Source organism: Vibrio sp. T9, assembly GCF_003123985.1.
GTDB lineage: Bacteria > Pseudomonadota > Gammaproteobacteria > Enterobacterales > Vibrionaceae > Vibrio > Vibrio diabolicus.
The window spans coordinates 1-53945 of record NZ_NIGY01000010.1 but is presented as its reverse complement, the minus strand read 5'-3'; the positions used below and the strand labels follow the sequence as shown (position 1 = coordinate 53945).

The 53945-nt window shown below is 43.2% G+C and carries 74 protein-coding genes and 1 pseudogene (1 of these 75 running past the window's edge); 44 read left to right on the top strand and 31 right to left on the bottom strand.

The window, feature by feature from the left end; all coding sequences use genetic code 11:
• The 9 genes from CBX98_RS20125 to CBX98_RS20085 form a co-directional block, all read left to right on the top strand.
• A protein-coding gene (locus tag CBX98_RS20125) for a VRR-NUC domain-containing protein (RefSeq protein WP_109170114.1) crosses the window boundary here: on the top strand, positions 1 to 700 show its 3' portion. The gene continues 29 nt to the left of window position 1, outside the view; only the last 700 of its 729 coding nucleotides appear in the window; its start codon lies off the left edge, out of view; its stop codon occupies positions 698 to 700.
• Between the two features lie 26 nt (positions 701 to 726).
• The gene (locus CBX98_RS20120) at positions 727 to 1425 is read left to right on the top strand and encodes a hypothetical protein (protein WP_109170113.1); all 699 of its coding nucleotides are present in this window, start codon (positions 727 to 729) and stop codon (positions 1423 to 1425) included.
• A 119-nt stretch (positions 1426 to 1544) separates the two neighbouring features.
• Positions 1545 to 1814, top strand: coding sequence for a hypothetical protein (locus CBX98_RS20115; RefSeq protein WP_109170112.1), 270 nt, complete (start codon positions 1545 to 1547; stop codon positions 1812 to 1814).
• The gene (locus CBX98_RS20110) at positions 1793 to 2116 is read left to right on the top strand and encodes an HU family DNA-binding protein (protein ID WP_052484255.1); all 324 of its coding nucleotides are present in this window, start codon (positions 1793 to 1795) and stop codon (positions 2114 to 2116) included. The genes CBX98_RS20115 and CBX98_RS20110 overlap by 22 nt, the downstream gene beginning before the upstream one ends.
• A complete protein-coding gene (locus CBX98_RS20105; RefSeq protein WP_054866444.1) occupies positions 2116 to 2412 on the top strand; it encodes an HU family DNA-binding protein in 297 nt (98 codons plus the stop codon). Before CBX98_RS20110 ends, CBX98_RS20105 begins: the two co-directional genes overlap by 1 nt.
• Positions 2405 to 2647 (top strand): hypothetical protein, encoded by a 243-nt coding sequence (locus CBX98_RS20100; protein WP_109170111.1) that lies wholly within the window; start codon positions 2405 to 2407, stop codon positions 2645 to 2647. Before CBX98_RS20105 ends, CBX98_RS20100 begins: the two co-directional genes overlap by 8 nt.
• The gene (locus tag CBX98_RS20095) at positions 2625 to 3071 is read left to right on the top strand and encodes a hypothetical protein (RefSeq protein WP_109170110.1); all 447 of its coding nucleotides are present in this window, start codon (positions 2625 to 2627) and stop codon (positions 3069 to 3071) included. Before CBX98_RS20100 ends, CBX98_RS20095 begins: the two co-directional genes overlap by 23 nt.
• Positions 3072 to 3363: 292 nt before the next feature.
• The gene (locus tag CBX98_RS20090; RefSeq protein WP_242446599.1) at positions 3364 to 4047 is read left to right on the top strand and encodes a hypothetical protein; all 684 of its coding nucleotides are present in this window, start codon (positions 3364 to 3366) and stop codon (positions 4045 to 4047) included.
• Positions 4040 to 5164 (top strand): XRE family transcriptional regulator, encoded by a 1125-nt coding sequence (locus CBX98_RS20085; protein ID WP_109170109.1) that lies wholly within the window; start codon positions 4040 to 4042, stop codon positions 5162 to 5164. Before CBX98_RS20090 ends, CBX98_RS20085 begins: the two co-directional genes overlap by 8 nt.
• Before the next feature lie 63 nt (positions 5165 to 5227).
• Here CBX98_RS20085 and CBX98_RS20080 read toward each other — a convergent pair whose 3' ends face one another.
• Both CBX98_RS20080 and CBX98_RS20075 read right to left on the bottom strand, forming a co-directional pair.
• Positions 5228 to 5434 carry a hypothetical protein gene (locus CBX98_RS20080; RefSeq protein ID WP_172606004.1) on the bottom strand — a complete coding sequence of 69 codons (207 nt, stop codon included), beginning with the start codon at positions 5432 to 5434 and terminating at the stop codon, positions 5228 to 5230.
• 410 nt (positions 5435 to 5844) lie between these two features.
• The gene (locus tag CBX98_RS20075) at positions 5845 to 6756 is read right to left on the bottom strand and encodes a hypothetical protein (RefSeq protein WP_109170108.1); all 912 of its coding nucleotides are present in this window, start codon (positions 6754 to 6756) and stop codon (positions 5845 to 5847) included.
• A 479-nt stretch (positions 6757 to 7235) separates the two neighbouring features.
• On the opposite strand from CBX98_RS20075, the gene CBX98_RS20065 reads away from it, so the two are divergent.
• A complete protein-coding gene (locus CBX98_RS20065; RefSeq protein ID WP_146192899.1) occupies positions 7236 to 7640 on the top strand; it encodes a hypothetical protein in 405 nt (134 codons plus the stop codon).
• 208 nt (positions 7641 to 7848) lie between these two features.
• On the opposite strand, the gene CBX98_RS20060 is transcribed toward CBX98_RS20065, so the two are convergent.
• Positions 7849 to 8244 (bottom strand): hypothetical protein, encoded by a 396-nt coding sequence (locus CBX98_RS20060; protein ID WP_109170105.1) that lies wholly within the window; start codon positions 8242 to 8244, stop codon positions 7849 to 7851.
• Between the two features lie 308 nt (positions 8245 to 8552).
• Between CBX98_RS20060 and CBX98_RS20055 the strand changes: the two genes are divergently transcribed.
• Positions 8553 to 9947, top strand: a complete 1395-nt coding sequence (locus CBX98_RS20055; protein WP_109170104.1) for a hypothetical protein — start codon at positions 8553 to 8555, stop codon at positions 9945 to 9947.
• Complete coding sequence (locus CBX98_RS20050; RefSeq protein WP_109170103.1) at positions 9940 to 11436, top strand: terminase; 1497 nt, start codon at positions 9940 to 9942, stop codon at positions 11434 to 11436. The genes CBX98_RS20055 and CBX98_RS20050 overlap by 8 nt, the downstream gene beginning before the upstream one ends.
• A 108-nt stretch (positions 11437 to 11544) precedes the next feature.
• Here the strand turns inward: CBX98_RS20050 and CBX98_RS20045 are convergent, their stop codons facing one another.
• Positions 11545 to 12432, bottom strand: coding sequence for a hypothetical protein (locus CBX98_RS20045; protein ID WP_109170102.1), 888 nt, complete (start codon positions 12430 to 12432; stop codon positions 11545 to 11547).
• Between the two features lie 165 nt (positions 12433 to 12597).
• Positions 12598 to 12804 carry a hypothetical protein gene (locus tag CBX98_RS26220; protein WP_146192898.1) on the bottom strand — a complete coding sequence of 69 codons (207 nt, stop codon included), beginning with the start codon at positions 12802 to 12804 and terminating at the stop codon, positions 12598 to 12600.
• A gap of 673 nt (positions 12805 to 13477) precedes the next feature.
• On the opposite strand from CBX98_RS26220, the gene CBX98_RS20040 reads away from it, so the two are divergent.
• From CBX98_RS20040 to CBX98_RS19980, 12 genes are all read left to right on the top strand, one after another.
• Complete coding sequence (locus CBX98_RS20040) at positions 13478 to 13936, top strand: hypothetical protein (RefSeq protein ID WP_109170101.1); 459 nt, start codon at positions 13478 to 13480, stop codon at positions 13934 to 13936.
• On the top strand, positions 13936 to 14565 hold the full coding sequence (locus CBX98_RS20035; protein WP_109170100.1) for a tyrosine-type recombinase/integrase: 630 nt from the start codon (positions 13936 to 13938) through the stop codon (positions 14563 to 14565). Before CBX98_RS20040 ends, CBX98_RS20035 begins: the two co-directional genes overlap by 1 nt.
• Before the next feature lie 310 nt (positions 14566 to 14875).
• On the top strand, positions 14876 to 15397 hold the full coding sequence (locus tag CBX98_RS20025) for a Fe3+-citrate ABC transporter substrate-binding protein (RefSeq protein ID WP_109170098.1): 522 nt from the start codon (positions 14876 to 14878) through the stop codon (positions 15395 to 15397).
• Between the two features lie 118 nt (positions 15398 to 15515).
• Positions 15516 to 15773, top strand: a complete 258-nt coding sequence (locus CBX98_RS20020) for a hypothetical protein (protein ID WP_109170097.1) — start codon at positions 15516 to 15518, stop codon at positions 15771 to 15773.
• A 67-nt stretch (positions 15774 to 15840) separates the two neighbouring features.
• Complete coding sequence (locus tag CBX98_RS20015; RefSeq protein ID WP_109170096.1) at positions 15841 to 16074, top strand: hypothetical protein; 234 nt, start codon at positions 15841 to 15843, stop codon at positions 16072 to 16074.
• A gap of 72 nt (positions 16075 to 16146) precedes the next feature.
• On the top strand, positions 16147 to 16545 hold the full coding sequence (locus tag CBX98_RS20010; RefSeq protein WP_109170095.1) for a hypothetical protein: 399 nt from the start codon (positions 16147 to 16149) through the stop codon (positions 16543 to 16545).
• A complete protein-coding gene (locus CBX98_RS20005; protein ID WP_109170094.1) occupies positions 16542 to 17048 on the top strand; it encodes a hypothetical protein in 507 nt (168 codons plus the stop codon). Before CBX98_RS20010 ends, CBX98_RS20005 begins: the two co-directional genes overlap by 4 nt.
• Positions 17041 to 17196 carry a hypothetical protein gene (locus CBX98_RS26300; protein WP_172606003.1) on the top strand — a complete coding sequence of 52 codons (156 nt, stop codon included), beginning with the start codon at positions 17041 to 17043 and terminating at the stop codon, positions 17194 to 17196. The genes CBX98_RS20005 and CBX98_RS26300 overlap by 8 nt, the downstream gene beginning before the upstream one ends.
• Entirely contained in the window at positions 17196 to 17696 is a 501-nt protein-coding gene (locus CBX98_RS20000; protein ID WP_109170093.1) for a hypothetical protein, read from the top strand. Before CBX98_RS26300 ends, CBX98_RS20000 begins: the two co-directional genes overlap by 1 nt.
• A 174-nt stretch (positions 17697 to 17870) precedes the next feature.
• A complete protein-coding gene (locus CBX98_RS19990) occupies positions 17871 to 18209 on the top strand; it encodes a hypothetical protein (RefSeq protein WP_109170091.1) in 339 nt (112 codons plus the stop codon).
• Positions 18210 to 18211: 2 nt separating this feature from the next.
• Positions 18212 to 18538 (top strand): hypothetical protein, encoded by a 327-nt coding sequence (locus CBX98_RS19985; RefSeq protein WP_109170090.1) that lies wholly within the window; start codon positions 18212 to 18214, stop codon positions 18536 to 18538.
• Positions 18526 to 18933: a hypothetical protein gene (locus tag CBX98_RS19980; protein WP_242446598.1), complete on the top strand. Its 408-nt coding sequence runs from the start codon at positions 18526 to 18528 to the stop codon at positions 18931 to 18933. Before CBX98_RS19985 ends, CBX98_RS19980 begins: the two co-directional genes overlap by 13 nt.
• A 55-nt stretch (positions 18934 to 18988) precedes the next feature.
• Here CBX98_RS19980 and CBX98_RS19975 read toward each other — a convergent pair whose 3' ends face one another.
• From CBX98_RS19975 to CBX98_RS19900, 16 genes are all read right to left on the bottom strand, one after another.
• Positions 18989 to 19537, bottom strand: coding sequence for a hypothetical protein (locus CBX98_RS19975; RefSeq protein ID WP_109170089.1), 549 nt, complete (start codon positions 19535 to 19537; stop codon positions 18989 to 18991).
• Positions 19538 to 19993: 456 nt separating this feature from the next.
• On the bottom strand, positions 19994 to 20416 hold the full coding sequence (locus CBX98_RS19970) for a hypothetical protein (RefSeq protein ID WP_109170088.1): 423 nt from the start codon (positions 20414 to 20416) through the stop codon (positions 19994 to 19996).
• A gap of 149 nt (positions 20417 to 20565) precedes the next feature.
• Positions 20566 to 21063: a hypothetical protein gene (locus CBX98_RS19965; protein WP_109170087.1), complete on the bottom strand. Its 498-nt coding sequence runs from the start codon at positions 21061 to 21063 to the stop codon at positions 20566 to 20568.
• A 161-nt stretch (positions 21064 to 21224) separates the two neighbouring features.
• On the bottom strand, positions 21225 to 21467 hold the full coding sequence (locus CBX98_RS19960) for a hypothetical protein (RefSeq protein ID WP_109170086.1): 243 nt from the start codon (positions 21465 to 21467) through the stop codon (positions 21225 to 21227).
• 9 nt (positions 21468 to 21476) lie between these two features.
• Positions 21477 to 21836, bottom strand: a complete 360-nt coding sequence (locus CBX98_RS19955; protein ID WP_109170085.1) for an ASCH domain-containing protein — start codon at positions 21834 to 21836, stop codon at positions 21477 to 21479.
• Positions 21830 to 22075 carry a hypothetical protein gene (locus CBX98_RS19950; protein WP_109170084.1) on the bottom strand — a complete coding sequence of 82 codons (246 nt, stop codon included), beginning with the start codon at positions 22073 to 22075 and terminating at the stop codon, positions 21830 to 21832. Before CBX98_RS19950 ends, CBX98_RS19955 begins: the two co-directional genes overlap by 7 nt.
• Complete coding sequence (locus CBX98_RS26295) at positions 22075 to 22230, bottom strand: hypothetical protein (protein WP_161440665.1); 156 nt, start codon at positions 22228 to 22230, stop codon at positions 22075 to 22077. Before CBX98_RS26295 ends, CBX98_RS19950 begins: the two co-directional genes overlap by 1 nt.
• Positions 22223 to 22456: a hypothetical protein gene (locus tag CBX98_RS19945; RefSeq protein ID WP_109170083.1), complete on the bottom strand. Its 234-nt coding sequence runs from the start codon at positions 22454 to 22456 to the stop codon at positions 22223 to 22225. Before CBX98_RS19945 ends, CBX98_RS26295 begins: the two co-directional genes overlap by 8 nt.
• Positions 22457 to 22490: 34 nt before the next feature.
• Complete coding sequence (locus tag CBX98_RS19940) at positions 22491 to 23237, bottom strand: hypothetical protein (RefSeq protein WP_109170082.1); 747 nt, start codon at positions 23235 to 23237, stop codon at positions 22491 to 22493.
• Positions 23238 to 23422: 185 nt separating this feature from the next.
• Positions 23423 to 23671 carry a hypothetical protein gene (locus CBX98_RS19935; protein WP_109170081.1) on the bottom strand — a complete coding sequence of 83 codons (249 nt, stop codon included), beginning with the start codon at positions 23669 to 23671 and terminating at the stop codon, positions 23423 to 23425.
• Between the two features lie 219 nt (positions 23672 to 23890).
• Positions 23891 to 24139: a hypothetical protein gene (locus CBX98_RS19930; RefSeq protein WP_109170080.1), complete on the bottom strand. Its 249-nt coding sequence runs from the start codon at positions 24137 to 24139 to the stop codon at positions 23891 to 23893.
• 21 nt (positions 24140 to 24160) lie between these two features.
• Positions 24161 to 24409 carry a hypothetical protein gene (locus CBX98_RS19925; RefSeq protein WP_109170079.1) on the bottom strand — a complete coding sequence of 83 codons (249 nt, stop codon included), beginning with the start codon at positions 24407 to 24409 and terminating at the stop codon, positions 24161 to 24163.
• A 119-nt stretch (positions 24410 to 24528) separates the two neighbouring features.
• Complete coding sequence (locus CBX98_RS19920; protein ID WP_109170078.1) at positions 24529 to 25068, bottom strand: hypothetical protein; 540 nt, start codon at positions 25066 to 25068, stop codon at positions 24529 to 24531.
• Positions 25069 to 25538: 470 nt separating this feature from the next.
• Positions 25539 to 26201 carry a hypothetical protein gene (locus CBX98_RS19915; protein WP_242446597.1) on the bottom strand — a complete coding sequence of 221 codons (663 nt, stop codon included), beginning with the start codon at positions 26199 to 26201 and terminating at the stop codon, positions 25539 to 25541.
• 79 nt (positions 26202 to 26280) lie between these two features.
• Complete coding sequence (locus CBX98_RS19910; protein WP_109170077.1) at positions 26281 to 28056, bottom strand: P-loop NTPase fold protein; 1776 nt, start codon at positions 28054 to 28056, stop codon at positions 26281 to 26283.
• A 362-nt stretch (positions 28057 to 28418) separates the two neighbouring features.
• Positions 28419 to 28847 (bottom strand): hypothetical protein, encoded by a 429-nt coding sequence (locus CBX98_RS19900; RefSeq protein WP_109170076.1) that lies wholly within the window; start codon positions 28845 to 28847, stop codon positions 28419 to 28421.
• Between the two features lie 449 nt (positions 28848 to 29296).
• Between CBX98_RS19900 and CBX98_RS19895 the strand changes: the two genes are divergently transcribed.
• From CBX98_RS19895 to CBX98_RS19860, 8 genes are all read left to right on the top strand, one after another.
• The gene (locus tag CBX98_RS19895; RefSeq protein WP_109170075.1) at positions 29297 to 29755 is read left to right on the top strand and encodes a hypothetical protein; all 459 of its coding nucleotides are present in this window, start codon (positions 29297 to 29299) and stop codon (positions 29753 to 29755) included.
• Positions 29756 to 29771: 16 nt separating this feature from the next.
• Positions 29772 to 30305 (top strand): PadR family transcriptional regulator, encoded by a 534-nt coding sequence (locus CBX98_RS19890; protein ID WP_052484257.1) that lies wholly within the window; start codon positions 29772 to 29774, stop codon positions 30303 to 30305.
• Positions 30302 to 30490 (top strand): hypothetical protein, encoded by a 189-nt coding sequence (locus CBX98_RS19885; protein WP_104968909.1) that lies wholly within the window; start codon positions 30302 to 30304, stop codon positions 30488 to 30490. The genes CBX98_RS19890 and CBX98_RS19885 overlap by 4 nt, the downstream gene beginning before the upstream one ends.
• 144 nt (positions 30491 to 30634) lie before the next feature.
• Positions 30635 to 31300, top strand: coding sequence for a Ref family recombination enhancement nuclease (locus CBX98_RS19880; RefSeq protein ID WP_109170074.1), 666 nt, complete (start codon positions 30635 to 30637; stop codon positions 31298 to 31300).
• 97 nt (positions 31301 to 31397) lie between these two features.
• Positions 31398 to 32030 carry a hypothetical protein gene (locus CBX98_RS19875; protein ID WP_033905395.1) on the top strand — a complete coding sequence of 211 codons (633 nt, stop codon included), beginning with the start codon at positions 31398 to 31400 and terminating at the stop codon, positions 32028 to 32030.
• The gene (locus CBX98_RS19870; RefSeq protein WP_109170073.1) at positions 32023 to 32346 is read left to right on the top strand and encodes a baseplate protein; all 324 of its coding nucleotides are present in this window, start codon (positions 32023 to 32025) and stop codon (positions 32344 to 32346) included. The genes CBX98_RS19875 and CBX98_RS19870 overlap by 8 nt, the downstream gene beginning before the upstream one ends.
• Positions 32347 to 32349: 3 nt before the next feature.
• Positions 32350 to 33501, top strand: coding sequence for a phage tail protein (locus tag CBX98_RS19865; RefSeq protein WP_109170072.1), 1152 nt, complete (start codon positions 32350 to 32352; stop codon positions 33499 to 33501).
• A complete protein-coding gene (locus CBX98_RS19860; RefSeq protein ID WP_109170071.1) occupies positions 33498 to 34028 on the top strand; it encodes a hypothetical protein in 531 nt (176 codons plus the stop codon). Before CBX98_RS19865 ends, CBX98_RS19860 begins: the two co-directional genes overlap by 4 nt.
• A 383-nt stretch (positions 34029 to 34411) precedes the next feature.
• On the opposite strand, the gene CBX98_RS26605 is transcribed toward CBX98_RS19860, so the two are convergent.
• A complete protein-coding gene (locus tag CBX98_RS26605) occupies positions 34412 to 34543 on the bottom strand; it encodes an energy transducer TonB (protein WP_242446602.1) in 132 nt (43 codons plus the stop codon).
• A gap of 276 nt (positions 34544 to 34819) precedes the next feature.
• On the opposite strand from CBX98_RS26605, the gene CBX98_RS19850 reads away from it, so the two are divergent.
• Genes CBX98_RS19850 through CBX98_RS19840 form a run of 3 tightly spaced genes read left to right on the top strand, consistent with a single transcriptional unit; the run spans position 34820 to position 38065 of the window.
• Entirely contained in the window at positions 34820 to 36142 is a 1323-nt protein-coding gene (locus tag CBX98_RS19850) for an endonuclease/exonuclease/phosphatase family protein (protein ID WP_109170070.1), read from the top strand.
• A gap of 13 nt (positions 36143 to 36155) precedes the next feature.
• Positions 36156 to 36980, top strand: coding sequence for a carbohydrate-binding protein (locus tag CBX98_RS19845; protein WP_109170069.1), 825 nt, complete (start codon positions 36156 to 36158; stop codon positions 36978 to 36980).
• Positions 36980 to 38065 carry a KTSC domain-containing protein gene (locus CBX98_RS19840; protein ID WP_109170068.1) on the top strand — a complete coding sequence of 362 codons (1086 nt, stop codon included), beginning with the start codon at positions 36980 to 36982 and terminating at the stop codon, positions 38063 to 38065. The genes CBX98_RS19845 and CBX98_RS19840 overlap by 1 nt, the downstream gene beginning before the upstream one ends.
• An 805-nt stretch (positions 38066 to 38870) precedes the next feature.
• Here CBX98_RS19840 and CBX98_RS19835 read toward each other — a convergent pair.
• From CBX98_RS19835 to CBX98_RS19810, 6 genes are all read right to left on the bottom strand, one after another.
• Positions 38871 to 39977 (bottom strand): hypothetical protein, encoded by a 1107-nt coding sequence (locus tag CBX98_RS19835; RefSeq protein ID WP_069545939.1) that lies wholly within the window; start codon positions 39975 to 39977, stop codon positions 38871 to 38873.
• 1051 nt (positions 39978 to 41028) lie between these two features.
• Positions 41029 to 42345: an MATE family efflux transporter gene (locus CBX98_RS19830; protein WP_109170067.1), complete on the bottom strand. Its 1317-nt coding sequence runs from the start codon at positions 42343 to 42345 to the stop codon at positions 41029 to 41031.
• Positions 42342 to 42617 carry a PqqD family protein gene (locus tag CBX98_RS19825; protein WP_109170066.1) on the bottom strand — a complete coding sequence of 92 codons (276 nt, stop codon included), beginning with the start codon at positions 42615 to 42617 and terminating at the stop codon, positions 42342 to 42344. The genes CBX98_RS19830 and CBX98_RS19825 overlap by 4 nt, the downstream gene beginning before the upstream one ends.
• A complete protein-coding gene (locus CBX98_RS19820) occupies positions 42614 to 43723 on the bottom strand; it encodes a radical SAM protein (protein ID WP_109170065.1) in 1110 nt (369 codons plus the stop codon). Before CBX98_RS19820 ends, CBX98_RS19825 begins: the two co-directional genes overlap by 4 nt.
• 756 nt (positions 43724 to 44479) lie before the next feature.
• Complete coding sequence (locus CBX98_RS19815) at positions 44480 to 44968, bottom strand: hypothetical protein (RefSeq protein WP_109170064.1); 489 nt, start codon at positions 44966 to 44968, stop codon at positions 44480 to 44482.
• Positions 44965 to 45774: a winged helix-turn-helix domain-containing protein gene (locus CBX98_RS19810; RefSeq protein ID WP_109170063.1), complete on the bottom strand. Its 810-nt coding sequence runs from the start codon at positions 45772 to 45774 to the stop codon at positions 44965 to 44967. Before CBX98_RS19810 ends, CBX98_RS19815 begins: the two co-directional genes overlap by 4 nt.
• Positions 45775 to 46320: 546 nt before the next feature.
• Here CBX98_RS19810 and CBX98_RS19805 point away from each other — a divergent pair.
• From CBX98_RS19805 to CBX98_RS19755, 8 genes are all read left to right on the top strand, one after another.
• On the top strand, positions 46321 to 46872 hold the full coding sequence (locus tag CBX98_RS19805; RefSeq protein WP_242446596.1) for an outer membrane beta-barrel protein: 552 nt from the start codon (positions 46321 to 46323) through the stop codon (positions 46870 to 46872).
• 72 nt (positions 46873 to 46944) lie between these two features.
• A complete protein-coding gene (locus CBX98_RS19800) occupies positions 46945 to 47160 on the top strand; it encodes a hypothetical protein (protein WP_020332820.1) in 216 nt (71 codons plus the stop codon).
• Positions 47161 to 47517: 357 nt separating this feature from the next.
• Complete coding sequence (locus CBX98_RS19795; protein WP_005495314.1) at positions 47518 to 48084, top strand: hypothetical protein; 567 nt, start codon at positions 47518 to 47520, stop codon at positions 48082 to 48084.
• A 92-nt stretch (positions 48085 to 48176) separates the two neighbouring features.
• A complete protein-coding gene (locus CBX98_RS19790) occupies positions 48177 to 48656 on the top strand; it encodes an alpha/beta hydrolase (protein ID WP_109170061.1) in 480 nt (159 codons plus the stop codon).
• A 276-nt stretch (positions 48657 to 48932) separates the two neighbouring features.
• Positions 48933 to 49787: a LysR family transcriptional regulator gene (locus CBX98_RS19785; protein ID WP_109170060.1), complete on the top strand. Its 855-nt coding sequence runs from the start codon at positions 48933 to 48935 to the stop codon at positions 49785 to 49787.
• A 490-nt stretch (positions 49788 to 50277) separates the two neighbouring features.
• On the top strand, positions 50278 to 50550 hold the full coding sequence (locus CBX98_RS19770) for a DUF1778 domain-containing protein (RefSeq protein WP_109170059.1): 273 nt from the start codon (positions 50278 to 50280) through the stop codon (positions 50548 to 50550).
• Entirely contained in the window at positions 50547 to 51044 is a 498-nt protein-coding gene (locus tag CBX98_RS19765) for a GNAT family N-acetyltransferase (RefSeq protein ID WP_109170058.1), read from the top strand. Before CBX98_RS19770 ends, CBX98_RS19765 begins: the two co-directional genes overlap by 4 nt.
• A 219-nt stretch (positions 51045 to 51263) precedes the next feature.
• On the top strand, positions 51264 to 51800 hold the full coding sequence (locus CBX98_RS19755) for a hypothetical protein (RefSeq protein WP_109170056.1): 537 nt from the start codon (positions 51264 to 51266) through the stop codon (positions 51798 to 51800).
• A 123-nt stretch (positions 51801 to 51923) separates the two neighbouring features.
• Here CBX98_RS19755 and CBX98_RS19750 read toward each other — a convergent pair whose 3' ends face one another.
• Positions 51924 to 52478, bottom strand: coding sequence for a YkgJ family cysteine cluster protein (locus CBX98_RS19750; RefSeq protein WP_053319305.1), 555 nt, complete (start codon positions 52476 to 52478; stop codon positions 51924 to 51926).
• A 270-nt stretch (positions 52479 to 52748) separates the two neighbouring features.
• On the opposite strand from CBX98_RS19750, the gene CBX98_RS19745 reads away from it, so the two are divergent.
• Positions 52749 to 52898, top strand: coding sequence for a hypothetical protein (locus CBX98_RS19745; protein WP_109170055.1), 150 nt, complete (start codon positions 52749 to 52751; stop codon positions 52896 to 52898).
• A gap of 195 nt (positions 52899 to 53093) precedes the next feature.
• Here the strand turns inward: CBX98_RS19745 and CBX98_RS19740 are convergent, their stop codons facing one another.
• The gene (locus CBX98_RS19740) at positions 53094 to 53705 is read right to left on the bottom strand and encodes a hypothetical protein (RefSeq protein WP_109170054.1); all 612 of its coding nucleotides are present in this window, start codon (positions 53703 to 53705) and stop codon (positions 53094 to 53096) included.
• A gap of 152 nt (positions 53706 to 53857) precedes the next feature.
• Positions 53858 to 53945, bottom strand: a pseudogene (locus CBX98_RS19730) (GNAT family N-acetyltransferase); the annotation flags it as partial.

Below are 53945 nucleotides of genomic sequence, written 5' to 3'. Positions count from 1 at the left end.
TTTCCTCGCAAACCAAGTCGCCAAGCGCAAGAAGTGGAAAAGCAAAGGCGTGAAAGCTGGCCACGGCGGCGACTTCAATATCGATGCAGCACTTAACGAGATTAACCGTTCTGTTAATCACATCATCAATCCGGTATCGATAAACGTCCCTAATACCGCGCTGGTGGATAAGTCGGAACTGCCATCTTGGCTCATTCGTATTCTTGAGAAAGACAATGACGTTGCGCGCGCTGCGACACAGAAGAAAGTGGAACTGGATTCACCACACAAAACGCGCCTTGCACAAGGGATTAAGCGCCCGAAAGAGTTTAACGACACGAAGCTGGCCGAACACTGGTTACAGGTGCGCTTGTTCTACACGTTAGAGACGCAGTACAAGGAAATTTACCCGCTGGTTTTCTCAATCCCGAACGGCGGCTACCGAACACCTAAAGCGGCCTCGATGATGAGCTATGAGGGACAAAAGAAAGGTGTACCGGACATATTCTTTCCTATCCCGAGAGGGGTATATCACGGCTTCTTTTTGGAGGTAAAAACGGAAAAAGGCCGTCCAAGCAAGGAGCAACAGGAAAAGATAAAAATGTTCCAAGATTTAGGATATTACGTGGTTGTGGCCAAGGGGTTTGATGAATGCATTTGTCAAATTAATAGCTATCTCCAATTGCCAACATTTGATAACAAAACTAGACTAGCCGCATAAGTATATAAAAAGGGCTTAGTTATCTCATGTTAGCGAGTGAATATCACAGCATTGGCCAAAAGCCAGTTGATTTGGACGTGTTAGAAGCAACAAAGGTAGTCCGTAACTTCCTATGTGATTACCTTTACTATGACAAGCTGTTGCTAAGCTATGCTCCCGCAGGGGAATTTGGTAGCGCTCAAGCGTATCGTTGGCTTACTGGTGGTCACATTTGTGATTACGATGGTACTGGCGACACGATTGCACCGAGAGAGAAGATCAACTATCGAGTCATTAGAATGCTGTTCGATGCTGGTCTAATCAAAGTGAAAACCAATATCCGAACACCACATACTCGCTGCGTTATCTTTGAATGGATTCGAGACATTAAGAAATATCGTCGTGAAATCCTCCGTACTAAAATCTTTGGCGAGAATGTTTATCTCACTAGCGCAATGATTGATGCTACAGCGGCGCAATATGGCCTGACCGTGGCGTTTGTTGGTGCGCGAGGTGTCTTTGAGATATTGGATGGTAATGGCAGCTCAATCCCGAATGGCAAAGCCAAGAACACCTACATATTCATGAATAGTGTTGGTGAGCCAGTAGGCCGATTACGTGATATGTCCTATTGGGAATGGGAACAATACTTATACGACACAGCAACACGCGCCAAACTGCGCAAAACCCCTCTCAAAGTTCGTGATGGCATGCGCAGCCACTTTTCGGAGTTCAAACGGGCTTAATCAAATCCTTGATCATCTTTCCAAAAATGCCGCCTATCTAGGCGGTATTTTTTTTGTATTAAAAACAGAAATCGTGTTCGGAATGTTTACGGCGTGTTCGGAATGGTTATAATCGTCGCATGGCAGGACGTAAACCCAAGAAAAACGCCTTAACCCCTCAACAGCGCTGGAATTGGTATCTAGCCAAGATGGATAAGTTTGACATTAAACGTCAATACTACCGCGCCAGCGCGACACAACGAGAGCAAATTAGGCGACTGCAAATAGAACTTGGCTGTAGCAGTCGAGAAGAACTGGTTCTCTACGCCATCAATCTTCTAGGCCAACAGCACGGAATTTATCTGAAAGATATTCAAGAGGACTTAGCGTGTCTAAACAAAAAGCCGTAGGAAAGCACGAACTGATCTCAGCAATGAAGAAAGAAACGGGCGCATTACGTGAAGAATGCGAGCTGGTTTTTGATGCCTTTATCGAAGAAATCTCAACTCAAACCATGATTGAGGGCAATGCTGTATTGCTTAGTGGCTTCGGTACGTTCGCACCTCGCCTTAAGAAAGCGCGAGCTGGCCGTAATCCAAAAACGGGAGCACCAGCGATTGTAGCTGCGCGAGACAAGCTGACTTTTAGTGCGTCGGATGTATTCCGCGATGAGCTGGCAAACAAGGTAAACGAGATCAAGGGGGCACATTAATGAGCACACGCTTAAACCGAACTGACATTGAAAGAAACATTTCTAAACGCCTTGGCCTAAAGCTTACTGGTGATGATGCAGAGCTGGTGGGCGATTGTTTGGACGCAATGATCAATCACATTCAGGTTGAGATAGCGAAAGGCCGTGAGGTGCAAATTCGAGGCTTTGGCCGTTTCCGTCACATAGAGCGTGAACGCACAACCATTAATCCGGCGACGAAAGAGCGTTTAGGTGTCAAAACCGAGCACAGCGTTTTGTTCTCTGCTTACAAGGACATGGTAAGAATCCATGAATGATAGCAAGGCAATTGGGCTACGTGTCTTTATCGGCTCCGTTCGGCTACTGGCCATAACCATTGTGTTAGCGCTGGTGGCTTTAATTGGTATTGGCACATACAGCTTTTATGGGTTGGTGGTCTATCCAAAGATAGAGCGAGTGAATATTGATTTGGACGCAGAGCGCATCAAGCGCATTACTGTAGCGGCCAAGAGTGGGGAGAAGTTAGAGAATGGCGCACCTAGTCAAAAGTAAGACCGTCGAGGGCGCAAAGAATAAATGGGCGACTCGTTGGGACTGCTTCTTTGATGCTCAATTCCTCTTTCGACGTGATACCGGAAAAGAGTTTGTTTTAGACGTGGCCGCCGAGCCACAAACCGCCAAGGTGAACCGCTTCTATGTGGCTCCTGACTGGATTAACGAACAGCCGAGCGGATTCCCAAGCCTTAAGCCAAAACACAAGGCCGCTCAGCTCCTAAACCCTGTTTGTGTTGGGTTCGATGGCCTACAAGGCGAATGGGAAGATGGCTGGTGGTGCAATCCCCCGTTTGACCTTAAGTTTGAGTTTCTAGAAAAGGCGCTAGAACAAGCCAGGGAAGGCCGTGACGGCATGATGCTGTTACCACATGAAGAAATACAACGTGGTGGCTGGACTTGGTTGAGGGCTACGCCACGATGATTTACAAGCCGGATGGCCGTTATCCGTTCTATGAGCGAAGGTCTGACGTAATCTCACCGCACAATCAACATAGAAACCCTGCCCGAATCACGCCTAAATCCACCAGCAAAATCACATCACCTGATTACCCGCATGATTTACTGACGTCGACGCCGGGAAATGTTGAGTGTGATTAGTACGACGACGAGGAAATGTAGAAAACTGTGTTGGAAAGACAGCACCTTCTTTCGTTTCTTGTTTTTCGATCTCGATCGAGGTTAGAATATAGGAAATGGAATTGAGGATGACAAAAATGAACTCAGCACAAACCAATAGCGTCCAGACAGAAAAAAGTAATCAAATCGAAGATCCCCAGCGTGCTCACTTAGTTTCTAATCTTCCACATATTAAGGAAGCATTGCAACGAGGTTTAAGCGCTAGAAAAAGAATGACTGAAAACAACCCTGTCACCAGTGGTGGTCAGTATTTTTATGGTGATACTATCCGCGCTCTCCGCGAACTACTAAAACCACACGGATATGTTAGAGAATCCATTCGTAATGTAGAGCTTACGATCAATAAAGAAGAAAAAATTGCAATCTACCTTTGTAGTGCTTGTGAGCAAACTGGAAACCCAGCTGGTTTCCCGCAATCCATTACAGACAAAGGCGACTTTACTCTTGATCTCTTAGCGCTTAAGTTCGAAGAAAATCTCAACTATGACTTGTTCCCAGAAACGCTTCCTGAGTCGAATACCAAAAACAAATTAAATTGTGATGTTTGGTTCCTTCTCCATAATTTTGACAAAAATAACAATAAGCTTACCGCTGAGCTAGCGAGACCTGTATCCTACAATAAGAGAGGTTACGTGACAGGATTTGATCTTGAAAACCGTATAATTATTGACATGGACAACGAAGAAATCGTTGATTCACAAGTCGATTTCAATGATGAAATTGACTTTGATATCGAAGAAGTAAGTAACGACAATGTTTAACTCATTAAGACTAAAAATTGCTAGAGAAAGAAGAGGATATACAAAAAAGGCGTTAGCCGAACTAACAGGGATTACTACGAGAACGCTTTCAACATATGAAAATAAGGGGCTTCTGGACACAACTGACTCAACCTTGGTGAGTCGTATAGCAGATATTCTCAATTACCCTGTTGAATTTTTCTACGCGGATAATCCTGAGCAAATCGTAAAAGAAGGCGTAAGCTTCCGAGCTATGACGAAGCTTAGTGCGTCCAAAAGAGACGCAGCTCTTAGTGCCGGAACGCTGGCAGTTGAGTTTAATACCTGGTTAGAAAGTCGATTCAATTTAAAGCAACATGATGTTTTAGATTGCAGCAGCGAAGATTTCGCAGATCCTGAAAGTGCCGCGCAACTTCTACGTGAACATTGGGGCTTAGGTGAACTGTCTATTTCCAACATGATTCACCTTTTGGAGTCTAAAGGGGTGCGCGTCTTTTCGTTGACTGAGAATTGTGTCGAAGTAGATGCATTCTCATTTTGGTTGGACGAAAAACCTTTCGTTTTTCTGAATACGATGAAAACGCCAGAACGCAGTCGTTTTGATGCCGCCCATGAACTGGGTCATCTAGTGTTGCACAAACATGCATCTAACAACGGACGCCAAGCCGAGGAACAAGCGGATCGATTTGCGTCAGCATTTCTAATGCCGAAAGGAAGTATTCTAGCGAAAGTACCTTCATATCCTTCTCTAAATCAACTGTTGAAGCTGAAGAAGCATTGGAAAGTATCATTAGCGGCTCTAATACGAAGAACTTTTGACTTAGGTTTGTCATCCGAGTGGCATTATCGTCAATTAAACATCGAGCTATCAAACTGTTATGGCAGAAAATCAGAGCCAGAGGGTCTAGAGAGCAGGGAAACGTCTTTAGTATTTCAAAAGATTTTCAATAAATTGAGAGAAAAAAATATATCTCGGAGCGAAGTACTCAATGAGTTGAAACTACCTCAAGATGAGCTTTCAGCCTTAACATTTAACAACCCATTTTTTCTGTTTAAGGCGGTTGTATCAAAAGTCAGAAATGAGAAAGATCCCCTTTCCAGTAACACCTCACAACCAACTCTAAAAGTGGTTAACTAGCGACACATTTACGCAGAGGGATCAAAGTACAGATCCCTCTATTCTTGCTACCCTAGGAAGCTCCTACCCCGTATGGCAAGCTTCTGAGCAGTAATAACACCCATTGGCCTTTGAATAGGTTTTCTTCGCTGCAGAAACTGCAGGCCCACAACTAGCAAACTCACCAAGATACGTTCGGTTATGTTCCAGTGGCATGTAAGAGCAACCTTGCTTATGCACTTCATGATCGCCATTAGCTTGTTGATTCTTGTTCACATAATACCTAGCCATACTATCCTCAATATCAGTAATAAAAAACCAATATAAAACTTAGCTCATAAAGCCATGCTTTCAACAAAGAAATGCAAAATGTTCCCTACAGTTTAGGCAAATCACGCCTCTTAACGCGCTCTGGTACTTCTTTTTGATAAAGATTGGCTACTACGAAACACTCAAAAAAGCCACCAGCAAAAAGCGACAGAAACAATCTATAAATGGGTAAAAAATCACAAAATGAAATTAAAACTAATATTGTGATGTGTTCGGAATGAGTTTAGTATTATTCCCATAGGACAGTGACGGATACGACTTCCTATACGGTGCGCTTGTTTAATAAGGTTGTGCAAGCGTTGTAGGGTAAAACCTACAGGCTCCCAAAGAGGGCAAAGGGTTGATCTTCGAAAGAGGGTCAGCCCTTTGTTCTATCTGCGCTTCTCAATCAGCCAATACACCAATCCCGTTGATATAACCAGCTTAGCCAATGACTCCCCACCAAGAACGTGAGCATTTGGATTCTCTACTCCAGATAGGCTCAACTCACTACTAGCCGTGTGGTAGATAAAGAAAAACTCGTGATAATCTTCATAGGTCGCATACTTATCAAAATACGAGTCTAACTCTGCTTGAGTTGTGTGTGACTTCACTTGAGCAAACGCCCTACGTCCGGTTGTTGGGGAGAACAAATCAAGGTCTATATCTTTCTCTGTTTTGCCAAGCACTGAATATCGATGCCAACCAGACTTAGAGAACACCAAATCCACCAGCAATTCAAAGTCATACCACCAGAGCCCTTTAATCAAATCAATCACGCTTTCGGTAAGCGCATCTAGCCTAGATTGAGCCAATACCACGGATTCATCTGCTTCCCCGCTGATCTTTCGAACTAAGTATTCAGGCATTCCTACATTACAGATAGTGCCTCGAAATCCCTGCACCTTAGTGATGCGGCCATCTAGGTTATCTATGGTCAGTTCCTTGCCGTTCGCGTCTGTACAGCTCCAAGCGCCTATGACTCTGCGTATATGGTTGCCATCATCCAGTTCTTCTACCTGCCTATAGGCTTTACACCAATAGAGCCTACGCTGGTGGAACGTGATCCAAATGTCATCTTCACTGGATTCATAGAAGCTCTTAAGCTGATTCACAAAGTTGGAAGCAACCTGTTTAGAGTCTTTTTGCTCAAGCCAATAGTTCTGAACTGCATCCCAATCACCATTTAAGCATTGCTGGTGCATAGGACTCTCAAATCCAATTTGAATCGTACCATTCTTAATGCAGTCAACTTCCCAAGAGCCTTTAGTACCAAGCTTAACGAACCTTACCTTTTGAGCCATTGTTGTACTCCAAAATCTTAACCGCTATGCACAATGATGCACCTAGAGCCATTGGCCAGCAATAAGCATCAATCAAGATAGTGACGAGCATTTCAAATCGAACAAGATAGAGTGAGGTAGTGAAAAAACACTTGAACTGATAATTCCGAACGGATAAATTTATTTGTACGCGAGTTACATTAGTTGCCATTGTGACGACCGTGTTTTCCTTTAAAATCTTAGACAGCTGATCTTAAGCGCCCTTGGTTATACCATCGGCGCTTTTTTGTTGATTTTTCAAGGTAAGTATCAATATAATTGCCCTGTTTCGTGTTGAAGTGTAAAGCTTCGGTAGGTGATTCAAAGAAAGGTTTGCAAAAGAGAGTCAAAGAGCTGGTAGAAATACTGGCTCTTTTTTTATTTGTGGTATGTGTCGCGTTTCAACCTATTGAAAAGCCGTTTTTGGTGTCCTATATTTGCCTTGCTCACAAGAAATGGGCGTGGATACTCCAGATTACAGATGGCGAAGCCATTGGTTATTGAAATTACCTGTTATTGACAACTCCTCAAAATCAAAAGGCCACGGAAAACGTGGCCTTTTTTATGTCAAAAACGTCATTTTTAGCAAGTCTATTCGGAATGTCAAAGGCCGTAAAAAGGCCGCTAAAATACATGCTACCGAGAAAATGAATGCGCATGTGATTCGCTGGTGGCTTCCCGAGGCGAACAGATTCAAACAGTACCTATCAAACGGGGTAAAAATCGGCACTGGTTGGCGGTTTAGCACATCCCCAAGCCAATGTGAGATACAACCGCATCCAAATCCACACAGAATCGCACCTAGAATCGTGCTGGTGGCCTTTAACGCCTCAATGAGTACGAATGTGTTCCCTAATGCCAAATGATAGCCATAGGTCGTTACAGCGAGCCATAGCGAAAGGATGTGGGTGTAAGTTCGGTGTGGGATTCTGTCAAATTCAAGCCAGTCCGGCGCGCTCGAACCGCTTAAGCAGCCAAGAAATGCCAGGATTGAATGCAGTGGTGTAGCGTCTGCCATTAAGGCGAGAGGAACGGGCGCAAAGCACAGTGCGCCCCAAGCGTGTCCGGTTCGGTTCATTCGTTCTCGCAATGAACACAATACGCATAGACGATGGCGCTCATCGCAATGGTGCGATTACGGTAGTTAGTGGCCAATTTCTCGAACGCCTTTGCCACTTGTGGGTCAATCCAAGGGCTAATTTGGCGTGTGCCTACAAGGTCGCCCTCTGTCACCTCGGGGTGCTTTTCTGGTAGTTGGTTTGGGTCAGTGTTGTTGATGGCGAACTGATACAGCTCGGTCAGGGTAATGCCGTTCTGTTCGCACTGTTCGCAAGCCTTAGCGTGAGCAAGGCGAGAAATGCGCACTTGGAGCAGCGCTAAGCCTTTTTCTCGTTGGCGAGTTCTAAACATGGCTTGTCGTGCTTTGGTTTTTGCTTTGTGTCTGAATTTGATGCGCTCGGGTGCTTTCAAGGGGTATTCCTTTCATCACGTAGCGCGTTGTCTTGGGTATGGGGGAAAGATGGCTAGTGAGGTAACGCAGCCAATTATTATATCGTGCCGCAGAATCAATTGAACATAAGTAGCGTTACTCACTAGCTGGACATGATTATATGCAGAAAATCGTTACTGTAAATGCTATTTAGTGTCGCGTTATTAAAATTGTTCCCTAAATCCATATTGACAGTTAAATGAGTGTTTAATCTGGCCTCGTTCGTATTGTTGTTACCTGTTAAAGCCCTGTATTATTCCGAACGTAACAAAATAAATGGGGTTTAACCGTGTCCGGCAAGATTGACTATCAGGCTCACCAACAGCAGTTTTGGGAGCAGTTAGAGAAGCAGCCGACTTTGACGCTGGCCGAGTATTGCGAAGCCAACGGACTAAAGTACGGCACCGCTAAGCGATATATAAAACGGCCAGCCAAAAAGGGCGGTAAGTTCCAACCGTCCGTCATGCCAAAAATCAAAGCGAAAAAGACCAGTCAGGGCAATGACTGGCATTCCCTTTTGAAAGAATTTCTCGTGCGTGGCGCTCAAAATCCAACGCTCACGATGGCCGCTTTTGCGAAAGATAAAGGGGTGAACGGTTCGACACTGCGCCGCCAGTTCAACTCCATGCGATCGCTGCCTGAGTTTGATCGATTATTTGATCTTTACGATGAGCAATTAGCGAAATATCAAGAAGCGAAAAACGACAAGAAGAAAAAAAGGGCTGATAAATCAAAGCCCAAACAAGCGGAGGCAACTGCGCAAGCGCAAGGTGCGCAAGGCGATCGCGCGAAAATAGGGGGTATTGGATCACTGCGCAAGCCGCGATCAGTTGAGGGACTTTCGCAGTATTCCAGTGCTCAAGTGGGTCGCCCTGTTGTGCATGGTGGTTATGCCCGTAGTGCGGGTATTACTGGCGAAATCATGGATATTCTCATGGACACCGATCCGCTTTCGGTTTGCAACGAGCTGATTATTGCCCGTTCGCAGTATTACCGAATGAATGAGACGTTGGCCAAGCGTCTTAAAGAGATCGATGAAATGGAGGAAACCGGAAACATCCCGCTCGATGATGAGAATGAACCAGTAGACATTAACGCCATGCGTGACCGTCTCATCTTTGGCTATGGCACCAGATTGCGTGAACTGGAATTAAGTATTTCCACGATGGCCAAGCAAGAGGCCAAGCGTTATATCGATTTGCGTAAACAGGAATACGCTGAATTGATGATGCCGCACCTACTACCAGCAGAAGAAACCAGCCTAGTAATAGAAATGCTTACTCTGCGTACTAAGAACAACTGGACAGCCTTAGAGGCGTGCCAACAAATCGAGAAGTTAGGCGCACGTCCACCAGCAACGCTATTGCATGAAGCTAAGGTAGAGCTAGCGAACCTAGAGCCAGAAGTAGACGACACTGGTATCAGTGAGCAAGAGCTGGATGAGCTGTTTGATGACTACACGTTAGAGCAGATTGAGCAGCAAGATAACTGGCTACCTGCACGTAAAGAAGAAGTAAACCGACGAATCAAAGAAGCCGAAGACCTAGAGAACGGCGTAGAACCTACCCTATCCCCATCCCAAATACAAAACGAAGCCGCTAAAGAGCAAGCCTATGATGACCTCGATAACGAGGGAGTGTCGGGGTTTGACGATGTAGACAGCTTCGAGGTGCTTGGTGGCTAGACGAATAAAGAGCGTAACACAAGATCCCCGTTACCCTGCCCTAGTTAAGCGTTATCGCTATGACTGGAAACGCCTCGCTGTTGAGCTAGTCGGTAAGAAGCCGAGCTGGCAGCAGCGCAAAATCATTGATAGTGCTCAGCGTATTGGTGCGCGAACGACCGTCAGCTCTGGCCACGGTACAGGCAAGTCAGACATGACCAGTATCATGATCATTGCTTTCATGCTCTGCTTCCCCAATGCGCGTGTTGTGCTGGTGGCTAACAACGCGAGACAGGTACAAATCGGTGTATGGAAGTATCTAAAGTCCAACTGGAACACGCTCTTACAGAAGCACGGCTGGTTACAGCAATACTTCACCATTACCGAGACGGCCTTTTTTGAAAACTCAGCAAAAGGTATCTGGCAAACCAGTGCTAAATCGTGCCGTATTGGTAATGAGGAAGCGCTAGCGGGTGAACACGCTAAACACTTGTTTGTTATTGTCGATGAAGCGTCAGGCGTATCTGACAAGGCTTTTGGTGTGTTAGCGGGTGCATTGACCGAGAAAGACAACCGAATGCTGTTGTTGAGCCAGCCAACGCGTCCTAGCGGCTATTTCTACGATACGCATCACCGATTAGCCGAGCCTAGTGGTCGATGGCGAGCCATCCGGCTTAACTCCGAGGAATCGCCGTTCGTAACCGTGGAGTTTATCCTCGATAAGCGATTGGAGTATGGCGGTCGAGAGGCACCGGAATACCTCATTAAAGTGCGTGGGGAGTTCCCAAGCTCCATTGCTGGCATGCTGCTTAGTCGGGATGCACTGGACAAAAGCGCAAGGCTCAACCTCGATATGCCCGATGGTTGGGGTTGGGCTGCCCTGGTGGACGTGGGGAATGGTCGTGACCGCTCGATACTCAATATCTGCAAGGTTTGGGGTCAACGGATGGAGCGCATCGTTAAGAGCGTGAAATTGCTTGAGCAGCCAAGTACGGTCGATCCGGTTCGGTTTGCTGACATTATCCATGCAGAGTGTAGTGAGGACTTGTACCCAAACATCACGATAGCGGTGGATAGTGACGGTGTTGGTTATGACACGGCGACTTGCTTAGAACGTTACGGACGGCGCGTACAGCGCATACGTTGGGGTAAAAAGATGCACTCCACCAGCGATAAGCAGCGTTTCTTTAACCAACGTGCCTATGCCAATGTTATGGCTCGGGATTCCATCAACCAAGGCCGGATGCAGATAGATAAGAACGTCAAGACGGCGGAGCAAGGCAGTAAAATACCCTGTGCAATCAACGAGTCAGGCCAATGGGTAATGATGCCAAAGCCAATGATGAAAGAGAAAATGAACATCCCATCACCTGACCGTTGGGATACATACTGTTTTTCTCAATTGGTAGATTATGTGCCGCACGAAATGGAAGTGACAGAGAGCATGCTAGAGTCTCGCAATTCAGTAGAACAATGGGTACTGGAAGCGCTTGAATCAGACGATGCTTAATTCCGTTGGTGCCAACATATAAAAGTAATATGAAAAGGTGGCGATACCGTTAAATATCGCCACCAAATCACCAATCAAAGCGGAACAACAATAATTTAGCTAGAAACCTTAGTTTACATATCCATCGAACTGCGAACGTGCTTTGTTTTCGTTCTTGTTTCTAAGCTCTTTTCTGGCTTCACGAATAGCATCGACTTCGCTTTCAATATACATGTTAGCGTTAGGGTACAGTACGGATTTAAAAGCATTAGCTTCATCATATATCGAACGTCCCGCAGTGGTATTGTTTGTGACTAACACATCGTGGTCTTTACAAGAACGATGCCTAATCAGAACAAGGCCACCAGCGTTAACGTGAACCTTTTTAGCTACACGCGACATGCCACCATTGTTGCCATCATAGGTATGGATGATAGCTACAATATCATTGTGTTCTTGACCGCGCTTTCTAAACTCAACGTCTGCATTGTCTGTGAAGTATTTCAATTCATTCAATGCAGTGTTTTTGTTATTAATGAGCTGTTCTTTCTCATCTTCTGGAAGATCGTAGGAGAGTTTACGGTCAAGGTCGCGTAGGTATGCTTCAAGTCTTTTGGCTAGACGTGCGCCGGTTACTTTCTGGCTGCTAGCTGCTTTATTAATTGTTATGTTAACGCGACGGACGTTCTCAATTACGGTCGTCTCTTTAAATGAGTTAGATGAGCTGTTGAAGTATTGAGGGGCGCGCTCTAAAAGCTCTTTATTGGCCGTTTTAGCTGCCTCAATATACTCAAGTAAACGGGTAGTCGGATTACCTCTTTTTACTACAGCCACGATACGGTCATTGAATAATCCACTATCTTCCTTGCCATCTATTTGTTCGGAAAAAGTCGCTCTGTGCTTCAAGGCACGTTTTAGTCGCGCGTCTGCCGTTTGTTTGTTTGCAAGTAATTGATTAAGTGTCTCTATATCAATAGGTTTTAAGTCTTTAATTTCAGTATTTATTTTATTAATCATGGTGAACGGTTGCTCCAAATTACATTGGAGGATAAAGGTTACACTCCATCCCTGAGCGTATGCGAGTAACGAAAAACCCTACCTTTATCCTTGATGCGTAGCATACCGTTTTTGTGTTCGGAATTAAATAAAAAACGAACAGAAGAACTTTATAAGTGTTGCTTTTTAAGCGGAGAAGTGATCTCGAACGAAGTTTAATACGTCATCACGTTCAATAGATGAATTACATAGTGCGTTCGGATGCGATTGGATAAGATGCATCATGCAGATGTCAGTCGCGTCATCGAGGAACGAGCTGCTAAATACATCTAGGGACAGGTCACATTGATCTAGTATTTCGAGTGGGATTAATTGATTTAACGTGCAATGCATATCTATATCTCTTAAGCCAATTGACTGGATAGCCAATACGTATATAGCTCTGATTTGGAAAGAATTTAGGGGATTCTTGCCAACGGAGCTGATGTTTGCGGGGTATTATGAGACTGTGATCTTTGATTGTCTAGATATGCAAAATAATGCAAGCATATTGTTACTGGCAATTCGGTTTTTATAACGTGACCTATACCGCATAATCATTGCGGGTATGTATATCTGTTCGTGTCGCGTGACGGCGTAACTCTGTCATTATATTGCCACAGACGGGCAATTGTCGTGGTTTGTTTTTAAAAACACCCTTTTAGTTTCATTTCTACCTAGAACTGAAACTAACTTATTTAATGTTCTGGCACTGGTTATTGCTACCAAAGGACATAAAAACCAATAAAAACAACAACTTATCAATATTGCTAGGTTGCTTTCTAATCCTGGCATTTTGTGTGTAAAACCTTATATATTCCTATGGAATATTTAAAGAAAGAGACTTTTTGCTGGTGGTTTTTTAAACGCTATTGCGCTATTTATCAAAAGCTGATTAATCGACCACTTTTGGAACTCTTTGTTATTAAAGTGCAATCATTCCGAACAGGGTTGCAAAATATATTCCGTTGGAATATATTGTATTCCGAGCAAACACTGGCATATTGCCAAAAAGGAATCAGCAAAAATGTTTAAAAAAAATGAATTGTTGTCGCTTTCGGATGATTGGGCGAGCAAACGCAATGCCATCCAAGAGCGTCACCACGACCTTATTCTTATCTCTTTGGATGAGCTAATTAATGAATGTGGCGGCCAAGAGCAAGCTGCCGCCGTCATTCGCAATTTCTACGGCTTCCCTTGTGTGCAAGGCACGATCAGCAAGGCTCGAAAAGGTAATAATGCGCTAAAGATTCGCTCTCAGCTTCGCTTTGCCATCAACACAATTAAAGAGCCTCAAAGCGTCCAAGCGCAAACCAAGATGATCAACCACTTTGGCCGCTTGCCTGTTCACCACGACTTCGTTCGCATCGATGGCGAGCTCGGCTTGTTCTTGGGCTTTGGCTTGCTATCTCGAACCCTGCAAATCCAAGTTTTCGTTGGTGGCGAGTTTAAAACGGTTAATGCTAATGAAGTGGAGTTAATCTAATGGCTGCTTTCCCTGCGCGTGACTTAGACGAGTTGGAACAAATCATCCGTTTAATGGATGACATTAACCCACTTATCTCGATGATGATTGAAATGGAGGTGCGTACAGGTTTACGTTATTGCGACATTTCGAAGCTAAAATTCAGCGATGTGATGATAAATGGTGTGATTAGGTCGTCATTTAGCATTGTTCAGTCAAAAGGCTTTAAAGGCCGTATGACCCGAGGTAAGAGCGAAAAAGCTGCGAAAGAGGCTGCTCGAATCACCATCCACGTTAACGCCGAACTGGAAGAACTGATTAAACGTATCTACTTACACAATGGCCATAATGAGTTGATGTTTCAATCTAATCACCACTTGGCCAAAAAGGGTAATGCGATCAGCATCCAGTACATCAACCGAGCGTATAAGCGCATCGCAATGGAGTTGAGATTGCCATATCAGCTATCAACACACTCGATGCGAAAAATGTACGCCATGCTATTGCTTGAAAAGAAAGCCTCTTTGAAAGTGATTAAAGATGCGTTGGGGCACTCCAGCGTTGCTGTGACTGACCACTACTTAAGAACGTTCCACGATGAAGCGAAAGAGTACACAACAGGCATTTCATTAAAGCCAAAGGCGCAATAACGGGAGGGGATAATTATGTGTAAAGCTCTAATGGACGCGAACTTGCGAGTGAACGAATTTAAGCTTCGACAACAGGAACTTTCCCGAAAGCCAATTCCGAATGAGCTTAAGCCAAAGGTAAGGGAATTAATGAAAAAAGGATTCAGTAAAAAGGCCATCAAGTTGGTGCTTGGGTGCAGCTATGATGACCTAAAGACTATCAATCTGTCGCATTAATTAGGAATATAAATAATATAGTTACGCTGTAACGTTATTCATTTGGCCAAGAAAGGGCAGCAACGGCCAGTTAAATCCAACCGAAAGGAATCGTATGTTTTGTTTTTTTGAGGGTAAAAGAGTGTCAGAGTGTCGTAACGCTTATGCTTATTTCGTATCTAACACAGGCTATCGATTCATCACCAAGAAAAAGACCTGTTACGCAGTTAGTGTGCCTAAGCCGGAGGGTGGTTATATACGTCGTTCTGTCGGGTTTGTTCGCATTGGTGAAAAGAAAGGGCTACGCAAGGCAACCAAAATACGTAACCAAATCGGAAAGGAACTATGGGGACGTTGTTGGGATCGCGTTCGCAAGCAATTCAACTTACTGGCGCGTTTGCCAAAAAGCCTAGACCCACGGCTAACTACCATCGATGGCAAGCAATACTATGTAGCACGGTACACTAAGTACGATGAGAATGACCAGAAGCGCGAGCATTACATCAAGGTGAGCGTGAACGCTTACGGGAAATTAGCGGCATGGACGATTGCAAAGAGAAAGTTACTCAATGCTCACAGCGATGTTATGGACGTATTGTTACACATTGAAAAGGTCAGCAGCGTACAGCTTAAGTAGTGTTTAAGTGGCACATACTCATTCCGAACACACCTTGTAACTATTAAATCTATGGTTATAATCTACTCATAATGTAAAACGTGACGTTTTAAGCATACAAAAACGACGAGTTTGCATCATGGCAAAGATTACACCGATTAAATTATGTGAGTTCAAACGGCTGGTGGAACATGGCCACCAGCTCAGTATCGTCGCTCAGCAGCAAGCGAGCGGCGGTTTTTCCCTGTTGGCCATCGATAGCACTACCGATGACCTAAAAGCCTACTCAGTGCGCTACACGCGCGACGATAAGCCAAGGGAATGGCGCTTAGACCGACTAGCAGCAATCCTTGAGGAATCCAAGGTTAGACGGTTCGAAGTGCGTCACTTTCAGTAAACCAAATACCGGTTACAGCAAAAGCCGGTATCTCAATACAAAACCACCAGCACACAGTAAAAGAAACATGAGTTTTTCATTTAGCATATTCATATCTATCGCGTTTTGGATCAGCGCAATCGCCATATTCATTCTATCCGCTTGGATGCTCTATCTTGCCTTAAGTGAGAAAGTGCGCCGTATCAAAGAGCGCCGCCGAGTCGAACGCATTAACGCCCATTACCACGATTGGGCGATGACCACCTCAGACTCCCAATATTGGGTGCTACGCCGCAACACAGAGCGTCAGTTAAACAAATAACCAACGATTTAATCCTATAGCGCAAGGTGGCGTTGATGCGTTGCCTTGCCCGATCCAGAGAGAACCGAAATTATGTGTATTTGGCCATTCTCGACCATTAAAAAACAACAAAACGAAATCAAACGACTTAACGCCCTAGTGCATCAACTAAACGCTGGTACGGCTGCGAAATACTGTCAAATCATGACGGATGAAAACATTGATGATGAGCTAAAGCGTTCAATGCTTCATAACTTTGCAGCAGCGTTCGTGGGCTACTTCAAGCACAAAAAAGCGAACAACTACCAGTTCCTTGATTACGAGGATAGCGAGCCCAATCAGCAATTCTCGATCGTTATCCAGAAAGAGAACGGCCAAACACCAACAGCCACACTTATTCGCATCAAAAAGGCAACTTATGACCTAGTGAATGCCACCAACAAAGAAGAAGTCGAAGCTGCAATGACAACACTAAGAGAGTTAACCAGATGAGCAAGCTAATGCGAGTTGTATCGGTTGGTTTTCACAAGAACCAGCCTTACCTATGTGAAATAAAGTTCCACAAGAACGAACAAGAGCGCCCTATTGTGGATGGCTTCCGTTTTCTGGACGCTTCCAAGGTATTTAACGACGATTGGAAAGCGAACCTGTTAGCGCTTATTGGTGATGATCATGCAGTTGTGTCCAGTCACGGTTGCGGCTGCTTCATTTACGAGTTCCTACGCTGCAAGACCAAGACACAAAACGTATTCATCCCACAAGGCGAAACAATCCGCTTTGCTAGTGCGCGTGTGAAGCTCTTATTTGAGTTAGCAGAGCTGGTGGCGAGTGATACTGGCCATGATATTAAGCGCGAGCTGGTGGCTATTAACGGCAAAGGCCAATGGACTATCCATAAACCTCGATCATTGGATGCGATCGCTCTTTCTACTGCGTTCGCGGGTTTAAAACGACTAATCCCTTTATCGGATGTTGATGGTAATGAGCATGATTAACTGGCCAGCGTTCTGGTTGGCCGTTGCGATTTTCTTTGTGCTGGAATGCGTGTTTGATGTGATCAAGTTACCCGAGTTCCCGCGCATTGTGATCGGCCTTGTTCTGGTTGTCCTTATGTCGGATTTTATATTTAAGGCGGTATCTTGATGAACCTAATCACCAATACAGAGAACTACTTTGCCACGGTAGCAAGTAACTCAAAGGTTGATGCCATGCGCTTTGCTATGGCCTGTATTAAGCACAATCCTAAACGTCGCATTCTGTTTGTATGTTCAGTCCAGGATAAGTACGAGTATTTATCCCTGATTGAAGATTGCCTAATGGTAGAGAAAATCGTTAAACATAGTGGCGAGGTTTACCTTAAAAACGCCGACACATGTGGCCGACCATCGATCATGTTTCAACACTACCGCAGTGGCCGAGAGGAAGCGCTGGCGGGTTGGTGTCTACACAACTTTAAGATCATCGTTAACGAATCCTACTTAACCGATAAGGCCAAACAGGTGCTAATGGCCACAATCACCAATGATGATAACGCCCTGATAGTGACAGGGGCGACTGGCACCAAGAATGCAAACCACTTTGAGTATATACCATGCGAAAAACGAACATTACTTTCCGCAAGTCATTCCGAATATTTGGCCTGATAAGGGTTAACTTTGGCAAAACTGGCTTTACTAGCGTCTCGATTGGTGGGCGCTGGTTAACGCTCAATATTGGCCGTAGAGGCGTTTATGTTCAAGGGTCATTGTTTGGTACTGGTTTGGGCGCAAAACGCTGGATATGGAAGCCTACGCGCCAGAAAGAGGCACAAAAGAGCTATGAGAAGTAGAACGCAACTTATCATCGATGCGCTTGAGGCTGAATATAAACGACTTGAGAAGAAAGCAGCACGATATAAGGCACAACAAGAAATGCCTTTGTTAGCGTTCTTCGAACTGCGAAAGGAAATCCAAGAGAAGTTACCAACGCTTAAGGCCGGAACACGCGCCTTTTCCAACTATGTACGCCAATCCAATAAGAAGCTGGCTGAACTGAAAATAGAACAAGCCAAGTACGAGAAGCGCGATATTAGCAAGGTCATGCACAAAGAAGCGGTATGCCTAGAAGAAATGGCCACTATTCGAAGATTGATCGAGTTCGAGAGGGTGAGGGCATAGGAATGAGAGGGCGACAAGCAACCATCGTGATTTGTGATGATTACGATAGCAAGCTGGCCATTCAAAGAAAGTCGTTTTTGGCTATCAGTGTAGCCAGTGCATTGAACCAAAAGGCCGCCTTTGCTGGTGGCCTATCCGATGGCCGGAGCGGTAAGACGTATTCACGTCAAGCTATGCGCCAGTACGCTAGGTTTAATGCTGTTCCTCCAAGTTTAACAACCTTTGTCGAGGCATGTGGCCAATTCGAACTAAAACCGTATCAGAGAGATTTTATCGAGAGGCTTGAGGCCAATCGAAACGTTAAAGGGGGATTGATATGTCTTGGTTAAAGGCGATCCTTAACAAGTTGCGACTTTCAAACGTAGCTGCATCTATCTCAAACATTAGCGCTGGTGGCGAAATCAGAATTAATGGCAAGGTTTACAAGGGGGATTCAATCTCGATCGATAACGATGGCCGTGTGTTTGTGGATGGTAAGCTACAAGAAGATATTAAGAGCGTGAATATCAACATCCATATCAACGGCGATGTGGGCGATATTGATGCTGGTTCGGGTAGTGTCCAATGCAATGAGGCAAGGTCAATTAACACTGGCTCGGGTAACGTGAAATGCGGAGACGTTGGCGGGGATGTTCGTACAGGTTCGGGCGATGTGGTGTGTGGTCGCGTTCGTGGCCGAGTGACCACCAGCTCCGGCGATGTGTCGCAGAGGATTTGTGTTTAATTACTTGATGCGCTAGTTAAACAAAAGGGTAACTAGCGCGCCTTTAACGGTAGATCTATTTGGCTGTATAACTCTCATGACCGATACTGGTGTCGTAAAATCCCAAGCCTTTATTTTCATACAGCTCAAATAGCGCTAGGATCAGTTTATCAGGCACATCAAAGCTAGTTCTCATGTCCTTTAGTGAAATCGAAACACCAGATTCACAGCCATCAATGTAGCCAACTAGCTCACTTAAAACGCGATCAGATTCAGACCAACCAGCCATGTATAGAACATAAATTGGATTTTTAAATTCTATAATGACGCTGTTTTTATCTATGTAGCCAGCGCCATTTAACAAATTGATCGTTCTTTCGTAGCTTTTATATTCTTCTGAAAAGTCCAAGTGATGGTCGTTGCTTTTCTTCATGTCTGAGTAGAAAAGCTTCGATAGCTCAACAACGTCTTGGTCTATTGATGAAATGGGGTCTTCCAACACTTTCAATCGCTTTTCCAATTGATAGCTCTCAATTTCAGCTTTTAGCTGTATAAAGTTTGGTACGAATTGGAAGCTTGCTCCAACAACACTTCCTAGTTTTATAATCCAATCCAATTCACTCATTGATATAACTCCCACGTTCATGCTGCTCACAATTTTGTGAAGTGTATCACAAAAATAATGGTGATTTTTTTATAGCGAAGATGGCGAGTTGTAAGAAAAGTCAGCACTAAATAGCCAATCGAAAATAATAAGTCTTGTAAAGGTTGATAGGATTGCCTTGGGTGCGAATCTTTTGTAATAATTAGATCGCTAGCGCAACTGGAACTCTTTGAGAGGGCGTTAGTGTCGGAGGTGACTCCCCTAGTCAGTGAACAGGATAATCTCACATAAAGACCAAACCAGATTTGTTTTTCCGTTTGAAAGAGCGCCTTTTTAGGCGCTTTTTTCATTTCTACTGCGCGCTGTCAGACGCGATTTGAGCGTTTTTGAGGTCATTGGTCACGTCACTATGAGAAATCGCCACCAGCGCAAGCAGAGCGGTATTTTCACGGTGTTTTGGGTCTGTTTTCATCTTATCTATTGGACTTGTAGCGGTACGTTAAGGAACGTAGCCAATTCTTGCGCCATCTGCTCATCAACAAGGTCATGCCAATAGGTAAATCCATTGAACGTCATCGAGAAACGAAACAGCTCAGTGAAGTGGTCTGTTACCTCAAATTCTACGTCCACATCCTGCGGCGCGGTAACTGTGCCAGCTCCGTATAGATTCAGCAGCCATGTTCCTGTTAATGGGTTAGGTTTAACCAGTAGTGCCTTATGGCCACCAGCAAAGAACAGAGTAATGCGCTCGATGCCGGATTCCTTGGCCTCTCTATCTTCCTGAGCTGCCCGTTGCCTTTCTTGGGCTAGATTGAACTTCTTCATGGTTTTCTCTAAGCGCTCAGGTGTCATGCTGGTTAGCTGATCGAGTACCTTGTCCAAATCAATCTTGTCGTTCACGTTGTTTCCCTTGCTGGTGGAGTTGTTTGAATCACACATTAACAGTAATTGGCGGGTAAAAGTAGCTGTTGAATCAATGCTATAGGGTTTGGTTCGCGTAGATGCAAAAACACCGCCACGATGGGCGGTGTCTGTTTATTTGGTTAGCATTAACTAATCTTTAATGCCGCTCTTAGCTTGGAGAATGCTCGATCTCGCTGAGCGCTAGAGTCAGAATATCCGACGGTTACTCTTGGCGTGTCGAAGTCTAGAGTGTTAATGTGAATTACACACTTTATCATTCTGCCAAATGGAACGTCCTCTCGTTCAATGCTAGAAACGTCATCGTAATTGAAGACCTTTCCGTTCTTTTTGGTTCCAGCAAATATCTTTTTGTTGGCGTTATCGATTATTAGGCCATTATCACCATACAGCGATACATATTCTGAATTAACACCTAAACTATTAGCGCGCTTTATAAGGCGTGAATCCTCGTACTTCCCTAAATACCAGATCACTGTAATCGTGGTGATGATTGACGTAATGATGGCTCCCCAATAATTGAAATCACCATCACTAGGGATGATATGACCTCCAGCCTGAAATGAATAATAAGCCACCACTGGCGTTATAACGAATAATGTTATGAAAAGTTTTATGACAAACATTCGATTCTTACTCTTTGTTATTTAGAATTTTTATTGGCAATTGCCGCCCGAAATAGTATGCATTTGCTTGCCGTCAATCAAGAAACTAATATTACCTATCAATGCTATTTCAAATAATTTGAGCTATATATGAAACAATTCTTAATGGACGGCACCGTTTATCAAAGCAAGGCGATCGCCACTTCGCCATTTCTCGCTATCTTGGCCGTCTTGGCCATTTCTTCCTTGGTTGCTGCGTAGCTGTCAAAGAACTGGTCGTATTCCACGGTGTTAGGGTCGAAAGGGTTTTCCATGCCGCAGCCAGATTGCGCCACCATGCGCCCTAGTTCCTCGGCTGTGTCGTACTCAAACACATAGCCTTTGTACTCGATCGTGTATTTGGTTTTCTTCCACCAGCGAGCCATTGGTTTCTCCTAGATATTTACCCAAATAACAGCGCCTACCTTGTGCTCATAAGGGGTTGGCTCAATGCGCTGTACGTTATCCAAAACCCAAGGGCAACGCCATTTAGCCAGCTCAGGCATAGCGTCATAGTCCACCTTGTGTTTATCAAAGTTGGCCATCAATTCTGCATGCGATAGAGGCTCTAAAGAGTCCGTTAAGTTCGCTAGGCCAACGATTAAACCAGTGCCCTGTTCAATTAGGGCAATGGTGCCTCGGATTTTGGTTTTGGTAGAGCGCATTTCCCAAACCTTTAAGCCAGCGAGGATAAGATGAATCCACGGCTTACGGATGATCAATGCGCGTGTAACTTCAATGCCGTTGATTAACATGTTTTGTCTTGAATGCTTTCCTTTAGAACAGAATCAACCGCCGCCTTAATGCCTGTTTGTATCGTTGCTGTGTATACGTCTGCCAGCTTATCGGCTACCAGTGTGGCTAGCTTTTGTCTGTCGTCGTTCTCAACGAAAATTTCCACATTTAATGCAGTAGCAACCGCTCCTGCTTCTGGTAAGGCAACAACGCCGCTGTGGTCTGTTGGTTGGTTGATTTCGATGATGATTTTCGCCATTACTCGTCCTCCTGTTCTTCGGCCTGTTCTCTTACTGCTTTGTCTTTGCAATCTGGACAGTAGAAGATTTGATAGAACGGTGCGCCGTTATCTTGATAAAAAGCTTCAACGCCACAACCGCAATCAAAGCACGTTAATTCAGAGAAATTATTCATCGTCGCCACCTACTTTAATGCGTGGTAAGTCAGCGTAAAACTCGTCTGGTTCGCTAGTGATGGCGCGTAACTCGATATGTTGAGCATTAAGGCCAGTTTTGCGCTCGAATGCCTCACGAACAAGGCCAAGTAATTCCATTTCATTCAGCGTCACTACGCCGTGTAGTTCGTTGCCGTCAATGGTTGCGTCTTTCCAAACAAGAAAAACCAAATCATCAAGTGTCATAATTTGCTCCTAATTGTTCACATTTGCTGGTGGATTACAGGTAGTTTTCTCTTAGTGCTAAGGTTGCTTTTTCAGTGTTGGTGTACGTGTTGCTCTCTGCATCAAAGGCGATTGCGCCAGCGTCCACCAGCTCATTAAGCTCTTTCTCTGTGGCGGGTTCGTCTAGGTCGAGTAGTGTTGGGTGCCAGCCGTCGTCACGTTTAGCCATCTTTGAACCGTTATCGATAAACACCAACCATTCCGCTTGTCGGCTGGTGGTGTTGAAATGCTTCGCTAGCGACTCGATACGGGTTTTGTAATAGAAGTCGGCCTTAAGGGTTGATGTGTTGCGAATAAGCGCGCCAACCGTTGCAGGATCGCTTTGAGTAGGCGTTGAGTAGCGCATGTATATGTTTTCTCGGGTCTGATTCAAGATTTGCTCATTAAGCTCTACGCCGCCCTCCGCTGCGATTCTTCGGATGAGTCCGTCTAAGTCGCCATCTGGTGCGTCAATTTGAATAGCAATCCAGCTAATTTCCTCGGCTTGTGTTGCGTTGTGCTTATCAGGTTCGCACTGAATTGCCAGGCTGCCGTTGATCTTGGCTTTAGGGTCAAACTCAATAATGTCATATGGTTTGTTGCTGTCGATTAACTTCGGCTCTGGATGGTAAAGGCTGTTGCCTTTAGGTAGGTACTCGACCGTGCAAAAGCCTAGTGTGTAGTTGCCCTCTTGGCCGACTTGTTTGGAGTATCGGCGTAGGTCAGCAGAAAATGTGTAACGTCCAACTTTATAGACAATCATTAGGTAACTCCCGTTTCTAAACATTCCCTTTAACTACAAGGGGATTAGGAACGATTTGAATATACCATCTATTAATTAAATTCCGAACACATTTTTAATAATCATATATAAATTGATTGTTTTTTGTGTATCACTGGCGCTAATTAGGCCAAAAAAAGGCGCACCATTAAGGCGCGCCATGTGGGTTAGGTTGGGATGTTGGCTACGATTGGGATTATTAACTCAGCGTAGTCAATTAGAACCATTAGGAACAGGCCAATATCCACGTATAACACTAGCTTCCGCAGTTGTTTGGTAAACTTGGTTAGGTCACTAATCAGTTGTTTAGAGGTTTTGAATGCTTCGATAGAAAGTTTAATTCTTTCAATGCGTTCTGGTGTGGCCAACTTATAAACCGCAATGGCCAGCGCGATAAGACTTGATATAGTTATCATGCTTTTCTTTCTTTGATATAAAGTTAGAAAATCGAAATCGGCGCGTCAATGGCAAAGCGAAAATAGTTGAAAAAAAGTGTCCGGCACTGGTCAAAAGTACCTTAAAAATCAAAATTTGGTGGGTTAGTTTCATTTCTGTAGAGAAATGAAACTAAATTGAATAAATTCCGAACAGGAAATTTAATAAGTAATTCGGTTTGACCGAACAACTGGAATATATTATTCCCCGTTAATCCCTAACTTGACTGATACGCCTAACACGTTCGCCAGCGAGATTAATGAGGATAAAGAGGGGTCATTAGGTGGCTGTAAGGTGTTATCCATGCCCTTTGCCTTGGCGATAGCGGCCAAGGCTTCTGCAATGATCGCGGGTTCGCCAGTGCTTGCCGCTTCATCGAGGTAGGCTTGAATGGCCTGTTGGTCGGTTAAGTAGTCCGATGCGTCAAATTCTTTGAGTTGTGGAGCCATAGTCAACCTCCGTATCTCGAATTATTGGCTATTGGCCACACTAAGCGCGGTAAGGCCGCTAACCTGATTAGCTTGCTGCATTGCGCTTTTAACGGCGTTCTCGTATGAGTCAGCTTCTCGGTCGAACTCGATACGAATATCGCTGCCAGATGCAGATACGGTGCAATCATTGGCACCAACCTCAAACAGCGCGTTAGAAAGCTCGCAAAGCATGTCTGCATTCAATTCGCCTTGGGACTTGGCCACCAGCGCAAAATCAAACTCTTTCAATTATTATTCCTTTCATTAAGCAATTAGTAGCATTTTAGTTTTTAACCATAAAAAATGCCACCAACTATACGCTGGTGGCAACTGAGACTTTATTACTTTATGGGTATTATTAGTTTAGTTTAGATATTAATGAGTATGTTTGCGTACTTATCGCTATTCTTCATCAATCTGGTTTCTAAGTGATAGTTAATTACATCCAACATTCGGGCGCGTTCTACCAGCTCGCTAGTAACTTTACCCTTTTGATATAGCCAATCTACTATGTCGCTAAGTCTCCAAAGAGGATCTTTCTTTGAAGCCTTGCGAACTGGCACAGGGAAGCCGCCGCCACCAAATGTGCCCTTTTTATATTTTGCTAATGTACTTTTCTTAACTCCGGTGAACTCCGCAGCTTCGCCCAAACTCACAAGGTCGCCCTCAATAGAGATAACCTGCAAGTTGTAGCCATCTACCGACTCCACGTCCTTAATTGCTTGTGTTACAGCTTGAACAAAAGAATCTGCCTCTCGCTCAAATTCGATATATAGCATTTCATCAACAGACATAACCGCAGCGTCAGAGCAAGCGCCCTCATACAGTTTGCACGATACGTCGAGTAAATCGTTGTCGTTCGTGATGTTGATATTGCCGATGTTTAGAGTGAACTCATAGATACTCATCGAACTCTCTCTCCGTATCATTGATACTTAATGAAATAAAAAATCGAGACTTTTAAAATCCCCTTGAGCAGTCAAGGGGATTGATATTACTTACACTGTTTTACAGCTTTTCTAATCCGCTTAGCCCACCAAGGTCGTTTGCTCTTGACGGGTGTTGACGGTACTGACATTCGATGACATTTGTTTTTGTGGGTGCATTTGAGAATCCCTGCTGGATGCCCGTTGCTTAACTCCCATATCCAACCAGCTTTAACTGCTTCGCCGATTGCGTTACTCATGTCTTTATCTGTATGGTACTTGCCGATAGATCACCTCATAAAGTAATTGTTAAGTCTCAGATTTTTAAAGAACGTGGGAATTAAACTTACCCCCAACATCCACAATTGTACCTATGAAATTTTACATGTCAACAATTGTGCCTATTTTTATTTGATAGACACAAAAAAGCCACCGTGCTGGTGGCTTAATGGTTAGTTTCGCAACTCGTTTTCTCGATATTGAGCTATTGATTGCTCCAAATGCTCTGTGTTTTTGGGTGAGCTCATCAAGTGATCAGTTTCCGATAGGATTTCTTCCCAATCCGGTTCTTCTAACGTTGGCCATAACATCAAATCATCGATGCCAACGTCCTTAAAACCAATCTTTGAGTAGTAGCCTTTAAGCGTCTCGACGCTTTCCTCGGAGCGATCTTCTAACGGGAATGCCTTTAGCCCAATAATGTCGTAAATCGACGTGAATCGCGCAATAAAGTCCTCAATTAAGGCTTTAGAATACTTGTTGCCTCGATGCTCTTTCTTCACTTTCAATTCGTGGATGACAATAAGGCGATCTGGTTCTGGACAGACTCCCCAATGCATATCTACGTTGCGTTCTTCAATGCTTTCTTCTAGCAAATAATCATCATCAAGGATTTGAACAAAGTGATAGATGCTACCGTCCACATCCAGTAAATCGTGACAGTTCGTAATGTTTGATGCTCTGGCCAAGTCCACTATGTAGAAATCACACGTAGCAACTTCGGTTTCAGCTCCGCTCTCTTTATCAAGAGCAAACATGCTTGCCGTCATAACGTTGATACATGACTCAACATCATCTGAATAAGGCGCGGTACTTAAGGCGTAGTTGATGATCATTACTTCTGTTCCTTATCTGGTGCTGGTGGCTTAATGAGAGGCGATGACAATTGAAGAGAACTGGCCATACCATCCTTCGTCAAGACGAACCGCCCCCCCCTGACTTTAACTCCAAATTATTGCCAAGCCGCTCATGAATTGAGGATATTTTAGATGCGAGCTCAGTTAAAACTCCTAATTTAGCCCCGTAAGGTAATCTTTCTCTTTCATTCTCGATGCACTCACAAAGCAGGGCAAGAGCGTCAAGCTCTTCCGAAAGAAAATCCTCAATATTGCTAAAGTCATAACGTCGATACATGAAACTAGAAAAGTCATAAAGCTCCCCGCTTGACCAATTTGTTATCATCTGATCAAAATCTTTCTTTTGGAGGTGTTGTAGGAAAGGTTTGGAGCCGTACTTTTGTTCGGTAACTTCAGCACAGCTCTGCCAAGACTGCACTAACTGCTCTCTGTAGACTGCCATTTCACTGGCCTGCATACCAGTAGCTTTATCGCGTAAAAATTCAGATATTACGTTTCGCAAATGACTGTCGTGTACATAGTATCCGATATCTCTACAAAGCATATTCACATGCGCTGTTGACTCAAATATGAACTTATCAAAAACTTTCTTGATATTAGAAACAAACTCGTCGAAATCATATTCTATATACCTGTTTTCTATCATAAAGGAATAGGCACTACAGGCTCTACACCAATTGACAAAGTCCGTTGGTTTTGGGTTGTCTATGTATTGCTTAAATCTTGACAGCCGCTCTGACAACCACAAGTCGTCATGTCTACGAAACTGATAATCCAATATTTCTTGAATGTCATCAGTTGCTACAGGCAACTTCATCTCGGTTTCTAAATCTTTAAACCTGTTATCATAAGCTGCTATATATCTTACGTGGCTATCGGTGGTGTGAGGCCTAAGAGGATGGATTAAACTTCTGAGCAACTCTATCCTTTTATCTTGCTCAGTTTCCCCCTTTTTTCTCCTATGGATGAGTGGATTTTCATCTAGGGCTTGCAAGACCTCGTCCAAGGAAAATTCATGATGGAAGATAGCGAAGCATGTCGCTAGTGATGTAATAAGATTGTGTTCATCGATTTGTCTGTAGTCCAGTTCATCCTTTCGAATAAAGAGATTACTTATGGCATAAAAACGATCTATAGCGCGCCTAATTATGCGAATATTATCTACCTCATACTTGCGAAGCATGTCTTCAATAATTTGCTTCGCCTCATTTGGTAAGGTCTCTTCTTCAATATAGATTTGATCGACAACGGACATTAAATCGGTAGGAGTTCGACTTAAGTGCACTATGTCACTAAACACTTTTTCGATGTCTGCCTTCTTCTCTATCTTTCCCTGATTTCCAATGACAACGATTTTTATATTCTTATTTTCACATAGGTTTAAGCATTCGCCCAATATCTCTGACTTTACATTCTCGTTAGAAAGGCGCTCTAGATCGTCAATGAATAATACTCGATCATTCAACTGATTAAAGTAATGTTGCTTTACAATTGAACCAACATTACCAAGCGCTTTCCCTACTCCTCTAGTTCCCTCTAGTGTTTGCATTGCAAAATCGCCTACACCACTATAGCGCTTTGCGAACCACCCTGTTTGTTCATTACGACTGTACACAAGAGAAAGCAGCCGAGTTTTAAAATCATCCAGATCCGAAACACCGTATAAAGAGAGGTAATGACCCTTATGTGTGGCTTTGTACTTATTCTTCAAATAGGGCATCAAGGTCTGCTTTACAAAATACGTTTTACCAACTCCCCAGTGCCCATCTAGCAAAACTATGCTTGGAAAGCTAGATTCTTGGAGCAACTTGTAAATACGTTCCTCAATTTTCATTATCAACCTTGTAAAATTAGAGCTATTCGTAGATCTAACCACAGATAGATAATTCTAGATATGCAGTTGATAACATTTATTAACTAAATTTCATAATAGATGGAATCGAGCCACCAATATTACTTATGGTGGCTGATATGTATTTGCCAATCGCTGGTGGAACTAGAACAATTGCTGTTGTTCACTGCCGTGTTTCTTGCCATACCAAAGGGTGTAGTTATTTCTGTCACCGCTGGCATGAACTCCGTTAGCGTTCATCTTGTAAACCGTGTTTAAGACAACGCCATGTATCCTGGCAAACTCCGAATTGCTTCGGAAATTTGCCTTAATAAATTCGTCTAATGGGTAGATCGTCACCATCGTTAAAACTGCTCTGCGTATTGCTGTGTCATTTTCAAAAGGTGGCTGATATTGCGTAGCTGTTGATCGTTGGTTTCTTGCGTTTGGTCATCATCCAAAATCAATGACTGGATGGTGACATCCCAATCAATGCCCTTTTTCTCGATCAAGTAAACCGCATCAGCTAGATAGGTTAAAAATTGATATTGAGAATCAATCTCTGTGTAACTTCCCTTGGCTTTGTAAGTAATCTCATCAAAATAAGCAGAGAGTGAACCCCAAAACTTAACACTGCTACTTGCTGTCGCTTTCATCTCATAAAGATGGCCAACACGTAGTTTGCTGTCAGTGAAAAGTCGCTTTAGCTGGTGGGCGTATGTACCTCTCTGCATTAGCACCATATCAGGGTTAATTAGTGGGTTATTGCTGCAAAATCCGTGAATTAGATTCATTTCTTAAACTGCTCCGACTGTTTGCTTGGGGCGTAATCTAATCCCATTTTCGAATTATGGCAACACCTTTTCATTCCGAACACGTAAACTTATATCTATGTGTATTTTTTTGATATTAAGGGCTAAATTAGTTATTGCATATCTTAATTTTGATGTGGTAGTCTCACCCCAAATTCCGAACACGCTCAATCATTTGTAGAAAATGACCATAAAAACGTTCAATATCAGCAAAGGCACTATTGCCCTGTCTAACCACGGAGCAACAGTATCGATGGCCATTAACCGCAACACTAGCGCGGTAGCGAACGTGTGTGTGAGTTGGATGTTAGGGAGTGCAGATGAGGCGAAAGCCTTTATTGAGGGCGCAGACGAAAAAGCGATACGAAATGAAATGCCTCGCTTTTCCATGTGCGCTGATGTGGTTAAACAACTAGACAAGGCGCTGGCCAATGGCAATTCCAAAAAACCAGTTGAGCCTACTCATAGAGCTTATGGAAGCTCTACCGCTAGATGGAACGGTCTACGAAATGCCACTACAAGTAGAGTTTATCCCGCACGATGAAATCTACATCGGCTATTTCGATACGACCGTCATTGACCGCATCCAAGGGCTAGGAATTATCACGTTACTTGGGGTGCATGATGATGAGCGACAAGCTATCAAACTCAATGAGCGTGACGATTTTCTAGCAAGCTGGTCGGCGGGAGTGAGTGAGGCTCGCAATGGCTCAGATCTGCATTATGCAGACTACAACAACAACCAATATGCGTTTACTGCCGGATACGAGCACTGGCATAACCGCAACAAAAAGGCGTTAAAGGGAAGACTTACGCATTACTCAACAAGTAGAGAGTATCTATGTCATGGATTTATTGACGAGGATACGGGTGAAATTTGGCATCAATAACAAAAGGTAACTAACTATGACTTTGGGTAATCTACTTCTAGCAATTCTTGAGCAGAGAACACAAACAGGCTATGACCTAACAAACCGAACAATGCCTGAATCTGGCGCATGGCAAGCCAGCCACCAGCAAGTGTACCGCGAACTTGGTCGCATGACGGAAAAGGGTTTAGTGTCACACGAAATTGAAGCGCAAGACGGTAAACCAGACCGCAAGAATTACAGCTTAACTCAAGACGGCGAGCATGTTCTTAACCTTTTACGCAACGAATCTACATGCGATGGCCTGTCTATCATTCGTAGTCCTGCATCGGTGATGCTGGAAATCGGCAGCGAGGTTTACTTCAAGTCGTACATTGAAAAACTCAATCAAGAAATAACGCAACTTAAAGAGAAGCTGAACGCGCACCAGAAGGAGAAAGGTGTGTTCTGTGACAACTTCACACTGCATGTAGAGCGCGACATTGATATGCGCAAAGCAGAGCTTAAGTTTGCCGAACGTTCACTATCTATGATCACTTCCTCAAACATTGCTACGGAGAATGCTGCGTGAAACCTCGCAAAGCCGTTTATCTTTTAGTTGGCTCGCCAGCGCTTAAACGAGCCAAAGAGTGTTTAACTCGAAATCAGCCTTGGGACTACGAGGGCAAGCTCATGAAGATCGTCAGTTTGGGGCAACGTATGCGTAACGATGACGGCAAGCCATGCCATCGGGTTTTAATTGAGAGTTACTTTTGATAGGTACAAAAAAACCGCGAATAAACGCGGTTTTTTTGCGGCTGGCCTTAGCAAACAGTTCGAATCAGCAAATTCGAGTTACCAGCCTTTTCATGTTCCACCAGCAAATGTGAAACAAGAGCAAGCAAATAGTAGGTGTTTTTAATGGCTTTGACAATAGCAGAGAAACTTCAAAGACAACGAGAGAAGCAAAAACAATCAATGGAACGGGCGCGAGCAAAGCAAATCGCCAAAATGAACGATCCCGAGGAACGGCAGAAACGCTTCAAAAAGCAATTACAGCAGCAAGAGCGTCAGCGCCAGCGACAAATCGAGCGCTTAAATGATCCCGAATACCAGAAAAAGCAGCGTGACAAACAGCAACAGCGCATCGAGCGCCAAAAAGCGAAGCCTGTAGCGAAGAAACCGACCAAAAAGATCGCCAGTAAGGGATTGAAAGGCCGAACGCCCACGGCAGAGGAAAGGCGCATCATGGATGCCATTGGCCGCTTACCATGTATTACGTGTTGGCTGCATGGCCGAGAGAATCCGGTGATTTCCTTGCATCATGTGTTTGGTCGTGTTGGAGAACGGGCGCATGCGTATGTATTACCCTTGTGTTGTTATCACCACGACACGCTACTAGAAGCGGAGAAGCGCGCTCAGTATCCCGATATGATACCTATCCACGCAAAAGGGAAGTACGGCGGGAAAGCGCAATGGAAGATCCACAACGGTACAGAGATAGAGCTGTTGTTTAAGGTCTATAATCTGGCGGGATTGCCACTTGAATTGCTCGAAAACATTTACCCTCAACATTCCGAACATTAATTAATATAAACACCATTAACAGGGCTAAAAAACTTGGTTAATGGTGTTAAACTGACCAAGAATCCCCATCTTAAAAAGCGCGCTTAGAGGTCACAACATGGCACGAACGCGCATAGCTGTACTTACTCTATCATCTGGCCAGCCACGACTTATGCTTGCTGGTGTAGATGATGGTCAACTCCATATCATCGAATGCCAACAATTAGAGCGCTCATTGATGAGCCTTAAGCTGACTTTGCCCGAGAAGTTAGAAAAGCTCAAAAAAGGCGGTTTTATTGTGCTGGTGGACGAGGTTACGCCCTACTTTTCGAAGTATGGGCGTGCCGTTCGCCTGTCCGAACTGGACGCAAAAGGCAGACCGATCATTGTGTCGGCAATGGAAGCCTATAACTATCTCACATCCCTAAGTGCTATCACCTACCCGCCTAACGCTGGTGGCCGCTTCGAAGTGTCGCCGTCCATCGTAGAAGAAGTACGGGGAACGGATGGTAAACCAACGTACAACATTGACTGGTCAGAACTGCGCCCTGATACCTACGCGCTCATGTTTGTGGTCTATGCAGCTACACAAGACAGTATCGGCGACACGGTAACACTTAAGAGCTTATTTGGCCTGTTACGTAAGCCCAAGAAAGAGCCAGGAATGGCCTCGCGCGCAATGGGATTGTTCAAGGCAAAAACGGGGCTAATCGCAGACGGTAAGTATCGTATGGGGGGTGATCATGAGTAAGTTATCCCGCCTCTCAGCAGAGAACATCGAGGACGATATTCTACGGGCGCATTTCTTTGCCATCGTCATGGAATACGTCAACCGTTCGGGCAATACCGATCTGTTTGAGTACACCATTCGACTTGATGAGGTTTATCGTGCGGATCTTGTGTCTTACAGAGCTTACGCCACGGTTGAGCTTGATTGGCTGGTCAGTCTGGTCTGTGACGTAGACGACCCAATGAATCCGCTACCTGTTGGCGAAACCATCAAAATGCCACCAGCATCTTGGGTGCGTCGTTCCATGCGTCAATTCATGGACGAAATGGGTCTGTAACTTATGCCGAAGAAGTTTGAAGCGGAGAAACGGGATAACGGCTCATTTGCCAGCCTTGGCCTCAATGAGAGACAGTTCAACCAGCTATTCAACAAGATTGAACGGGCGCAAAAGAAAAACCGCCGCAATGCCAAGCGAACGCTGACCGCCTCAACGCTGGCCAAGCCAACTAATAAGGCATTAAAAGCGCTAGGCGAAAAGGCTAAAGGGCAACGGTTTACCAAAGAAGACCTGATCAAGTTCGACAAGGCTCGCCAGCGACACAAAGAGGTCTATGACAGTAAGACAGCGGGTATCACCTACGCCTTTTTGGTGAAGAACTCGCGTCAAATTGACATAGACCGCGCTAACAACCGTGTCGATGACGGTACGGGTATTAACAAGGCCACGTTGATCGGTATTAAGAACAATATCGCGCTTATTCGTGTTAGAGCCTCAAGCGTGTCTAGACACGAAGAACACCGAGTAAAGGTGCGTTTTGAGCAGTGGGATGAGCTACTACACGAACCGCCTAATGGAGATTACAACCAAGCGGTGCAACTGGCGTGTGCTGGCCGTATTTCCTTTGATTGCGACTGTGGCCGTCACCAGTATTGGTATCGATACTTGGCCACTATGGGTAACTACTGTATAGCGCCGCCTAAAGAGTTTGCGTTCCCGAAAATCCGAAACCCTGAATTGTCCGGTGTGGCATGTAAACATGCTCTAAAGGCAACAACTATGCTGCAATCGCTGGCATGGCAACGCATCTTGGCCAACCAAATGAAGCAGCAAGCGCGCCGTGTTGGTTTTGGCTCGGATAACAAAACGTACTTGCTTAACGAGAACGAGAAGAAAGCCGCAGCACGAAACCGTAAAACGGTGGTGGATAAGGCCGCCGCTACGCGCGAACACGCGAAGTACCTACGCGCTCAGAAAGCAGTGGAAAAACAGATCGCCAAGCAGAAACGAGAAAGCGAAACCATTAAGCGCCAAGCGCGCAAACTACGTAAGGAGTCCAACGAGAAGAAAGGTTATATCGATATGATTAAGGTCGGCTTCCAGAACTTCCATGACGGCTACAAGCTGCAAGGGAAAACTAAGAGTGAAGCACTGACCGACTTCGCAAGATTGATGAACGTAACACCAAGCAGATTAGAGAGAATCATCAAGTGAGTGATGTAGTTAAACCTGTAGTAAGAAAGGCTCGATACCAAGGCCATGAGCCCTTTAATCGTGTTTTAAGGGATGATTGGATTAAGGCTATCAAACTATCACCTGATCACTTTGAAGCGTCCCTGTATCGCCCTGTTGAGCCAGAATCGGCACCAACGGATGATAATTACCAAAACGAATCAGTGTTAGAGCTAGAAACCAACCAAGATGTGCTCACTTATAGCGATCCAGAGCTGGTGGCTATATTGGATTGTCCAGATGAGCAAGAGAACTTCTTCATGATGGATGATGGCGACGAAAACCTTGGCGAGTCCTTGGAGCCGCTAATGCTGCGTATTGCTTCGCACCATGTTCCTATCGGTAGTGTACTGGAATGGGATGAAGAAACCGCCGAGGGATTACGAACCGTGTGGTGGTACGTACATAAGGCCGTTGGCTATGGTACGGCGAACGTGGGCGTGATTTATATCTGCATACCAATGCGTGATTTTCATCAATTACTTGAATTAGAAATACCACGCACGTAATGCGATGCCGCTTAACATAGCAGCCGAATTCGCCAGCATTACGAGGATGCCCCCTACTCCCGATATATCTATGATAGCCATCTGTGTTTGTTCGAGTGGATTGGGGGCTCATAGGCTTGCGGAATCGCAAACAAATGGAAACATACGAACTAAAAGATGAACTGTTTATTTTAAAGAGAGCATTATTGCTTCTGGTTTGTTCCTTGATAATCGCCCCTTAGAGTCATTGTTAAGGTGTGAGCAACGTAATACAAAAGCCTCCGCATACCACCTTAACCGCTGAACCTAACGCATAGTGAAAATGCCACGCGGTGCCGAATCGCTCTTGAACAATTTTCTCTGTGTTAGATTTCAACACTAATATTTGTATTTGATCAATAAGCTTAACATCTTTGATGTGGTTTATATTTCCATTGTGACAACGCTTGTACAGCTACCTTTTCAAAGATCCCTTTTGGGGTGGACTCGATTACAACAATATCAGTCACATCCTCTTGCTTATTGATGTTAAACATCATGACCACATAAAAAATAATTTTCAGAAATTAGACCACTAGCATTTAGTAAATTACATAAAGTATGGAAAGTCACTTAACTCGGTGTCCAAACTAATGGCGCAGCTCAAAAGGACACGCATACACTTGTTACTTGCGACCAGCCCAAACTTATTTTGCAAGTATGGTGTACATCAGTACGGAGCAATATCATGCTCGGTCGGCAATCTCCTATTATGAATTAGGTCAATTATCTTCTAGAACAGACTCTCTTGTTTACTAAAGCAAGGGGGCAGTATGTCTTTCAGTAAACTACTCTATTTTTCATCTCTTTTCTTAATCATCTCAACCAAATTTGTTCGCGCAGAACCTTCCGATACTGACACACTTACGTTCTCAGTGGCGACCTATAACGTTAAGTTTCTGTCCGCGTGTATGCAGAAAGAGCGCCAGAAAAATTTCCAGCAAGTCGTAGACCATCTTGAAGGCGTGGATATTGTTGCGTTGCAAGAGGTCCGTGACCGCTTTGCAGCCGAATACTACTTCGACCCCGAAAAATGGGTGATCATTCTTGATGATGACAGTACAGACGATATGAACCTAGCTTTTGCTGTACGCAAAGGTGTTGATTACACTCTGGCCTCTGGAGCCGTAAAGAATGCAGATTCAATTCTGGACTTCGTGTTTGATAAGCATAACCCCAACTTCATCGACGAACGAAGAGTTCTGAAACTGATTGTGTCAACTGATGCCGGCGGTGTCCTCGTGCTTAATCATCATGCCAAATCACGATATAGCGGTAGACTGGACACAGAAACTACAAGGGTTAATGCATCTCTCGATATTCTCGATTTCATCGATTCCAGCTCTTATGACCAAGTCGTCCTTCTTGGTGATTTTAATGATACGCCGGATGACGCTTCACTAAATACTTTAGAAGCTGGCGCTTTTTCCCCGCAAACACTGGAAAACGTGCCGGGCAGCTATTTTGTCAATCTTTCAGAGCCTTTAGTCGCTCAAAACAAAGTCAGTTACGGGTTAAAAAGTAATGCTAAAACGGACGCTTTAATTGAACTAGTTGATCCGGTAGTTCCGGACAGCCGACAAACTAACCTAGACAATTATGCCGCTAGCGCAGAAGTTACTCATGGAATGTATGATCAGATACTGGCAACACCCGCTTTTATATCGGCATACAACAACCAAAAGTATGCATACACCTTTGAAGAGATCGCCGCCGTAGTCGGTAATGAAGATACTAGAGCTTCCGATCATATTCCGGTCATAGCCACTTTCGGTATCAACGCACACCCCCAACCCAAACTCACCATTACTTCTCTGTTAGCTAATCCAATCGGGACCGATTACCAGAACGAAACAATAACTCTTCTTAATTCCGGAGCGCCATTTAATGGACAGTTACTGCTAAGAGACGCCAGCGATAAAAACACCCTAATTTCAGCCAGTTTGGCCTCAGGTGAACAAGCTACTTTCACTATCAACTCCGGAGTCACGTTAAACAACAGCGGTGACACAATCACACTGCTTGACCGGTATGAACGCCAAATTCACACAGTTACCTACACATCTTCGAAAGAAGGCATAGAAAATACTTTTTGAGGAATGATATTTTATGAGAAAAAACCTGATACTTCTCGGTATAGGACTGCTCACATCTACGTCCGGCTTTGCGTCTACGCCCTGGCAAAGTGACGCCGTTTATAATGCTGGTGACGTCGTCACTCATAACGGAAACACATTCGTCTCTATCCACTGGAATTCTGGCTCTGCCCCTGAAGTTAATGATGTTTCCTGGGACGGTTGGCTTTACGTTGAAAACGGAAATATTTCTTTATTCCAAGCTGAAGAAGCTTACAACGGCGCTGAGTTAGTTAACTATAAGGGCGAGTATTACCTGTCTAAATGGTGGGTGCAGGGTGAATATCCGAATGAGTCCTCAGCCTGGCGTCATCTTGTAAATTTAGATCTGGGCGGCGATGTTACTCCCCCAGTTGAACCTGAACCGGACCTCGATCCTAAATCAGCTGAAGCCATACTCGGGGCTGATAGCGACAATGACGGTATTCGTGACTCATACAAAGCTGCCGTCATTGAAACTTACTCATCACCTGAAATCGTCCAGTTCGCACTCAGTGCCGCATATGAATATAAATTGTTGCACGAGCTTGCCCTTGACAGCTCAATACAACTGTCCAAAGAAGATGCAACCAAGCAGATGAATAGCTTCATTCGAATGGGGGGCTGCTTTGAACAATTAAGGAGAGATGGCCTGATACAGAAAATGCCTAACAGCCTATTTACGGACTCCATATATCGTGCTGTTTATTATCGTATCGGTAAAAGACGACTATTCGAACTGATGGACTCAGATTATGATGCCTTCATTTTTGAAGATAGTCCCTGTCCTGCTTCGTTAATGTCAGGAGGACAGCAATAATGCGTAAATCTATTGGATTATCACTCTTGACTTTGTTGGCATCAAGCGCGGCCTTTGCTGAAAGCTACTGTGTCAAAAATATAGATACCGTACAGTTGTTCTACGTAAATGGTATGTTTACTGACGAAATTACTTTTCGGCAAAACATCAATGCCCTAAGTGATTTTCAAACCAGCTATCTTTATGGTTACCCGATTAACGATGATGTTACCGGTGTTCAAAATTATTCAGAGGAATTTGTCTATCAAGTGGCCGAAGTCGCTTTCCATAAACTGACAGATGAAGAGAGGAATGGAGACAAAGGTCGAATAGTAGAAGCCGCACTTAGCGGAGAGCTTAAAGAATATATCGACTACACGGCTGCAGCCTTAACATGGTTCTATACAGAGTTTTATGAGCAGGTTTCTGGTTTAGCTCAAGAGACTGACTATAGGAACATGAAGATTAGGTTGGAATCTACTCTTGATGAATGCGCGAGAACGGTGTTAGTCACCCATTCCCAAGGTAACTTTTATGGAAATAGATTATTTACAGAAGTAAGCAATAACTATATATACCCCAATGGGGTTGCATTGTCAGAGTACCCCATGCTCGGATACATAGGAATCGCAAACCCAACTTTTTCTTATGGTGGTCCCATCGGCGTCAATAATCCACACATAGCAAAAACATTTACGAACTCGAACGACGCTCCAATGGCTGGCGTTCGCATTATTTTCGGTACAATTGAAGCTAATCCTGTTTCAGCCTCGCTTCAATTTGATCCTTCTGGGCATGGACTGAAAGACTCATACTTACAAGATAACGCCGCACCATACATAGCGGATATGATGAGTGAAATAATCGATAATTTAACGCCATATCCGTTGTTTGAACAACACCCTTCTAACTCATCCGCGATATCGCATATTGGTCATTCCTACATTTCAAATACTTTGGATGTCCGGTTCAGATATGGCGGTGGATACCGATATGAAGGAGTTGACGAAGAAACATGGAGGGACTTTTACATTTCTACAAGTCACGGGACATTCTTTAACGAAAATATTAAAGACCGTTACCCATACATAAAAATTGAAAACTAAATCCCGAATGGAAACAACCGAGTCATTCTCGGTTGTTGCTTTTCTTTTGTGCAAAAGCTATATCCTGTACTCACAGTCCTTGTAAAGGGCTCAGTTAAGGTGCATGGGCATATTGTCGTAGGACAATAAAGTACATCTAACTAAAACTTAGAAAACCCACATGCAATGGGGCCTGATACCTAATTCTCTAAATAACACCAGTATCAGGGCAATATTGTAAAGATTGGCAGCTTTGCGTAATTTTCGTTGTTCATTCCCGGTCAGCACACCTCTGGACAGAAGCGAGTTAGGGATTGCGCCCAAAAGCGTCTACTTCAGATAAGTAGAGATTGGGGTAGAAGGAAAAAACTCTAGTAATTCGCGATCATACTACGGTACTTCACGCATACCGAAAGATTGAACAAGGCAAAGCCAACTCATAAAATTGAGTCAACGTGAACCGTCATGAGATTCAGCACTTTAAGGACAATTCCGTCCAGTGCGTTTTTTTAAAATCAACGTGAGGTCGCCGTAATGACACAACCCCCAAACAGCAATGCCGCCCTGCTTATCGTGACACTGCCAGAGATGCTCGCGCAGCTATATCCCTACTTGGAATTGTTGCTGGCGTGCGCCCACTGACTAAGGAAAAGGCCGAGGCGGTCATGCCGCCTCGGTATTTCCCCAGCAAATAGTATGGTGCTGCTAATATCACATGACCACTGTTGCTGGCACAAGTGGCGACTCCGCCATGAATGAGCCTGGGACACAACTGTTTAGAATCCCAAAACGTAGGGGCTAAGTCAGTGTGGCTCAGCCCTTTGGTTTAATCCAGAATAGGGTAATCTGGCTGTATGTGGGCCTCCTCCCACAGCGGGTGGCCTGTATTCACGGGTAAAGGTTGCGGTTCGATATTCACATTGCCCCAAACACCGCCTTTGAAGTTATTGGAGAAACTCATGACTTCACTGCCAATATCCAGCACGACCGGATTGGGCGCTTGGCCGTGCTCGGGGACTGTATAGTGCAGCGTAAGGGATTTCGGCTCGCCTTCAAGAAATCGTGTCAACATCTCCGGGAGTTGCTCGGGTAAGAGGTAGCACTGCTCCAGCGCTGGGCACAGCAGGTGGATCTGATTCAGGGCAATTTGCAGCGTCGAAAGGGTAAGGACATTGTCGAGTGTGGCATGGATACGCAGTTTCCACGTCTTATTGTGCTCGTCGCGCCAGCGCCCGAAAAAAGCATCGGACTGGTGGAGGAAGACCGCACTGGGGCTAATGGCAACCTTATAGTCGGTCTCTGAGTTATGCTCCAGCCTCTCTTCCCCCTGATTGCGGGGTGACAGGAACAAGCCATGGCGGCGGATGTGATCCATCGCCAACTGTTCAGGATTGCACTGCTCAAAGCGCTGGGTCTCGGTGATCCGTACCCGGGGTGTAACCCCACAAAGTTGGCTCAGGTAGTCAGCCATAGCCTCGGCATCCGCCTGTATGTCACGGCGCCCCATGGCCTCACGCAGTCGCTTGGTCCACTCCAAATAGACCTCACAGAGCTGATCATTGATATGGTTATTCGGTCGGATGATTAGCACCTGATACATGCTTTTGTTATTCCGGTGGGTCTCGTCCAGTGTGAGGCGCAGCTCCTCCAGCTTCAGCTTGTCGATGGCCGCTCGCAGGGCGTGCTTGGCCTTGTAGTCCTTTCGGAACAGGCTGTGTTTAGGGTAGCCGAGTAAGGCGGCTGTTTTCTCTCGGCACTTGCCGTCATTGAGTGGGGTGCCCAGTTGGGTTTCACTAAAGTGGCGGACAAGGGCCATTAGATCGGCAAAGCCATCGGCTTCGGTCAGGGCCAACTCACGGAGCTGTTGCTGAGGGCGACGTAGATTACCCTTGCGGGTTGGTTTTTGGGGAGTACTAGTATGTAGTGGTTTCATAGGGATCTCCATCGAAACAGTCGCTGAATTGCTATGAGATGCTCGCTCGATTCATCCTAGCGTCAGCTTAGTTTCGTTGGGAAATAAGCTATGAAATACCTAACGCGAGACGCATTAGTACACTTCGGAGGTCTTACACATGCCTAAAGCATGTCGCAGTTTGCCTTGCCCTTCAACGGGCCTCCACAGGGGAGTAAGCGAGAGACAGGTCGTTCGCACCAGTGCTAACACACACCAACTGCTAACGACCTAAAAGGCTGAGTCGGGGGCCAACAACCTTAATCGTAAAGTAGGTTCTGGGGTGATGTCAAGAGGGCTGAAAGCCTTGCGGCCGAGCCCGTGATTTCTTAGGTGAAGTCGAATATGCGGTGTCAGATCTTGCATTGTGGATTTAACGCCTACATGGAAGACTCTTTCTCACTACAAAAATTTGGTTTCGGTAAAGCCACTTCTGGCTCACTTTGGGGCACTTTCGAGTTAGAAAGTGCCACAGGTAAAAATTCAATCCGAGAAGCTTTTGGACAAAGCCTTCTTAGAGTAATCACGTAAAGTAGAAAAACTCGGATAATTTTTGCTATCGGAAAGTCGCTCAGTGAAGTGTCCAGTTCTGCTGGTTCAGATCAGATAAGTGATGACAAAACGGTTAGACCACCAGATTGAAACCTGTTGAGTGAACAAGCAAATTAAAATGCTTTGATGGTTATGAGGACAATCTGGCGTGGATCTCATCGTAGAGCGAAGTTGTGTAGTGACTTCATAAAGACTCTGAATACATTGGCGCAAATCAGCTCGTTATTATTTATTTACTTGCAAATGCGGGGCGTACCATACATTCACTCTTATCGCGGTGAACAGCGCTTCATGCGACTTCATGTCGCACGGACAGAAGTGAGTCAGCGCTTTTGCTAATTTAGCAATCCTTGACTTGCACTGATTATGGCAAAGTTATGTTCTCTTATGCCACGAGGGTGCATGTGTAGTTAACCTTCATTTAAGTGGCCCAATTCACCGTACTACTTCAGCTATTGCTTATCTTTTTAACTCAAGCTATTTAAGCTTGTGAGTACTTGTCTTTCTTATTTGCTCTAAAGCATGCTTTTGTACAGAAACTTAGCGCTAGAAGCACATACGTGGCTGATACAAGTGCAATGACAGTCTCAAACTCAAAATTGAAAGCTGTATTCCCTGCATAAATTAGCAGCCCCGAAGCTGGACACACAATACAGCATGCTTTTAGCACATAGTTTTCAAAGCCCAGCCCATTTAATAGATATCTAGCTATAGTTGCCAAGCCAATCATGAGCTGACTTATGGCAAATATTGCCACATGACTCATGCTATTCAATATCACAGGACTTTTGTTCGTTATAACCGACGGGGAAAGATCGCCTGACAGCCAGACAATAAAGCTATATACAAGCCAAACAATTACAAAGCTAACTAAGCTTATTTTGGCATATTTTGCTATCTCATCTCGATTGTCAATCTCTTTTCTTGTGATTATCAACAAAGCATTTCCATATGAATATGACAACATCACGATAACCATAAATATCGTAGTTAAAACCCCATAAGTTGCAGAGTTGACAACACCTGATTCGGATATCACTGCCAATATAAAGAAGTAGAATACTGTAAACTCAAACAAGTCTTGGACGAATAGATTTGAAAATAGCTTGATAACTGACCTAGAAACCGCTCTATCAAAAACAGGTCTTATTCTTATGTCTTTTTGTCTAAAAAATCCATATGAATAAATCACCAAACTTACACTCAGCCCTGCTAACGTTCCTATCGCAACTCCTATTGCTCCAAGTCTTGGAAATCCGAATTCTCCAAAAACTAAAACGTAGTTCACCAATACGTTTACCAATGAAGACACAATTGAACTGTAAGCGAGAATCTTTGGCTTTTCGACTGACTTGAAATACGAAGAGATTGTAAATATCAGTATGTTTATTGGTACTCCGAACGATAGAAGAACAAAAAACCGATATGCTATTTCTGCCACATCTTCATTCATCGAAAAGAAGTGCTTAAAAATATATTCGCCAAACAATATGCTGAAAACGATGAATAGCAAACTGATAGTCATCCCAATCACGAGTGAGGTATTAAATACCTTTTCATATTGTTTGTACTGCTTGTTCTCTAAGTGCTTTGCCCCTTGCATTGTTAGAGCCAAAGAAAATGTGCCGATAGAACCAATGATGTAATACATAATCGTATTTACTATGGTCACTACAGCGTAGCTCTCTATGTTGTATCTACCAATAATCGCGTTATCTGCAAATGTGAATGCAACACCAACAAGATAAGAAATGTAGATTGGTATCGATAAGCTGTGAAATCTACCTAAACTACTCATAACTGGATATGTTTGTGTTTTATCCCATACCCCTGAAGTTTGCTCAAAGTCTGCTTCAGGTCTGCCTCTAACACATCAAAGTCTGCTTCATAGATCGCATGCATCTTATTGATCGCATCGTCTATAACGATACTGTCATTTAATGCACAGACTTGATCGAACCCCACTTCATTTAACTTTATTATTCCTCTTTTGCAAGATATTACGCCAGAATTATCCTTATTCTGACGCATTTTAAAATTGCCATTAAAGTTAACAATATTCACCTTCATATGATGATTTCTCCTTTGGTGTTCTTGCAGCGCAAGTCACTACCAAAAATGCTATCTGTTGTGGCTTGAGCGCAAGCTCTGCATCCACCTTTGCATTTGGTTAATAGATTGCAGGATTTACACTCGCCCTCAATGTCACTCAAACCGGTATCTCTTAGAGTTTTAAACGTATCAGAGTTATTCCATATATCCTGTAAAGAGTTTTCTAATATATTCCCTGCCTTGAACTCCGGTATTGATACCATCAAGGAACAACCATAAACATTCCCATGACCATCTATCGCCATGCTAGTTTTCCCCGCAGTACAGCCAAATGAATCTTCAGAAAATGGCTCGATAGTATTCTCATCAACCCATGCAGATAGCAATTCTGGTCGATCTTTGTTAAGCAACGGAAGATAGATTTCCCATGGATGATTTGACTCACCTGTAGATACAATTCTTAGATTTATGGGCAGATCCCCATTTAATTTATCAGTACTTAGTCTGACAAGTAGTTCAGCCCATTTGCCGAAAGGCACTATATAAGCACTGCTTGCTGAACCTACAGATGCTAGCAGCATAATTGAGGCCGCTTCTATGCCTTGCTCATTGATAAACTCAAGGGTTTCGTACAAATACGAGTAGTTAACCGCGGTAAGTGTGATAATTGCTTGAATCGGTACCTCGTGTTTTTGCAGCAGAGATATGGCTTTTTTCATTTTATCAAAAGCGCCACTGTATCCTCTACATCGGTCGTGAATCTCAGCATTTGGACCATCTATACTAATGCAAACCTGGTTAACATTGGTTTTAGATAATTTTTCCGCTACTGACTCGTTAATCAAGCTACCATTGGTGTTGATGTAGTATAGAAAATCCAATTCGTCTGCAACTGACAGAATCTCGAATATGTCTTTTCTTAAAAAAGGTTCACCACCTTCAAAGCTAACTCGCAGCACATCCATTTCATCCAATTCATGAAGAGCTTTGGTAATCGAGTCTAAACTTAATTGGTGAGTTTTTTGTTTTCTACTATTAGAAGAAGCTGAACAGAATTCACAGCCAAAATTGCAATTAGGGGTAATTAGAAAATCACAATAAATAGGGTTCTCGACGACATTCATCTTTGTTGCTCCTAACTTTACGGTCTGCAAAATAGCAGACCGTTTTTTATAGTGGATTAGTGTTTGCCCCACTCACCACCGATTGCAACTACAGGCTCTTTATATTCCTTTTTCATAATATATACCTTCTTTTTTTCTAAAATGACAACGACACTGTTGACGCAACCACCATACCCAACAAGTTGCACTTACCAAAGCAGAGGCGGCTAAATTTTATGCACATTTCACAAATCTATGAAAAATAATTAACCATGTTTGATTTCAATCAAATATGGGGCTTTTAAGCAGAGGTATTTGAATTCAGGAATAAGAAGTGACTTATGCGAATCATACTTAAATAGAATCTGAAATTAGGCAAACAAGGAAGTTACGTCGAATTTATCCCGTGATACATCATGGGGTTCGTAAACTTAAATCAAAGATGGATAACTTTTCGTAGGGAAAACGCACATTAACAGAATACGAATGAGCTTTTATTCTGAATGATAATGGGGCAGAGTCGTGTTTCATGCCCCGTCGGCACACCTTTGGACAAAAATGTGCCCGAGCATTTGCTAAATTAGCAAGGGATTGATAATTAAAGGCATGAAAAGTCGCTTAGCTTTAGTATAGATGGTGCAACTTTAACGCTGACGGGTTTTGTTTAAATATCATCGAATATACCGCTACGGATCAGTACAGTACGAAATGAGCTAAATCAAGGAATGACAGGAACGCTGGCTCCTATCAATTACTTTAGGCCGCATAAATAATACTCTACTCCATACAACGAGCAATGAGCTTTTCTACATCGTAATAGCAGAAGAAGTTATCGATTAGTATATATTGATACCGACGCGGTTTGTAGACATCAATACCCAAAAATGACTTTTGAATCTGGCTGACAATAGGAGACGTGGATGCTGTGAAGACAACTTTTTTATTAATATGGTCGGTATCTTCAACTTGATTTGTTTTTGATACAATAAGTCCATTTTTCAAGTACATTTCACCATCGATAGAAAACGTACTGTATTGATTTTCTTTATCGACATCCGTTATGGTAATAATAGAAGTGTATTTCATTTCTTTCGCAAGAAAATCAGCATTGGTATTCAGTTCAATTCGATCTTCTCCTTTAGTGATAATCACCTCACTTCTTTTGAAGTAACCGTCAATAGGCGAAGTTTTTTTGTCTAAAGGGAATAAGGTATAGGTGATAGTAGCTACAAAAAAAATCACGTTTAGCCATTTTAAATAATTCATAACTTACACCCCTTCTCATTCAACTCGCTAACAATCTTCTCAATATCGTCACCTGAGAAAGAAACCAATTGATCATTTACCAAACAATCTATTACTACCCGATCTCCTGACGAGTTGATAAACAAAATATTCTTATTTTCATGTTTCGCTAACTTGAGGTCTTCTTCTATATCTTGAAATCTAAGAAGCATTGATTCTTGACTACTCTTCACACTTTCCAGCTGAGCCAATACTTGGCTATCACCAGTAAAAACCGCAATATAATCATCGTTATTTATTACATTTACCTTGGGAGGTTCTAATCTGGTATGATTGAAGAAGAGTACGATTAGAAGAAGAGCAATGTTTACAAAAAGAAGTGGGTATAATGCAATTTTAGATACAAACAATTTGGTTCTATTAATCTTGGACTCACTGAAAGCATCCAGTAACTCTCGTGAACTATCTTTCGTGATCGTGTCAGTAGACTTTTCTTGATTAGTGTTAATGTCAATAAATTTAATTTTATCAACTTGAACAACATAGCCTTTGTTTTTCTCATTGGATATAACGTCGATTTTGGTATGGTTCTTAAATATTTTTCTTAGATTAGCGATAGAAACCGGAACTGAGTTTTTTGAGACCAGCTTTCCCGGCCATCCAATTGACGCCAACTCATCTCTAGAGAAGAACTTGCCTTTATTGTTCAAAAAATGGCTTAATATGACCGACTCAGCATAAGAACACTTATACCGGGTCTCATCAACGGTAATAAAGTAGCTTCCTCCTTCTTCACCACAACTGACTTTGATATCTTTAACTTCCATTTCTCTCTCTTCTTTCTTCCATTTGATATAGTGATTTAGCTGAAACTCGAATAGCCTCTACAGACCTATACCATAGCCTATCATTAAGCACTAACTAAATTAGATCAATCGATAACATCGAGTCGTTCCAGCTTTGCAACGCCATCAAGAGTCAAGAGAAGATACGCTTGATCATGAGGGCTGCCGTAATAGTAAGATTATTTAAATGTTGTGTTCTACCACGTTTGGCTTGCTTCCACTGAGGCACCACATCTTCATCAATCAAAAGTGTGTGTGAAACACAATCGCATTGTACAGGCTCCAGTAGTGTTTTTGTCGCAAGATTTCAACAACAACGGACTCCATTTATCAATAAAAACGACTTAACTTAACTATCTGTTTTTATTTGGTTTTAATATTATTAATTTTAATAAAGATACATTATCGAGATACCTATTTAGCATTCACTCCATTGAAGGTGATCAATCAGCTTGTTTAAAAATGATTTTTGATTGTGGCTGGGGAGAACCTGCTAAAAATAATTATGAGTTATTAAAGGTAATGATAATGAAAAAATATTTAGTGATTGGTGCTGCTCTCAGCGCAATGAGCCTTGGTGGAGCTTACGCAGGTGAACTTAGCATCGGACTGGCTGGAGAAGGCTTCTCTTATGATCAGCCTAATGCTGGAGATGTTAGTGTTTCTACATCTGGCGTTGTAGTTCATGGTGATGCAAGCCTAGGTGACACAAACTTCGTAATCGGCGCAGAGACTTTCATCTCAATGCAAGGTGATGTCGAATCTGATCAATGGGATGATACTGGTGACGGTGACCTTCGTACGTTCAAAGCTATTATAGGTTATGATTTTAAGTTCTTCCAAGACACGTTCAAAGTCACCCCTGTGATCGGTTACCAACTCGGAAACGGGAAGTTGGATTACGACAGTTATGAGCTCGACGGTTTCGTAGCAGGTATGCGTGCTGATTATGCTATCGACGAACGTTTATCTGTCAACGCTGGCTTTTTGGTTGGCAAGAGCACCATTGACTTTGATGATGCAGACTCATTCGATGCAACATCAGGTAGCTTGTCATTTGGACTTGGCTACAACTTCTAACCCATACTAAATGTCGTTCTACTGTGTGTCATTTAAGAACACTGTTAACTAAACTCCAATAGGAAATTAATAATGAATAAAAGCCTGTTTACAATTATGTTTTCAATCTTATTTGTTAGTCTTACAGGGTGCTCCGCGCTAAAAGAAAAAGCCGCTAATGCTAGCACGGAGCGTGCCGCTAAGTTCTCGAATGAGGAACTGTGTGAACACTTTAAGGAAGACACCAATATTTACTATATGGAAGCAAACAAAGTCGAAGTAAAGAAAAGAGACCTAACCTGTAATTAATCGATAATCTTGCAGCCCTCAGAGTGGGTATCTCTTTTACGACATTAACAGTATTGATAATAACAAGATCAACCGGAAAACAAAAGCTAAAAACGTACTCATGAACCATTATGAAAATTAGTTAAGTTAACGCCCAGTTTAGTCGCGATTAAATCATTACTCTAGACTGGAAGAGGTATTTTTATCAGGAAAATATCACAAGCATTTATTATTTAATTTTCAAATAGTTTGACACTATCAAGTTATTCTTCTAAAGGTTATTAAGACTTGGTAAACATTGACTTAAATCCGGCATATTAATCTTATTTTAATAGGTTATTTTCTTAAGTCTAACTAATTGACAAAGGTATAAATAATATGAAAAAATTAATTCTCGCAGCGGCAGTTTCAGGTGTATTGGTAGGTTGCGGTTCAGATGATGTAGAGAAAGCTCTTTCCACAGAATTATCTAGTTTCGAAGCTAGAAATGCCGCAGAGGACATTTTAGAGGCAACCAGTTTACTGGTTAAAGATATTTTAGCTAAATGTAACATTACAGCAAGTACAGACACATGTAGTCAAAGCTATGATCCTGATGCACTCGATGACTTTGATGGTAATGAAGCAGGCTTAGAAATCACGACTAGCAACAGTGTCATAATGTTAACCTCAAATGATTCAGGTAAGTATTTTGAATATTCGCCATTTTTAGAAAAGTTGCGTATTTCATATTCAAGTGAGGGTGACTTAGATCACTACCTTAAAATAGATATTAGTAATTATCCTTCGATTAAAGTGGACTTCGACGCTCACAATATTAATGATGATGGCAATTTTGGCTCTTCAGCAGAAACGTTAGATTATGACTTTAATGGTACAAATCAACTTAGTGGGAAAATCAGCGTGTCTAAAGATGACTTTACTTGCTCGGATAACGACTGTTAGGTAATTTTTGCACGGGAGGTTACGATTAACCTCCCTAAAACTTATTTATATCCCTACCCACACTCTCTCTACAATCCGAAGTAGATAACACCATGACTAAGTCTGTTGGGCACCCATTCGGTCTACTAAGCATGCCTGATATTCAACAACGTGAAATGTCATGGTATTTCTTCTTTTTCCAATTACCCATGGCTCAAGACCTCCTTGCGGCTGAAGATTGGAAGCTCTTTAAAGAGTGGGTACGAAATCACCCAGAATGGAGCCAGTGGAAAGAAGTCTTTAAAGAAAGCAAAGATATCATTCCAGGATTAAATTGGTACCGCAACGCATTGAATTTAGAGAGCCCGATGAAACCTGAAGATTTGGGTGTAGTCCAAGCGCCTTGCTTAGGTATCTGGTCTGAGCATGACTACTACTTGGGAGAAAAACAAATGAAAGACTCCATACACTTCATCGGTGAAAATGCCAGCTTTGAATTTGTTCGGGTGAATGATGCCACTCACTGGGTACAACTCGATAAACCTCAAGAAATCAATGAGGTTGTTCTTAAATTCACGTCTAAGCACCGTTAAAACACAACTCCAAGTGCAAATGCTATGGTTACAAATTAAGCCAGAAGACTATGTCGCTGGCTTTCTTATACCCAAGTAACCTAGCTCCGAGCGCGGTACAAAATGTTATCAATTATAACCGTTTGCAAATTGCGTATTAATTCTCAAGGCTAATTTCTCTAGTAACCCGTGTTAAGTAGTGAATAAACTATTTTTAAAATATTCATTCTTACCGCTTAGCACTTCAACTGCCAAGGTAGCCTGCTGTTCTGTCTTTGCAATATAAGGTCAAATATAATGGATTTGAACTTAATCAATACTTTCCTTGTTGTCGTTGAATATCAGTCTTACACCAAAGCGGCGGAACAATTAGGGGTAACACAACCAGCAATTAGTGCATCGATGAAACGACTAGAACAACTTTCTAACAAAAGTCTTTTTGTTAGAAAAGGGCGAAATATTGAGTTGACCTCAACCGCACACCACTGGGTTCCATTATTTAGACTAGCATTAGCCATAATTAATGATGCTGTCATTGAGCAAACCACATTTCAAGTCTGCTGTACCGAACCCTCTGTTCCGAAGCTGACCGCGTCACCAAGCTTTTCGTTACATTGCGCCCCTATTTCGTCCCCTTCCTTACTTGACGATCTTCGTCTACACAAAGTGGACTTGGTTATTGACAACCTCCCCATTAAAGAAACCTCATTTGTATGTGAGTTGGTATACGAAGAGCCAGTTGTGGTGATTTGCCGACAAGGACATCCACGTATCACTGGCAGTAAATTTAACTCATCAATGCTCTATGCCGAACAACACTGTGTATTGGTTGATACGGAATATCGGGCAGTGAATCTTGGTGGGGCGCTCCTCGACCCTACACAACATTTACACATAGGCATGACAACCTTATCTCTATCTGGAATGGTACTGAACGTATCTAAGCTAGACTACCTTGGAATCTTGCCACTCTCTTTTCCTAGAGAGTGGCAAGATTCTCTTAAACTACAAATATTGCAATGTCCCATAAAAAGTCAATCTATTGGTTATAATATGATTTATCATAAAAGAGATGAACATAATGTTGCCCACCAAAAACTGAGAAGGCAAATTCGTCACGACCTCGTTCAAAACTTGATGTCTTGTCGCTAGCAGAATCTTTAAACTTTCAGCATGCTCCAATGATACGCTGCACATTATTCTGTTTACTCGAATCCTATCAAAACCATCATATTTATATAAACGAGGTTCTGATTCCGTTAGGGCGAAAGTAACCGTATTTTCTAGACCTTTAACTTCAAAACCTTGATCTTGCAGTAACAAGACGACATCCGTAGCACTGCATGAACCTAAAGCCGACAATCACCATCCCACTTTATATTAATACTCATACTTCCATACTTTTTGATGTCACTATTGTTGATTGCACTTAACGCCCAATTAAGGTGCGAAGCACGCGACTAAAGTACTTCATTTTACCACCGTAAACACTTGGCTAAAACCAAACCAAAAATGCCAAGCGCGCTGAATCACTCCTAAATTGTTTGTTAGTTTGCGTGCCAAAGTGACACAGAGATTGCTTATTGCACACTTTAAGACCATAATGCACATGTGACATTTTGACACAATAGGAGATAACATTATGGCTACTACTTTGCCTCGCATCACCGCTAGAGTTGATGTCGATACACAAGACTTACTGACTAAGGCTGCCGCGATAGCCGGCATGTCTAGCATCAACTCGTTTGTTCTAAGCGCTGCAATCGAAAAAGCTAAACAAGTCATCGAACGTGAGCAGGCTTTAAAACTGAGCCAAGCAGATGCGATGTTGCTCATGGAAGCTTTAGACCGTCCTGAAACACAGAACTCAAAACTAAAAGCTGCTGCTGATCGATATGAGAGCAAGATTCAATGATGAATACGGTACTTCTAGATAAAGCTAAACACGATAGAAACCGATTCAACTGTGGCATCGAAGCTCTCAACAATTACTTAAAAGTAATGGCGAGTCAGCAAGCAAAGAAGGACAACACCAGAACGTTTGTTTTGGAAGATGATAACGACAACTCACATGTCATAGGCTTTTACACGCTTACAATGACGCCAATTGAATTAAAGGCATTGCCCGATAAGTTACAAAAAAAGCACCAATCATCCACCTCTGGTGGTCTGATTGCCCGTCTTGCTGTCGATGACCGATACAAAGGGAAAGGCTTTGGTGAGTGGCTGCTTATCGACGCACTCAGAAAGCTATTAGCCGCTAGTGATAGCGTTGCATTTCCAGTTGTTATCGTTGATGCCAAAGATGGAGCAAAACATTTCTATGAACGCTATGGTTTTCAAGAATTTCAAGATGCTGAAAACAAACTCTTCATCACCATCGCAGATGTGAGAGCAAGCTTAGGCTAGTTAACCGCTAGCCTTTAGCAAACTAACACCCTGCTAAGGTGTGAGCAACGCAATACCGAAGCCATCGCATACCACCTTAAACATTAAACACAACGCACAGTAAAACTGCCACGCGTTGCGAATCACTCTTAAACAGTTTGTTAGCTGAACTTTAGCTACGTGCTTGACTAAAACTTAGCCAGTGGGATACTAGACTAAAAATTTCAACTAAGTTTCAGTATGTTAGATAAGAATTTATTTCTCAACCCAATGTTTATTATTAGTGCTAGCATTTCACTTGGTTCTGCCTTAGGTATCCAAACATTCTCTGATATCGACTCTGGCAACGTTGGAAAATTTACGTTGGAGCTAATGCTATACATTACAACTATCACTACAGGAATTGCTGGGAGCATAGCATGTATAACAAATCTCGCCCCAATAAGCTCACTTGCGGAAAAAATTATGATGAGCAGTTTGAAGGCGTTTCTTGGCAGTGTGTTTGGCATGATCGCAACAGCTTTTGGTCTACTAATTTACGCATTTTATAGTCAATCATGGGAATCCATAAAAATCGGGAGCATAATCATTTTGTATATGGTAGTAGTATTTGCGATCCCACCAACCTTGTGGGTTAAAACGACAAAAGAATTTGCAAAAGAATATGCTAACAATTGGTATCACAAGCCAAAATGGAAAATTGCACGCCTAACTCTTTACTCAGGTATGATCCTATTAGGCTTTATGGGAGTTCACGGCATGTTTGTAGTTAGCTAACGCCGCGTTAAGTAGTGAGCAACGCTACCACTGAACCTAAACTATTGTGCCGTAAACACTAATTTCGAAGCAAACCGAAAATGCCAAGCGTTGCGAACCTGCCTTAAACGCTTTGTTATGCCTCTAGCCAAACCATGCTCGAATATCTTTTACTTCACTACGAGCTGCAATTGCGTAAAAAGCATTAGACAACTCAGAAAACTCAATCATGGGAACCTCAACATCAAGGTTTAAGTCTGGATGACACCAATGTTCAGATGGCATTACGGATACTTGTCTTCTACAAACAAATGGACGAACAGAATAGACTGAGCACTTATTGTCGATAAGAAAAGTACATGAAGATCCGTGATAATCGGGCTTACCAACAGCAACCGATTTATTTAGAGCCTTCCCTGTGTACTCAGAAATAAGCTCAGCTTCAAGTTTAGTAATTGAAACGTTTATTTTGCAACAATTCCCGCAACCCGCTTTACACGAAGTAACTGGAGAAAGTTTATTGGTTAATTCTTCCGTTAGTTTGAACAACTGCTGCAATTTATTAATGTCAGAATCAGAACTTTTCGCCTGCTTTTTTGCAATTTTGTCTTCTTTTACCAAAAGCTTCCTTGGAATTAGGGTCTGTATTCTAGAAATATTCTTTTGAGCGACTTTTGTATCTGCTGCCAAATTTCTCATTTTTCCTCCGTGAGGCATAACGCCGCGTTAAGGGGTGAACAACGCGATGCCCCCCCACTTAAACCATTGTGCCATAAACACAAAAGCTAAACTTTGAACCAAAACTGCCAAGCGTTGAGAATCCCTCTTGAACGCTTTGTTATGCGATTGGCTCACGACAATGAACTTTAGTTATTACTTATATTGACATATGCAACTTTGCTTACTATTTGTTAATTCGGTCATTTATGACTGGGAAGCAACTTAAATCAATTAGGAGAATACAAGCATATGGCTGTGAAACATACACCAACAGGAGTCGTACATAAGGGCGTTAAAGGCGGAAATACTGGCTGTGGTAGTGATACCAAGAAACACTCAGACCATTGGCAAAATTCACATGAACGTATTACGTGTGATAAAAATGGTTGTAAAAACTAGCCGATATTCACACCTAACATCTTGAACATGTACTTTGGGGCATTATTAGTGCCCTTTTTAATCCTGTCGCATAACGCCGCGTTAAGTAGTGAGCAACGCCCCCTACCTAAACCTTTGTGCCGTAAACACTCAATTCAAAGCAAACCAAAAATGCCGAGCGTTGCGAATCTGCCTTAAACGCTTTGTTATGTGTTTTTACCCGAGGTTCTCGTCGTATAAGGCATAGATATCTTCACCAGCACTTTGTCTTTTGATCAAGTTCTGAACTATATCGTATGTACCATTTGAGCTCGCTACGAAGGACCACTCGTTGAATTGCATTACATATTTTTCTATTGTTGGCGGTTTAACTCCAAACTGTTCGGCAACCTTTTCTATCGGCGTTCCCTGCTCCAGTAGGAGTTTTGCAGATTGCCAACGCCCAACCTTATTTGCAGTAGATATTAGAGCCTTATTTCTTGATCGAAATTCCGCTATTTTTGCCCTTTGCTCTTGGTATTGCTCTGAGTAAGTATCAAGAAATTCACTACAAGACTCACTGGAGTTCAATACTTCGTCTGGTAGGTCAAGATTTAGTGCTTTCGCAATTGACTTCGCATAAGACTCTTGGCGATGTGTTGGTGGCTTTTTATCTTCAGGAACGAAGCTTCTTAGTATATCGATGATTTGTTCAGCATTGTAACTGTACAATTTTAAGTCATCTGCTTTTGCATGCTCTGATATTATATTGTACAAGCTAGATGGAATTTCAAAACTGATCCTGGCCTCACCTACTACGATTTCAGCAATTGATACTTCATTGCTCATATTGTATTAAACCTCCGTAATTCAATTAAACACATAACGCCTTGCTAAGGTGTGAGTAACGCAATACAAAAGCTACCGCACAGCGCCTTAATCACCATAAGCCACCGCATAGTAAAAATGCCACGCGTGCCGAATCACACTTAAATTGTTTGTTATAAAGCGGACTCTACGTTAAACGCCTTTTCTAACCACAACGAGCTAATATACTGTCCATGTTTCTTGGCATACTCATTGAAAACA

Bases quoted from the DNA above. Each gene is read 5' to 3' on its own strand.
- CBX98_RS20120 (WP_109170113.1), top strand. From the start codon at position 727: ATGTTAGCGAGTGAATATCACAGCATTGGCCAAAAGCCAGTTGATTTG.
- CBX98_RS20115 (WP_109170112.1), top strand. From the start codon at position 1,545: ATGGCAGGACGTAAACCCAAGAAAAACGCCTTAACCCCTCAACAGCGC.
- CBX98_RS20105 (WP_054866444.1), top strand. From the start codon at position 2,116: ATGAGCACACGCTTAAACCGAACTGACATTGAAAGAAACATTTCTAAA.
- CBX98_RS20100 (WP_109170111.1), top strand. From the start codon at position 2,405: ATGAATGATAGCAAGGCAATTGGGCTACGTGTCTTTATCGGCTCCGTT.
- CBX98_RS20095 (WP_109170110.1), top strand. From the start codon at position 2,625: ATGGCGCACCTAGTCAAAAGTAAGACCGTCGAGGGCGCAAAGAATAAA.
- CBX98_RS20090 (WP_242446599.1), top strand. From the start codon at position 3,364: ATGAACTCAGCACAAACCAATAGCGTCCAGACAGAAAAAAGTAATCAA.
- CBX98_RS20085 (WP_109170109.1), top strand. From the start codon at position 4,040: ATGTTTAACTCATTAAGACTAAAAATTGCTAGAGAAAGAAGAGGATAT.
- CBX98_RS20080 (WP_172606004.1), bottom strand. From the start codon at position 5,434: ATGGCTAGGTATTATGTGAACAAGAATCAACAAGCTAATGGCGATCAT.
- CBX98_RS20075 (WP_109170108.1), bottom strand. From the start codon at position 6,756: ATGGCTCAAAAGGTAAGGTTCGTTAAGCTTGGTACTAAAGGCTCTTGG.
- CBX98_RS20045 (WP_109170102.1), bottom strand. From the start codon at position 12,432: ATGATTAATAAAATAAATACTGAAATTAAAGACTTAAAACCTATTGAT.
- CBX98_RS26220 (WP_146192898.1), bottom strand. From the start codon at position 12,804: ATGCATTGCACGTTAAATCAATTAATCCCACTCGAAATACTAGATCAA.
- CBX98_RS20040 (WP_109170101.1), top strand. From the start codon at position 13,478: ATGTTTAAAAAAAATGAATTGTTGTCGCTTTCGGATGATTGGGCGAGC.
- CBX98_RS20035 (WP_109170100.1), top strand. From the start codon at position 13,936: ATGGCTGCTTTCCCTGCGCGTGACTTAGACGAGTTGGAACAAATCATC.
- CBX98_RS20025 (WP_109170098.1), top strand. From the start codon at position 14,876: ATGTTTTGTTTTTTTGAGGGTAAAAGAGTGTCAGAGTGTCGTAACGCT.
- CBX98_RS20020 (WP_109170097.1), top strand. From the start codon at position 15,516: ATGGCAAAGATTACACCGATTAAATTATGTGAGTTCAAACGGCTGGTG.
- CBX98_RS20015 (WP_109170096.1), top strand. From the start codon at position 15,841: ATGAGTTTTTCATTTAGCATATTCATATCTATCGCGTTTTGGATCAGC.
- CBX98_RS20010 (WP_109170095.1), top strand. From the start codon at position 16,147: ATGTGTATTTGGCCATTCTCGACCATTAAAAAACAACAAAACGAAATC.
- CBX98_RS20005 (WP_109170094.1), top strand. From the start codon at position 16,542: ATGAGCAAGCTAATGCGAGTTGTATCGGTTGGTTTTCACAAGAACCAG.
- CBX98_RS26300 (WP_172606003.1), top strand. From the start codon at position 17,041: ATGATTAACTGGCCAGCGTTCTGGTTGGCCGTTGCGATTTTCTTTGTG.
- CBX98_RS20000 (WP_109170093.1), top strand. From the start codon at position 17,196: ATGAACCTAATCACCAATACAGAGAACTACTTTGCCACGGTAGCAAGT.
- CBX98_RS19990 (WP_109170091.1), top strand. From the start codon at position 17,871: ATGAGAAGTAGAACGCAACTTATCATCGATGCGCTTGAGGCTGAATAT.
- CBX98_RS19985 (WP_109170090.1), top strand. From the start codon at position 18,212: ATGAGAGGGCGACAAGCAACCATCGTGATTTGTGATGATTACGATAGC.
- CBX98_RS19980 (WP_242446598.1), top strand. From the start codon at position 18,526: ATGTCTTGGTTAAAGGCGATCCTTAACAAGTTGCGACTTTCAAACGTA.
- CBX98_RS19975 (WP_109170089.1), bottom strand. From the start codon at position 19,537: ATGAGTGAATTGGATTGGATTATAAAACTAGGAAGTGTTGTTGGAGCA.
- CBX98_RS19965 (WP_109170087.1), bottom strand. From the start codon at position 21,063: ATGTTTGTCATAAAACTTTTCATAACATTATTCGTTATAACGCCAGTG.
- CBX98_RS19960 (WP_109170086.1), bottom strand. From the start codon at position 21,467: ATGGCTCGCTGGTGGAAGAAAACCAAATACACGATCGAGTACAAAGGC.
- CBX98_RS19955 (WP_109170085.1), bottom strand. From the start codon at position 21,836: ATGTTAATCAACGGCATTGAAGTTACACGCGCATTGATCATCCGTAAG.
- CBX98_RS19950 (WP_109170084.1), bottom strand. From the start codon at position 22,075: ATGGCGAAAATCATCATCGAAATCAACCAACCAACAGACCACAGCGGC.
- CBX98_RS26295 (WP_161440665.1), bottom strand. From the start codon at position 22,230: ATGAATAATTTCTCTGAATTAACGTGCTTTGATTGCGGTTGTGGCGTT.
- CBX98_RS19945 (WP_109170083.1), bottom strand. From the start codon at position 22,456: ATGACACTTGATGATTTGGTTTTTCTTGTTTGGAAAGACGCAACCATT.
- CBX98_RS19940 (WP_109170082.1), bottom strand. From the start codon at position 23,237: ATGATTGTCTATAAAGTTGGACGTTACACATTTTCTGCTGACCTACGC.
- CBX98_RS19935 (WP_109170081.1), bottom strand. From the start codon at position 23,671: ATGATAACTATATCAAGTCTTATCGCGCTGGCCATTGCGGTTTATAAG.
- CBX98_RS19930 (WP_109170080.1), bottom strand. From the start codon at position 24,139: ATGGCTCCACAACTCAAAGAATTTGACGCATCGGACTACTTAACCGAC.
- CBX98_RS19920 (WP_109170078.1), bottom strand. From the start codon at position 25,068: ATGAGTATCTATGAGTTCACTCTAAACATCGGCAATATCAACATCACG.
- CBX98_RS19915 (WP_242446597.1), bottom strand. From the start codon at position 26,201: ATGATCATCAACTACGCCTTAAGTACCGCGCCTTATTCAGATGATGTT.
- CBX98_RS19910 (WP_109170077.1), bottom strand. From the start codon at position 28,056: ATGAAAATTGAGGAACGTATTTACAAGTTGCTCCAAGAATCTAGCTTT.
- CBX98_RS19900 (WP_109170076.1), bottom strand. From the start codon at position 28,847: ATGAATCTAATTCACGGATTTTGCAGCAATAACCCACTAATTAACCCT.
- CBX98_RS19895 (WP_109170075.1), top strand. From the start codon at position 29,297: ATGGCAATTCCAAAAAACCAGTTGAGCCTACTCATAGAGCTTATGGAA.
- CBX98_RS19890 (WP_052484257.1), top strand. From the start codon at position 29,772: ATGACTTTGGGTAATCTACTTCTAGCAATTCTTGAGCAGAGAACACAA.
- CBX98_RS19880 (WP_109170074.1), top strand. From the start codon at position 30,635: ATGGCTTTGACAATAGCAGAGAAACTTCAAAGACAACGAGAGAAGCAA.
- CBX98_RS19875 (WP_033905395.1), top strand. From the start codon at position 31,398: ATGGCACGAACGCGCATAGCTGTACTTACTCTATCATCTGGCCAGCCA.
- CBX98_RS19870 (WP_109170073.1), top strand. From the start codon at position 32,023: ATGAGTAAGTTATCCCGCCTCTCAGCAGAGAACATCGAGGACGATATT.
- CBX98_RS19865 (WP_109170072.1), top strand. From the start codon at position 32,350: ATGCCGAAGAAGTTTGAAGCGGAGAAACGGGATAACGGCTCATTTGCC.
- CBX98_RS26605 (WP_242446602.1), bottom strand. From the start codon at position 34,543: ATGTTTAACATCAATAAGCAAGAGGATGTGACTGATATTGTTGTAATC.
- CBX98_RS19850 (WP_109170070.1), top strand. From the start codon at position 34,820: ATGTCTTTCAGTAAACTACTCTATTTTTCATCTCTTTTCTTAATCATC.
- CBX98_RS19845 (WP_109170069.1), top strand. From the start codon at position 36,156: ATGAGAAAAAACCTGATACTTCTCGGTATAGGACTGCTCACATCTACG.
- CBX98_RS19840 (WP_109170068.1), top strand. From the start codon at position 36,980: ATGCGTAAATCTATTGGATTATCACTCTTGACTTTGTTGGCATCAAGC.
- CBX98_RS19835 (WP_069545939.1), bottom strand. From the start codon at position 39,977: ATGAAACCACTACATACTAGTACTCCCCAAAAACCAACCCGCAAGGGT.
- CBX98_RS19830 (WP_109170067.1), bottom strand. From the start codon at position 42,345: ATGAGTAGTTTAGGTAGATTTCACAGCTTATCGATACCAATCTACATT.
- CBX98_RS19825 (WP_109170066.1), bottom strand. From the start codon at position 42,617: ATGAAGGTGAATATTGTTAACTTTAATGGCAATTTTAAAATGCGTCAG.
- CBX98_RS19820 (WP_109170065.1), bottom strand. From the start codon at position 43,723: ATGAATGTCGTCGAGAACCCTATTTATTGTGATTTTCTAATTACCCCT.
- CBX98_RS19815 (WP_109170064.1), bottom strand. From the start codon at position 44,968: ATGAATTATTTAAAATGGCTAAACGTGATTTTTTTTGTAGCTACTATC.
- CBX98_RS19810 (WP_109170063.1), bottom strand. From the start codon at position 45,774: ATGGAAGTTAAAGATATCAAAGTCAGTTGTGGTGAAGAAGGAGGAAGC.
- CBX98_RS19805 (WP_242446596.1), top strand. From the start codon at position 46,321: ATGAAAAAATATTTAGTGATTGGTGCTGCTCTCAGCGCAATGAGCCTT.
- CBX98_RS19800 (WP_020332820.1), top strand. From the start codon at position 46,945: ATGAATAAAAGCCTGTTTACAATTATGTTTTCAATCTTATTTGTTAGT.
- CBX98_RS19795 (WP_005495314.1), top strand. From the start codon at position 47,518: ATGAAAAAATTAATTCTCGCAGCGGCAGTTTCAGGTGTATTGGTAGGT.
- CBX98_RS19790 (WP_109170061.1), top strand. From the start codon at position 48,177: ATGACTAAGTCTGTTGGGCACCCATTCGGTCTACTAAGCATGCCTGAT.
- CBX98_RS19785 (WP_109170060.1), top strand. From the start codon at position 48,933: ATGGATTTGAACTTAATCAATACTTTCCTTGTTGTCGTTGAATATCAG.
- CBX98_RS19770 (WP_109170059.1), top strand. From the start codon at position 50,278: ATGGCTACTACTTTGCCTCGCATCACCGCTAGAGTTGATGTCGATACA.
- CBX98_RS19765 (WP_109170058.1), top strand. From the start codon at position 50,547: ATGATGAATACGGTACTTCTAGATAAAGCTAAACACGATAGAAACCGA.
- CBX98_RS19755 (WP_109170056.1), top strand. From the start codon at position 51,264: ATGTTAGATAAGAATTTATTTCTCAACCCAATGTTTATTATTAGTGCT.
- CBX98_RS19750 (WP_053319305.1), bottom strand. From the start codon at position 52,478: ATGAGAAATTTGGCAGCAGATACAAAAGTCGCTCAAAAGAATATTTCT.
- CBX98_RS19745 (WP_109170055.1), top strand. From the start codon at position 52,749: ATGGCTGTGAAACATACACCAACAGGAGTCGTACATAAGGGCGTTAAA.
- CBX98_RS19740 (WP_109170054.1), bottom strand. From the start codon at position 53,705: ATGAGCAATGAAGTATCAATTGCTGAAATCGTAGTAGGTGAGGCCAGG.